The following is a 57,671-nucleotide window of genomic DNA, read 5'->3' as shown; positions in this document are numbered from 1 at the left end:
AGTAATCCTATGGGGGCCCCAGGTCTTGGGGAGCATTCCAGAGAAATTTTGCTGGAAGCAGGGGTTTCAGAGGGAGAGATAGAGGCTTTAGTTGCGGAGAGAGTGGTGCAAGTTTAAAGTTATGGGTTAGTCACTTTAAGCGAGGAAGTTATGGACCTTGCGTGGTGCCCATAGATTTGTGAGGGAGTTAGCTGGGTTTGGCATGAATGTAAAAATACTACCGTTAAGTAGTGCTTTAGGAGCGGAGGTAACAGGCCTTGATGTTTCTGAGATAGCAAGGGGATCGGATTTAGCTGCGGTCCAGGAGGCCTTTTTAGAGTATCATCTTCTATGTTTTCGGTCGGTCCCCCTAAGCCCGTCTCAATTTTTTGATTTGGCGAGCTTATTTGGAATCCCTCAGCTTCAATTGATCAGGCGGGAGAGAGATACAGATGTCCCGGAGGTGGCTGTTTTTGTGAGTACTTATGAAAATCCTCTGGACAAGCCAAAGGACTTGGGAAGTGTAAGGTTGTCCGGCTGGCATACAGATGATTCGTATTTCCAGACTCCCGCTAAGGCGACTTTGTTACAGGCTCTTGATATTCCTGAAAGTGGGGGGGAGACAAGATTTTGCAATACACAAACCGCTTACGAAGATTTGTCTATGGAGATGAAAGATAAATTAGATGGGAAGCAAGCAGTACATAAGTACGATACAAAACGGGCAGCAGCCAGCCCAAAAACTCTTTCCAAGATAGAAAATTTGGAGACCCCAGATGTGGTCCATCCTCTAGTCCGTACTCACGACGATACTCACGCTAAGGCGATTTATTATAACTCTAATCGTACGGATTCTGTGGTGGGTATCAGTTCAGAGGAAAGTAATGCGCTGCTGGACCAACTGGGCGTCCATATAACACAAAATAAATACCGGTATGATCATGAGTGGAGGGTAGGCGATGTGTTGTTATGGGATAATCGATCACTTATCCACTCGGTCAATGTTGATTTTCCAGTGGGCCAGACCCGCCGGCATCAGCGCATACTCCTGAAAGGTTGTCGGCCAGTCTAATCAATGGAGTTTTTTTGGGAGTTGGATAGAAAGTCCGTTAGCTGTTGATGGCCTGTTCAAGGATAGCTGGGTCGACATTCCCGCCTGATAAAATGACTAAGACTTTCTTTCCCTTGTATGCCTCTTTATTGCAGAGGAGATCGGCCAGACCGGCTACCCCACCAGGTTCTGTCACCATTTTTAATTGTTTCATAGCAAACATAAGCGCAAATTGAATATCCTCGTCAGAAACAACTTTTCCACTCCCTAGAAGTTGGGAATTTATCTTAAAGGTAACAGCCCCCGGAGTCGGTGCTAGCAAGGAATCACATAGAGAACTCTCACCTGGGCTATTAGACACTCGTTTTCCGAGTGTCAGGGAGCGACCTGTATCGTCAAATCCCTTTGGTTCCACGGGGTGAATTATAATGTTTGGGAAATGTTGACGAAGGGCTATGGCGCAACCTGCGATTAAACCCCCTCCACCACAGGGTACTAGGGCGATGTCCGGGCTCACATCGAGTGCGAGCATTTGAGCGGCGGCTTCCAGGCCGACAGTGCCTTGTCCTGCAATAACATATTCATCGTCATAAGGTGGAACTATTTGTGCCCCTGTTTCACTGGCCAGCTGGGTTCCTATATCTTCTCGTACTTCAGTATTACGATCATAAAAAATAATTTTCGCTCCAAAGTACTTTGTTCCCTCGATTTTAATTTGAGGGGCATCACGTGGCATTACGATTGACGCCTTGGCGTCGCTCATTGCGCTAGCAGCTGCCACGGCCTGTGCGTGATTCCCAGAGGACCATGCAACAAATAACTTGTTAGCGTTATTATTTACTAGATGGGAAATCTTGTTAAATGCCCCCCGAAACTTAAAGGAACCGGTCATCTGCAAATTCTCACATTTGATGAGCACTTGGGCTCCTATCAGATCGTCGAGAAGCTTATTATTAATCAATGGTGTCGGAACACTATGTCCGTTAAGAGTTCGTGCGGCAGCAATAATGTCAGCGTAAGTGGTTAAATCGTTCATTTTTTGAAGTGCTAGTTAGATAAAATTTTTGTTACGGTATCTCTAGATAGTTATCAACCTCATCATAGAGAGCTTTCCATGATGAGGTTGTTATAAACGGCGGTCCCCTCTAGTACTCGTTGGATATAGTTGCGGGTTTCAGGATAGGGCAATTGCTCAATCCAGTCCACTTCATCTATTTCGTTTTTGGTGGGATCCCCGTATCTTCGGATCCATCTTTTTACATTCTTTGGCCCTGCATTATACGCAGCAAGAGCTAGGGGGAGAGAGCCATTATATCGTTTAATTAAGCCGGCAAGATACGTGGTGCCAAGCACAAGATTATAACTAGTGTCATTCGTAAGTCTTGATTTATCAAAGGTAAGGCCCAGGTTGTTTGCCATTTGATTGGCAGTAGCGGGCATTAATTGCATAAGGCCAAGGGCGCCGGCCGCCGAGGTAGCTTCTGGGTTCATTTCACTTTCTTGACGGGCAAGCGAATAGATTAAGGCAAGCCCGACCTTGCTTTCCTCAACCGTCATCCAAGTGTTCTGAGGTGGAATGGGGTACAGTTCGTTAAGGAGGAGAGTACCGCCCCGTAGTATTTTTTTTGCTGCTGAGATACTTATGTGGGGGTAGTTGTAGCGATTCCCTAGCCCGGCAAGGAATTTTACTTCGGTTGAAGTTGGTGCAGTAGGCAACGCATGTAGAACAAATAGTTTCATTAGGTCCGGGTCGCCTACTTCTCCCAACATTTTAGCGGCCCGTATCAGGTCGGACTGTTCAAACTCTTTGTTAGTGGACTTTTGCTCTCCAGTGGTTCCAAGAATCGGAGGATCCTGCAAGTTCAATATTTTTGCTGCTAGTTGACCGTAAAAGGTGGTTTTGTGATATGCCGCTTTTTCAAAGTAATATGAAGCTAAGTTGTGGTTGTTTGAATCCGTAGCGGATCTTCCGGCCCAATAGGCCGCGCGGGCGAGGCTTATTGGCATTGAAACGTGTTCGAGCATACGTTTAAAGTAGGAAAGAGCTATTTCTGGTTCTTCTAGAAATTCTAAAGCGATCCAACCGGCCATCCAAGAGGCCTCAATATGGGGATGGCCTTCGAGTTCAGATCCTATGAGGGCTAGTCGGAAGGCATCTGAGACGAGACCTTGATCTAAGCTTTCCCGGATCTGATAGTTGATCTCTTTCCACCATTTAGGGTGATGGGGCAGTAACTCTGGAAGGGAAAATAACAGCGCTCGGGCGCTCTCGTTTTTGTTTGCGCGTCGTCTCCATTTTACTCGTTCATAAATTAGTCCGGGATGATTACGCAAGACTTCAGGTACTTTTGAAATTGCGAGGTCTACATCCGGATGGTTTTCTAAAAGATAAATCCTTGCAATAGAAATGTTTCGGACCTCTGAGGTAACCCGGTGGAGCATTCGCCTTGCTTCAGTGGTTCTTGACTGCCAGAGTAAGTTGTCTAATCTCTGATTATGTTCTGGTGCCGAGAGCATTTTTCCATATCGTTTTAGAAAGTTGCGCTCTTCACTTAAAGAAAATTTTTCATCCAACCAAATATTTTTTATTAGTTTACTAGCTTCCAAAAAGTTTTTTTGTTCCATTAAAATACTAATAAAACGGACTTTTCCTTCATAAGTGTTAGGTGTATTTCTCTCCAGCCATTGTGAGGCCATTGCAGATTTTCCGCTGGACATTAGTGCTCGCTCCAGCTTATTTCGAAGGATTGCCTCATTCGGCCAATTTGGATAGGTTTTTAAAAATCTGGTAATGCGTTCTGGGGCTATATTTTCCTTTGTGTCCAGCAAGAAGAGCCACTCCAGGATTACTTTTGGTAAAGAATCATAGCATAGATCTATAGTTGTTTTTGCGAACTCCCAATCTCCATCGGCCGCTGATTGCAGAGCTGCCTGGAAAATTGGACGATCTTTGGGGGCTAGGAAAGTAGTTGGATCAGACACACAAGGACTTACATTGCAAACAGCCAATCCAGTGATCATAAAGGCAAGGTATATAAATTTTCTCAAAATATTAGAGGCTCCTCATATCCATTAAGCCGTGACTGACTCCAACTTGGTAAGTTTACGCCGAAGTATCATTTTGGTCGAGCTATAGAGGACATTGCTCTAGGCTAGGTCTTGCGGGCTGGCTTGGTGAAGTTTATTGTTCAGTATGGTTTGTAGAAGGAATTAGGCAATGTCGATGTTTAAGGGCTCATATACAGCTTTGATCACCCCGTTCCGCGATGGACAGGTGGACGAGAAAGCTTTTGGAGATTTTGTTGAGTGGCAGATTAAGTCTGGGGTCCATGGCCTTGTGCCCTGTGGAACGACTGGCGAGTCCCCAAGCCTGAGCCATGAGGAGCACCAACGGGTTACTGAGTTATGCATTGAGGTAGCTAATCGAAGAGTTCCAGTTATAGCTGGTACAGGCTCGAATTCGACAATGGAGGCCATAGAACTCACCCAGCATGCTGCGAAGTCGGGCGCTGACGCGGCGTTAGTTGTAATGCCTTATTATAATAAGCCTACGCCAGAGGGGCAATTTGAGCATTTTAAGGCTATAGCAGAAAACTCTTCGATTCCCATTATTATCTATAATATTCCTGGCCGCTCGGTGGTCGATATGTCTGTGCAGACTATGGCGCGTTTATCTGAGATAACTAATATAGTTGGCGTGAAGGATGCCACTGGTGATGCTTCGCGACCTAGTTTAGTTAGGCATCTAATCGGAAAAGAGTTTTGTCAATTGAGTGGGGAAGATGGGTGTGTGCCAGCGATGTTGGCGCACGGCGGACATGGATGTATCTCGGTTACTGCTAATGTTGCCCCCTCCTTGTGTGCCCAAATGCATGAGGATTGGCAAAAAGGAAACCTTAGTGATGCTTTGGCTGCTCATGATAAGCTGACACCTCTTAATGAAGCCTTGTTTTCGGAAACCAGTCCCGGTCCTGTCAAATATGCAGCAAGCCTTTTGGGCTTGTGTCTTGAAGACCTCAGACTGCCGATGACAAATATTCGGGATGAAACAAAGGCTCGTGTTCGAAGCGCCTTAGGGATGGCCGGGCTTTTGAATGAAAGTTCTGAACAATGGCACGCGGTGAAGTAGATAGAAAAATTGTTGGTCAGAACCGGAAGGCTTACCATAATTATTTCATAGAGGAAAAAGTTGAGGCTGGCCTGGTATTGCAGGGTACAGAAGTCAAGGTGCTACGAACTGGTCAGGCGAGTCTTGGCGATTGCTACGCGTCTTTTGATGCTGGAGAGGCTTTTCTGAGTAACTTGCATATTCCAGCTTATCGGGATGCTTCCCATTTTAATCATGACCCGCTCCGTCCGCGAAAACTTCTTCTTCATAAAAAAGAGATTGATCAGCTAAGAGGAAAGGTTCAACGGGATGGGTATACATTAGTACCTCTAAGTCTGTTTTTTAATGATCGAGGTAGGGTAAAGGTGGAGTTGAGTTTAGCGCGTGGGCGTCGTCAAGTGGATAAACGCCAACGTGAGAAATCTAGAGATTGGGACAGGCAGAAGGCCCGTCTGCTTCGTTCTCGAGGTTAGATGGAAACCTTGGTAAATTCATTTTGATTGTCCAAGAGTCAAACATACATTTCGTAATACGTCGTCAAACATTTCTTTTGTTAAGCGACCCGTATTAGTATTGTAGCGGGAGCAATGGTAACTGTTGGCCAATACGAAGGGCTTTGAGATTGAATGGAAGGCTCCATGTTGGAACTTGTAGTGAGATAACTTAATATCTAGTGCACGTAAAACTGAGTTATGCGCGATATGGCCCAATGCCAGAATAACTTTAATCCTATTCATTGCGTTAATTTCTTTTCTTAAAAATTCGTTGCATACATTAATTTCGGAAAGAACTGGTTTATTATTAGGGGGCACACAGCGGACAGCGTTAGTTACGCGACAATCTATAAGCTGCAGAGTGTCCGTCTGGGAGCGTTGGTAGCTGCCGCAGGCTAATCCAGATTTTTGGCAGGCTGGATATAGGAGGTCGCCAGCATAATCACCCGTGAACGGGCGACCCGTTCGGTTAGCACCCTTTAAGCCGGGAGCTAGACCTACTATCAGCAACTTGGCTTCCGGCGAACCAAAGGCAGGCACAGCGCCATTGTACCATTCTGGTTGAACCAATCTATTTTTAGCTCGGAACTGGGCAAGCCTTGAACATTTTTGGCAATTAATCTTCGGTTCTGTTATCTTAATCTTACGTTTCGGTACCATGTTTCATTCATTCTTGAACTATGTCGCCATTATCAAGTTTATTTGATTTTTGGGCAATCCCAGCTACTAGTTTATTATTATATGAGTATGTTTATATTTATCGCAGTAGCTTTGACCTTGTGATAGGAAAATGATGGAACTGGAAAGAGAAGAAGGAATTTTGATTGGTATAGGTGCTAATCTTCCTTTAAGCGCTCAGGATGGTCCCCTATCTACTTGTCGGAAAGCTCTTAAGAAGATCCAAGATTCTAGAATTTCTGTATTGAGTAAATCCTCCTGGTATTTAAGCGAGCCTGTGCCAGTCAGTGCCGACCCATGGTATATTAATGGAGTGATTTTGGTCAGTACTGACCTTAAGCCAAATAAGCTTTTAAGGACGTTGTTGGATATTGAAAATTTGTTTGGACGCTCTGTGCGAGATAGGATAGGTCCGCGGACATTAGATTTAGATCTGCTATCCTATGGAGAAACGACTTGTTTCCAGGAAGGATCGCCAGAGTTAAGCCTCCCCCACCCTCAGCTCGAAAAACGCAATTTTGTTACAGTTCCCTTAGCAGAAATTTTGCCGAATTGGCGCCATCCAATTTCAGGTGTGGCGGCCTACGAATTGGCAGGAAATCTGCACAGGAATCAGAAAATAATTAAACTTAGCCCACAAGACTAGATATTTGAGGGAAAATCTGCCACAAGTGTTGCTGTGAGGGCTTGTGGCGAGGTAATGACAGGTAGCCGGGGGAATTTCTTGTCTACATAAGGGTTTGGAAAAAAAGGAAAGCTTATGGCGCGGGTAACTGTTGAAGATTGTATTATTAAAATTTCTAATCGGTTTAAGCTGGTTATGCTGGCTGCTCAGAGGGCAAGACAGATCTCTGCTGGCTCTGAGTTGCTTGTGGAGCGAGACAGGGACAAAAATCCTGTGGTGGCCCTGCGAGAGATAGCGGAAGATAGGGTTCTGCCAGATGATCTTTTGGATGGTGTAATTACTGGTTTCCAGAAACATGCTCATAGGGATGAACCCGAGGAGGAGGTAGAATTGGAGAGCCAGGAGCCAATTAATCCTGAGGAGGCGAAAGCTCAGTTGGCTGCAACAAAACCGCCATCCCCTAAAGAAAAAGACCCTCTTGAGTACTAAAAAAGTAAGGCAATAAGTTTGTTCTTAGTGGTTAACGGAGATGCAATCTTAAATGGTTCTTTTATGGCTTCGCTAATATCGGTGGTGAGGCTATCTAGGGATCGACCCCAGGATTACGAGGTCAGTTAGGTAATTAGACGTATTAAACATATCGGTTTCTATGATCAGGCATGAAGACCTAATTCAAAAGGTCAAGTCTTATGAACCAAATGTAGACCGGATGGCGCTAGGTGAGGCGTATAACTTTTCCATGGCGAGGCATGGGACCCAGCTTCGTGCCTCCGGAGCTCCTTATTTCTCACACCCCGCGGAGGTCGCTGTTATTTTGGCTGACCTCCGTTTGGATGTGGATTCCATCATTACGGCATTGTTGCACGACACCGTCGAAGATGGAGTTGCAGAACTACAAGAGATCGAAAATAAATTTGGGCCAAGTGTGGCAAAGTTAGTCGATGGTGTTACTAAGCTTGGGAAATTGGAGTTGGGTAGGGATACTACGATTCACCAGGCTGAGAATTTTCGTAAACTCTTATTGGCTATTTCTGAGGATATTCGTGTTTTACTCGTAAAACTAGCTGACCGACTTCATAATATGCGAACCCTTCATTACATAAGTAATTCGGGGAAGCGTCGACGAATTGCCCGAGAAACGTTAGAAATCTATGCGCCATTAGCGGAGCGCATTGGCATGGAAGAAATGAAGGATGAATTGGAGGATTTGACATTTGCTGAACTGCAGCCAGATGCCAGAGGTTCAATAGTAAAAAGGCTGGAATCTTTGAGGACTGCTGATTCTGCTGTAATCCCAAGTATCATCGAGGAGTTGGTTGAGACATTACGCTTGTCAGGGATTACTGCAACAGTTGGGGGGAGGGAGAAAACTCCATATTCTATCTGGCGCAAAATGGCTCGGCGTGAGGTGGACTTCGAACAAATTGCAGATGTAATGGCATTCAGAGCTGTTGTGCCATCTGAGGACGATTGTTACAGTGCTTTAGGAGTGGTTCATCGGGCCTATCATACTGTGCCAGGAAGATTTAAGGACTATATATCGATACCCAAGCCAAACGGATATAAGTCTTTGCATACCACTGTCATTGGGCCAGGGAAACGCCGGATTGAGATCCAAATCCGGACTGCTGCCATGGACGAGGTGGCGGAATATGGAGTTTCAGCTCACTGGATTTATAAAGCAGAGGATAATGGAGCTCTGTTAGAACGGGGAGATGCTCGATTTCGATGGCTGCGGGAGCTGCTAGAGATATTGGAGCATGCGTCTGGACCCGAGGAGTTTTTGGAACATACAAAACTTGAAATGTATCGTGACCAAGTATTTTGTTTTACTCCGAAGGGTGATCTAATCGCGTTGCCGGATGGAGCGACTCCAGTAGATTTTGCCTATTCAGTGCACTCAGAGATTGGGGATCACTGTGTCGGAGTAAAAATAAACGGGAGAGTAGCGCCTCTACGAACTCAGTTGCAGAATGGCGATCAAGTCGAAATTTTAAGCTCCAGCGGACAAACACCCGATCCAAATTGGGAACATTTTGTCGTGACCGGTAAGGCCAGGACCAGGATCCGTCGTTTTGTGAGAGATCGTGAGGAAAATGAGTTTGCCATCCTGGGAGAGGAAATATTAAAAAAGACTTTCTCTGAATCTGAGGAGATTTTGACGAGAGAGGTTGTCCAGCCATTTGTCGAAAAAAATGAACTCAAAGATGTTAGTGAGTTATTTAGTTTAGTTGGTCAGGGGAGGTTGGACTCCAGGGAGGTTTTATCGATGGTCGCTCCGAGGGCGGCCAGGAAAAGACGCGGCGGCCGGAGGATAATCATTCCATTTCGTAAACCCCGTTTTAAGGCAAAAAGGAAAGGTGAAACAGTCGCCATTAAAGGTTTGACACCGGGGATGGCGGTTCATTTGGCTGGATGCTGCAGTCCATTGCCTGGCGATCGGATTGTGGGCCTGATAAATGAGGGAAAAGGTGTCACTGTACATACTATTGATTGTGAGGTTTTGGAGAGTTTTTCGAGTACACCAGAAAGATGGATAGACATTACATGGAATTCGTCTCTAGCTGAGACAGAGAGCCACGTTGGAAGGATATCTGCGATTCTCAATAATATTCCTGGTAGCTTGAGTGCCTTGACGGAAGTCATCGCGAGGGTTGAAGGGAATATTTCCAACTTAAAGGTCACAAACCGATCGACGGATTTTTTTGAGTTCGTTATCGACGTAGAGGTTATGAGCGTCCAGCACCTAACCCAAATCATTGCGGCTCTGCGGGCCCATCCTGCAATTTACCAAGTGGAAAGGGTTGGGAAATGAGGGGGATATTTATGTGGAGCCACCTTTTATTTGTTCGTAGTGGCCAGTGTCCTCGAGTGTCACGATGAGTATATTTAGTCGTAAACAACGTCTTGGGAAATTGGCAATAGTCCGCCATTTTGTATGGCCCCACACGGGCTGGAGACGTGCACTAAAGTATAGTGCTTATCGAGTTCAACGAATTGATGGGTCTCCTAGTGGAGTTGCAATTGGTGTTGCGTGGGGTGTGGCTGTGTCATTCACTCCTTTTTACTTCCTCCATATAGGTATTGCTGTAGCAGGCAGTTGGCTTATGGGAGGAAGTTTACTCGCTGCAGCTATAGGAACACTTTTCTTAAATCCCTTAACCTTTCCGATAATTAGCTGGGTGACCTATAACTTAGGGAATTATTTTTTACCACGGAGTATAGATTTACAGGTGGGGAAAGTTCCTTCTATGAGTTATATTTTTGATAATTTTTCTGAGGTTTTAGCTCCATATTTTTTGCCCATGATTTTGGGCGGCTTTGTATTAGGTGTTATCTCTTGGTTTATCGTTTTTATTATTGTGCGTGAGTTAATTAGCCGCTACAGAGAGAGCCGGGGGCGAATAAGGAACAAAAATATAATAAATGACTAATCCAGAAAGCAAGCCAAGGGAACTTAATTCAGATTCTTCGATCCGATTGGGAGTAAATGTTGATCACGTTGGGACGTTGCGAAATGCTCGGGGAGGTATTCATCCTGACCCAATTTTAGCGGCTCGTGTGGCCTCTGAGGCTGGGGCTGATATTATCACTGTTCATCTCCGCGAGGATCGCCGGCATATATTAGATGACGATATTTCTCGACTTATTCACGAGAGTGATGTGCCGATAAATATGGAAATGGCAGCCACGGAGGAGATGGCTTCTATTGCCATTAAAGATTTGCCGAGTGCTATCTGTTTGGTTCCTGAGCAACGCCGGGAATTAACTACCGAGGGTGGGTTGGATGTTAGGGGACAGCTACCTTATCTTATCGATTTTATTGGCAGTATTTCTGCAGCGGGAATAAAAGTGGCGACATTTGTGGATCCTGATGAACGGCAGGTCGAAGCTTCCTTAAAAGCTGGTGCCGATGCAGTTGAGTTGCATGTTGGCAGTTATTGTGAAGCCTACGCTAAGGGTAGCGCAAACCCGGATGAATTTAATCGCCTGGTTTCTGCTTCGGAACACGCAATCAATATTGGCTTAGAATGTCATGCGGGGCACGGCCTAAACTATGGTTCAGCTGCTATGGTTGCTAAAATTGGTCAGATCACGGAGCTCAATATTGGCCATTTTATAATAAGTGAAGCGGTGTTTACAGGTTTGAGAGATGTGGTCACGCAAATGAGAAGGGTTATAGATTTGGCCCGAAGCAATTAAGGTGTAGATTCATGATTTTTACTTCCCAATTATGATAGTTGGTTTAGGACAGGATATCTGTGAATCCAAAAGAATTCATAACACTATTGAACGTTTTGGCGCGCGTTTTATTCATAGAATTTTTACCGAAAGGGAGCAACAGAGTTGTAGTAAAAGGTTGCGCGCGAGTGACTGTTACGCTAGGAGATTTGCGGCAAAGGAAGCTGTCTCTAAAGCTCTGGGGACAGGTTTTAGGAAGGGGGTGTTTTGGAAAAATATCTCTATTATCAATTTGCCGGGCGGTAAACCTTCAGTTGTTTTGTCTGGTGGTGCTCTAGAGCGCCTAAATCGCTTGGTTCCAGAAGGATGCAAGCCCCAAATTGAGATTAGTCTGACAGATGATTCGGGTTTAGCCTATGCTATTGTAATAATTTCAGCCAACCCAACATTGGGAACGCGCAATTAAGTTTGTATGAAGACGTGGATTGGGCGAGAAAAACTGTGTAGGTTGTGGTGTCACGCAATGTGTTGTTTCCGCCACGTTAAATCTGGATACGTGGTTAGTAAGTTTCAATAATTTACGAGTATATGCGGAATAGTGAAAAAGGTATTAAGAGATAAATTATTAGGAGATGATCCGTTCTGGGAAACAGTGAGAACGGTTTTCTATGCTGTGCTTATAGCAGTTGGTGTGAGGACCTTCGCGTATGAGCCATTTAACATTCCCTCTGGGTCAATGTATCCGACGTTAATGGTGGGTGACTATCTTTTTGTTTCCAAATTTTCGTATGGCTATAGCAAGTATTCCCTTCCTTATGGTCTCAATTTATTTAGTGGTAGGGTTTTTTCGGATTCCCCTCAACGTGGGGACGTAGCGGTGTTCAAACTACCAAGAGACAATTCAACTGATTATATAAAGCGGATCGTGGGCCTTCCGCGTGATAGAATTCAAGTAAAGGATGGGGTGCTTTATATTAATGGCGAAATGGTAAACAGGGTGCGCATTGAGGATTATGAATACAGGAATCGGCACGGAGATCAGGTTAAATATGCTCAGTATGAGGAAACCTTGCCTGGGGGCCGAACATATCGGGTACTTGATGCAACTCCATTTCGTTCCCATCCGGGAAGTCTTGATAATACCCCGGTTTACGTTGTTCCCGATGGTCATTATTTTGGCATGGGCGATAATAGGGATAATTCACAGGACAGCAGGGTGCGTTCAGTGGGATACATTCCTGAGGAAAACTTGGTAGGGCGGGCAGAGATACTGTTTTTCTCGACAAAGGGAACGGCTAGAATATGGGAAATTTGGGGTTGGCCTTTTACAATTCGTTATAGTCGACTAGGAAGATTACTTTAGAAATAAGGATGATTGTGGATCTCCAAGCAGCTAAAGAGATAAATAATCTCCTCGGTCTACAAGTTCGACGACTGGAGCTGCTTGAGGGAGCCCTTACACATCCAAGTACTAATGCGCTATCCAAGGGAAGGCAAAGCAACAACGGAATTGACTTCCAAAGATTAGAGTTTCTGGGAGATCGTGTTCTAGGATTGGTGATTGCAACATATTTGTTTGAGAAATTTGAGGAGGAGACAGAGGGTGAGTTAGCCTTGCGTTTTGCTGACCTGGTTAAGACAGAGGCCCTAGCTAGGGTGGCTCAGCGTTTAGGTTTGGCAAGCCACCTAAGTGTATCTTTGTCACGAAGAGGTGGTTCAGGTGGGAATAATATGAATTCATCGATGCTTGCAGATACATGTGAGGCTTTGATTGGAGCAATCTACATAGATGGGGGGGTGGAAAAAGCTAAAGAGTTTATTCTTCGTGAATGGGATGATCTGGTAAATGAACAAATAGAACCTCCGCAGGATGCGGTGACATCCCTTCAGATTTGGACTCAAGGGAAAAGCTTGGGGCTTCCCATTTATGAGGTAGTGTCCCAGAAAGGTCCCGCCCATTCACCTAATTTTGAAGTAGTTGTAGCTATAGCTGGTATTGAGAAATTGAGTGCTTATGGCCCTTCAAAAAAAATGGCAACACGTGCAGCAGCCGAAAAAATGTTGCTATTCTTAAAAGAAAAGGCCAACTCGGCCACTTAGTGTAATTGATGGAGGATTACCTGGTCCCAAACCAAAAGTTTGCAGTAGTTGCCTTGGTAGGAGCACCGAATTCAGGTAAGTCTACTCTGATGAATCGTATTGTTGGTGTTAAGCTTTCAATAGTGTCTCCTAAAGTTCAAACTACTAGAAATAATATCGTGGGCCTATTCAATAGAAGGCAGGTGCAACTAGTTTTTATTGATACGCCTGGATTATTTCGACCTAAGAAACGTTTGCAAAGAGCAATGGTTGATTCGGCATGGTCCAGTGCCCGGGATGCCGATCAGGTTGTCTTTTTACTAGACAGTTCCACCGGTATAACCGATAGCACAAAAAATATTATTGAGGAATTTACTCTGAAAGAGATTCCGGTGACCATTGCGCTTAATAAAACTGATCTCGTTCATCCAACTCGGCTACTAGGAGTTGCTGATTTTTTTTCCTCAAAGAAAATAGGTTGGGAAATTTTTATGATTTCCGCTCTTACAGGGGATGGTGTTCAAGATTTGGTTAAATCACTGCTCTTAAAGGCGAAAGAAGGTCCTTGGCATTACCCTGAAGATCAGCTTACTGACCTACCACTTCGTTACTTGGCTGAGGAAATCACTCGAGAAGCGCTATTTCTGCAACTTCAGCAAGAGCTACCATATTCATGCATGGTGGGAACTGACGGTTGGCGGACCTTGGTTGATAAAAGTGTTAGAGTAAATCAGACCATTTGTGTTGAGAGAGAAAGCCATAAACTCATTGTTGTGGGTAATAATGGAGATCGAATCAAAGCCATCAGTAGGGCTGCCCGAAAAGGAATTGCAAAGTTGTTGGGAGTAAAAACTCATTTATTCGTGCGAGTAAAGGTTGATAAAGGGTGGGGGGAGAGGAAGGAGTATTTTAATTCATTAGGCTTAAAATATGATGTTTAATCTTAGGAAGCAAATCAACAAGATTGGTGTCGTTGTTAAAAATTTGATCTCAAAATCTATGAATAGCTGCAATGAATTGGACGGATGAGGGAATTTTTTTAAGCGGTAGGAAATTTGGAGAAAACTCCTCTATTGTATCTATTTTTACTCGTGGAAAAGGTAGGCATCTCGGTTTGGTGCAAGGTGGAACTGGACGTAGGATGCGTCCGGTGTTACAGATGGGAAACCTATTACAATGTATGTGGAGTGCCCGGCTGCAAGATAATTTGGGAAATTTTCAGTTAGAGTTAACGAGGCCGTGTGCAGCGGTTCTTATGGAATACCCGGTTAAGTTATCAGGTCTTGCAGCCGTCTGTGGATTAGTTGATTTACTCTTGCCAGAACGGGAACCATGCGGAACTTTGTTTGATCATACTGTTTCTTTGCTTGATAGTTTTCTGTCGGGTGAGGATTATTTGATGCGATATATAATGTGGGAATTAGATTTATTATCGGATATCGGATTTGGATTAAATCTAGAGAAGTGTGCTGTTAGTGGAGTAACAGTTGATTTGGTTTGGGTATCTCCAAAAAGTGGCAGAGCTGTTTCTAAAAAAGCAGGACTTCCATATGCGAAAAAATTGCTTCCTCTGCCTGGCTTTATTGTTTATGGGGGCAAGGCCAACAAATCAGAGATCTTGGATGGTTTGGCCTTAACTGGCCATTTTCTTAGGCGTGCTGCTGTGGGGCATGGAATAAAACTACTTTGTGCGCGGAGGCAATTTTTAGAGCAATTATCAAAAAAAATGTCTTAGCGAAACAGGAAAGAATAGTGTCTAAGTCAGATCAAAAACAACGGGTGATTTCTACCGATTTTTCTACGGCTCTAAGTGAGCGCTATCTATCCTATGCCTTGTCAACTATAGTATCTAGGTCTCTTCCAGACGTTAGGGATGGTTTGAAGCCAGTACATCGTCGCCTACTTTATGCCATGCGGGTACTGCGGCTAAATCCCACTTCAGGTTTCAAAAAATGTGCTAGGGTAGTTGGCGATGTGATTGGTAAATTTCATCCGCATGGAGAAGTAGCTGTTTATGACGCTTTGGTGCGATTGGCTCAGGACTTCTCGGCCCGTTATCCGTTAGTTGAAGGACAAGGTAACTTTGGAAATCTGGATGGCGATAACGCAGCTGCTATGCGCTATACCGAGGCAAGATTGACGCAAATTGCTGAAAGCATGCTTCGTGGATTAGATGAGAATACAGTTGATTTTTCAGATACTTATGATGGGGATGATTCGGAACCAGTAGTCCTTCCAGCTGCCTTTCCCAACTTACTGGCTAATGGCGCTAATGGTGTAGCCGTGGGTATGGCTACCAGTATACCGCCTCATAATGCGACGGAACTTTGTGACGGGTTATTGCATCTTCTTAAGTCACCTAAAGCTCGTACGGAAACTTTGATTAAGTATATACCTGGCCCAGATTTTCCAAACGGGGGGGAAATTATTGAGGATGATCAATCGATTATTACGTCATACAAAACTGGTAGAGGGTCATTTTGTCTTAGGGCCAATTGGAAAACTGAGCAACTCCCCCATGGACAGTATCAGATCGTAGTTAACTCCATTCCTTACCAGGTCCAAAAGGCAAAATTGGTAGAGAAGATTGCGGATTTGATTGACGAGAAAAAGATACCATGGCTAGCTGATATCATCGATGAGTCTACTGAAGATATTCGCGTAGTGCTCGTGCCTCGTTCGCGAACCATTGATGCTGAGTCATTAATGGAAATACTCTTTAAGAGCAGCGACTTGGAGACCCGCATACCGCTGAATTTGAATGTACTCACTAAGGGGAAGGTGCCGGAGGTTCTTTCTTTGAGGGGTGCATTAAATGCTTTTTTGGAGCATAGGTTTGAAGTTCTTAGGAGGCGCACAAAGGATAAAAAGAGTAAAGTTGAGTTAAGAATCGAAATTTTGGAAGGATTCCGAGTGGTGTATCTCAATTTGGACTCAGTGATCAAAATAATTCGAGAATCTGAAGATCCTGAAACTGAGATGAAACGCAAATGGAAGATAAATACCACTCAAATTAATGCCATCTTAACAATGCGGTTGCGACAACTAAGAAAACTTGAAGAAATTGCAATCGAATCGGAGTACACGAGCCTAAATTCAGACTTAAAGGACCTAAATAAAATTCTTAAAAGCAAGGCTTTGCAAGAGCGTCATATTAGAATGGAACTCCAAGATCTTAAGAAGAAATTGGCTGAAGATGGGGGGGATGAAAGAAGAACCAATTTTGGACGAAGAAATGAAGGAGAATCTATGGCCGTCTTGGAAGGCCTAGCCGAGTCAGAGCCAGTAACTATTGTGTGTACGAAAAAAGGATGGATTAGGGGAATTAAAGGTCATTTGACCGATTTAGGTAGTCTTAAATACAAGGATGGTGACGCTGAAAAATTTGTGATCAAGGCCCAGAGTAGGGATACTATAGTGGCGTTCGCAGGAAACGGACGTTTTTATGCTATTTCGTGCGATAAAATTCCAAGAGGTCGAGGTTTTGGGGAACCCCTCCGTATGATTGTAGATATACCCAATGAACACGAAGTAGTGGCACTTTTTTTGTATAAGGAAGAGGAGCAGTTTTTACTTGGCTCTAGTGATGGAAGAGGGTTTCTTGTCTCTGGGGGCGAGACATTGGCCCAAACCCGCGCGGGCAAGCAAGTGATGAATGTTGCCCCTGGAGAAAGAGCTTTGGTTTGTGTTCCTGCAGAAGGCGATAGCGTAGCTTTGGTTGGAGACAACCACAAATTGCTTATTATTCCGTTAGAACAAGTGCCTAAATTGGCCAAGGGAAGAGGTGTGATTTTGCAACGGTATCGTGATGGTGGTCTGTCAGATGCAATAGTTTTTTCTCGAAATGAAGGATTTACATGGGCAATGGGTGAGAGAAATCGGAATTTTGTCGAGACGGATTTGTGGTACAGTAGCAGAGGGAAATCTGGTAGGTTGGCTCCAAGGGGATTTCCAAAATCTAATAAGTTTAGCGGGGGAAGGAAACCCTGATTGCTGTTTTCTGTGGATTATGATTTCGTAGCTTAAACGTTGTAATCGTAGTTCTTGAGTAGAGGAGAACTCTTTAATGGTCTTTCTGGCTCGTGTATAGACTGTTGAGGTTGGACTTCTTTTTTTTTGGCACACTGGGGATTTTCTGTGGGATTTTTGCTGCAAATAGCCCGAATAATTGACAAGGCTAATGATGGTCTTGGTCGAGCGGTAGCGTCTCTGACACTAGCTATGGTGCTAGTCACCGTTGTTATAGTTGTGCTGAGATATGGATTCTCAATTGGTTTTATTTGGATGCAAGAGTCAGTTCGCTTCATGCATGGCTTCGTATTTCTTTTATGTGCAGCTTTTACACTCTTGCACAACGGCCATGTTAGAGTTGACGTCTTTTACCTTAAAATGAATGCCAGAAGAAAAGCGGTGGTCGATATCTTTGGCACNGTTTTTTTCCTTATTCCGGTTTGTGCCGTCATATTAATTTACTCGTGGGATTACGTTCTTAATTCTTGGAGGGAGATGGAAGGCTCCCTTGAAGAACGTGGGCTGCATGCAGTTTATATGCTTAAGACATGCATATGGATTTTTGCAGTTTCTATGATTCTGCAGGGCTGCTCTCTAATTATTCGTTCATTNGCTGTATTAGTGAATTATCAGGGATCGCAGGCAACAGATCACGGCTCTGGGACGGTATAGATGGAAGTTTTATTATCACAGGAAATTTTTGTTGTAGGGATGTTGATCACCTTATGTGGTGCGCTTCTTATGGGTTTTCCAGTAGCCTTTACACTTTCCGGGGTTGCTCTTCTAGCAGCTCTTTTAGGCAATAGTTTTGATCTTTTTGAACTCGCATTTGTGGCAGCTTTGCCGAATCGAATTTATGGCATAATGACAAACGATTTACTTATTGCTGTTCCGCTTTTTGTATTTATGGGCGTTATGCTTGAACGTTCAAAATTGGCGGAAGAGTTGCTGGATACTATGGCACTGGTGCTAGGNGGAGTGAGGGCAGGCCTGGGGATAGCGGTAAGTTTAGTGGGTGGTTTGTTGGCTGCTTCCACAGGCATTGTTGGTGCTACGGTAGTTACCATGGGATTATTATCACTTCCCACCATGCTGAAACGCGGGTATGCAGCCACTGTTTCTTGTGGTTCGATATGTGCGGCAGGGACACTGGGTCAGATTATTCCACCTTCAATAGTATTGATCCTTCTTGGTGACCAAATATCAGCGGCTTATCAGCAAGCACAACTTGCTCAAGGAAATTTTTCTCCTGATCCTGTATCTGTTGCAGATTTATTTGTTGGAGCCTTGCTACCAGGGTTGGCTCTCGTCGTGTTATATATAATTTGGCAGATCATTTATGCGAGTTTGTATCCAGATAGAATGCCACCTATACCAGAATCGGAGCGTGCCGCCATCTCCCGATCAGAGCTAACAGGTCGAGTGGTAAAGGTCTTGTTGCCCACCTTGTCTTTGATAGTGCTCGTTCTTGGTTCCATACTAATAGGTATAGCCACACCAACTGAAGCTGCAGGTGTGGGCGCAATGGGAGCCATACTCTTAGCGGCAAGCCGCGGACAACTTACTAGGAAAAATTTGACTGCGGTAATGAGATCCACTGCTCAGGTAACTGCAATGGTTTTTGTTATACTAATTGGGGCGCAACTATTTAGTTTAGTGTTTCGTGGTTTTGGTGGTGATGACATGGTTGCGGATTTTCTTGCATCACTACCAGGTGGCGTTTTCACGGCAATGTTTCTAACCATGGCTTTAATGTTTCTTTTGGGATTTTTCTTAGATTTTATAGAAATATGTTTTGTGGTGATACCAATCGTGGGTCCGGCAGTTTTGATGATGGACGTAAATCCAGTGTGGTTTGCTATTATGGTTGCTGTCAATGTCCAAACATCTTTTCTTACCCCTCCATTTGGTTTTTCCCTTTTTTACTTAAGAGGAGTTGCACCCAAGGAGGTCGCGACCATGGATATATATCGGGGGGTTGCTCCATTTGTTTTAATTCAGCTTTTTATGCTTGTTATACTCTCACTCCTGCCAGAACTTGCTACATGGTTACCCAAGGTCGTTTATGGGTAATATCATTTCAAAGCTCGATTATTCATATAGCCTTGCTCTGCATATGGCCCCCGTTGTATAGATTCCTGTCGAAAGTGTGACCAACTCTCATAAATTCGCTTTGTTAGCGAATCAAAATTTTGGGTCTCTGCAACGACTTCTTCAGAAATAGAGAAAGCCTTTTTGACTAGATCGTCAGGGAAATGGCGAATACTAACGCCGTGTTTCTCAACAAGAACCGTTTGGGAGGCGGCATTTCGCGCAGTAAACTCGGAGAGCATGCCCACATTTTCAGCTTGGCAGGCCTGTTGTACTATTAATTGCAGGTCTCCGGGTAGCTTGTTGTAAGCTTCCAGGTTTACAAGGCACTCCAAGGCGGAACTTGGTTCATGAAATCCGGGGCCATAGTAATACTTTGCTACTTTATGGAAGCCAAAGGCCAAATCGTTCCATGGGCCAACCCACTCTGTGGCATCAATTACCCCAGACTGGAGGGCGGGCATGATTTCCCCTCCAGGTAGATTAACAGCCGTTGCCCCCATCCGGTTAATTACTTCCGCGCCATATCCAGGCATTCTCATTTTAATGCCCTTCATATCATCAGCAGAGGTAAGTTCTTTTTGAAACCAACCGCCCATTTGTATCCCGCTACCCCCGGCTAAAAAAGACCTCATTCCAAAACCATGACATAGCTCGTCCCAAAGTTCTTGTCCGCCTCCATAATAAATCCATGCATTATGTTCTTGGACTGTTAGCCCTCCAGGAACTGTGCAGAAGAATGGAAATGCCTTGTGTTTGGCAACCCAATAATATGAGGCATCGTGAGTCATCTCCGCTTTGCCCTCACGCACCGCATCAAATGCTTCAAATGGAGGCACTAATTCTCCCGCGGCATATAGCTTTACTGTTAACCGTCCATCAGACATCTTCGTTATTGAATCCGCTATGCGTTGTGCACCGGTTCCAAGGCCAGGGAAGTTTTTAGGCCACGTGGTAACCATTTTCCAACTAAAAGTATCAGAAGAGACCGCTGGAGAGGTCAGCGCAGTCGCACCTAGGGTCGCGCCGGCAGCGGCACTTTTGACGAAGCTTCTTCGGTTTATAGCCTTGGATTTTAACATGAGATTCCCTTACGCGTTGATGGCAACTTTCGCCATTGTAGCATGTAAGGTGAGCAGGGCCAAAACCAGAAAAATAGAAGGTCTTATTGGATGTTTTTTAGGGGATTATACTCAGACCATCCTGATTCAGTAAGAATTTCCATGGGAATAAATCTTTGTTTGTAAGACATTTTTGGAGATTGTTGCACCCAGTATCCTAGGTAAAAATAAGGGAGACACAGTTTTTGAGTTCGGAAAATTTGAGACAAAATTAGAAAGGTTCCGAGGCTCCGAGTTGGGTAATTAGGGGAGAAAAAAGTGTAAACCCCCGAAATCCCATCGGACAGAGTGTCTGTTAAGGCTGCCCCTTGCAACTCACCCTGTGACGTACGATATTCCACAAGTTTCGTCTGTACTGGGGATTCTTCGACCATTGCTTTAAAGTCATCAAAGTTCATCCTCGCCATTTCACCGTTACTGTGGCGAGCTTTCTCATATTTTTGGAACAGTAGAAATTGTTCCGCTGTCGCAATGGGCGGGGTTTCAAGACCTGCGAGACCAATATTTTTCCGAAGTATTCTGCGCATAGATTTGCTTGCTTTAAAGTCTGATACCCTCACCCTGGCGGGAACACATGCTCTGCAGCTAGGACAGGCGGGTTTATATGCAAGGGAATGACTTCGGCGAAAACCCGCTTGGCTGAGCAGGTCGTGAAAATTGCTAGGGTCTGGACCAGCAAGTTCGGTAATTGCCTTGGTTTCAGTCTTTCCAGGAAGATATGGGCATGCCTGAGGGGTGGTTCCATAGAAAAATTTTAAGCGGTCTGGGTCCACATTAATCATATAACTAGGTAAATCCTTTAGTTAATAATCAGTGGGAGGTCATAGTACCAGGGAAAGAGAATGGAGAAACCAACCCATAAAATTATTATAAGAGGCGTACCGGTTTTTACAAAATCCATAAAACGATAATGTCCAGGGGCCATGATAATTAAATTAGTCTGATAGCCAATTGGTGAGGCAAATGAGCAACTTGCTCCGAAAATCACTGCAAAAATGAATGGAGTGGGGTCGGTGCCCAAGGCGGCTGCGATGTTAATCGCAATGGGTGTAAAGAGGACGGCGGAGGCATTGTTGCTCAGAATATTAGTAAGCAGAGCTATTATTATAAAGAACACCGAAATTATCGCGCCAGGTCCAAGACCATGCAGTGCTCCAATAAGAGAAAGAGCTACGAACTCCGCACCACCAGTGATTTGGAGAGCTGTTCCGAGCCCAAGTGTGGCAGCAACTGTAAGAACGATTCTACTATCAATTGCTCGCACCGCATCTCGGATATCCAAGCACCCTGTCACTATCATTGCGGCCGCTCCAGTCAAGGCGGCTACCACTATTGGAATAAGTCCAGATGCGGCGGCAAGTAGGACGCTGGCAAATATAAGGGCAGCGCGTTGGGCGTGAAAATAACGGGGGAGCAGGTGTTGTGAAAGTTCCATTAGGATCACATCATGGCTATTTTGAAGTTCGCGAACGTTTTGGGGCGGACCCTGTATAAGCAGCACGTCCCCTTCCTCCAGTGTGATTTCGGTCAAGCGCTGACGCATCATTTGTGATCTTCTTTGAATTCCTAAGACAATACAGTCATAGGCGCGCCTGAATCCTATTGTCTCCAGATTGCGTCCCGCGATATTTGATGCAGGTGCTACCATAGCTTCCGCAAGCACTTGATCCCCTTCCTGCCAAGCGTCAGCTACTTGGTCAGTAGAATTATAAGGTTCATTACTGGTTTCCCTTAAGGATAATTGCCTTCGTGTTGGGCTTGGATGTAGGGCTCCGGGTAAAGTGGCAATACTTTCTATCAAGGCTTTTCGAGTCGCGGCCACTACAATTACGTCGCCCTCCTTCAATTCTACCCAGTCTAAAGGAGGCAGGAATGCGTGTTCAGATCTCTGGATCATTCGGACCGTCATTTCTGAAAGTACTTCTGGAATTCCATCAGATAAGTTTTGGCCAATTAACGGTGAACCAGGAAGCACCTCTATTTGTGCAATAAATTGACGATCTTCGGATGTGAGTTGTGATGCCATAGGTGCGCGATCTGGTATTATTCTCGGTGCTATAAATAGAACATACAATAGGCCGAGAGAGGCCAGAATTATGCCAGGAACAAAAAAATCAAAGAATTGTATGGCGGGTAAACGTAATTCTGAAACTACGCCCGCTACAAGAAGGTTGGTAGATGAACCTATTAAAGTAGTCATCCCTCCTAGGATAGATGCAAAGCTTAAAGGAATTAATAGTCGACTAACTGATATTCCCATTCGTTCTGCGAAAGCGCCTATTATTGGAATAAATATAATTACTACCGGTGTGTTATTTAAGACACTGGATACGGCAGCTACGGGTATAAGGGATATAAATAAACCCCTAAGGATGCTTCCTCCGCTTAAGCGATAAAGGGTTGATGCGACGCCCTCTAAGGCCCCTGTCCGAACCATTGCTTCACCTACAATTAGCAGAGATATAACTGTAATAAGGCCAGGGTTGGCAAACCCTCCAAGTATCCGTGCCGCATTAAGTTGGTTTTGTCCCTCAAGGTCAGGTACTGGAAGAAAATGGAATACAATCATTAAAAGAGCGATCAAAGATGCAGACACAACTTCTATGGGTAGTCGCTCGGTAGCAAATCCTACGATAGTGAGAAAGACCAGGCCTAGAGTGATCCACATCTGCAGGTCGAGATTTTCATACAGCATTAGTTATCTTGGCCCTTGAGTTGCAGAAGTTCGTCACGTAAATCCTGGGATATACTTTTGGGGCGCCGATCTTTAGAGTTGATATGGACCACAATACTCTTGCCTCTGCCTGTTTGATGGTTATCCTTAAACAGCCCGTGGGACAGTGTAACAGATGTATTTCCTATTTCTTCCACGTTGGTTCCAATAAGGACATGCCCGGGAAAATGCATCTCAAGCAGGTAATCCACCTCTAAATGGGCAAGGATGAAATCGGCTGATTTGCCGTTCCCTCCAACTAGCAAAGTGCGCAGAAAGGGAATTCTGCTGGCTTCTATATAGCGGGCAAATTGAACATTATTTACGTGGCCCATTGCATCTTGGTCGCCCCAACGTATGTTTTCCTTCCACCAAAAAACATAATTTTCTTTACCAACCATGCCATCCATATTTGGGTATTACCTTCTATTTAATTATAGCAAGTATTTATTTAATATTAGCGTCTATTAAACAGAAATATTAATATCAATTTTCATTAAAAAAAGTATTTAGAAAATGCATGTTGCGGAATCATTGGTTATTTATACTCCTATTTGGGTTTATTTTAGGAATTTTTTATATTTTAAGGTCACAAAAAGGTATTTTGCTTCTAACTTGCTTTGTATTGAATAGTCTTATGTGTTTTCGTTAAAGTTAACTGTTGAAAATAGGGCTTAAGGAGTGGTTTACATCATTATTTTCTATTTTAAGTTTATTGACTAATCATAATGTAATGGAAATCAGAATATAAAGAATTGGGACAGTTTATCCCAATGCGGAATCTGTTTCATGCCACATATATGTATCACGATTATTTTGAGTAAGTTGGACTAGGTTAAAACAAATTGTGCAGTCCTACTGCAGGGGTACTAAAAACAGTTTTTGGCGGGTAATTTTTTCAATTTTCTCTAGGGTGAGAGGAAGATTTACATATTCTCCGTTATCCCATAATCTGTTGAGAGATGCGTAGTGCTTTGAGAGCCGATTTCCTGATTGGCCCGTGCTAATAATCACAGAACTATTATCAAGATGGCTTAAGTCAAAGATAGCTCGCAATGCCGCACCATGATTTTCCTTAAAGGGGCTCTCATCATCTCGCAAAGTAGTGTTGGCCTGCATTACAGTATAGGGGCCGCCACTATGAGGATGTTTTATGTCAAATAAGTCACCAAGTACTGGAATGTCCGAAAAAGCACTGTGCTTGTGATGTGCAATGTGGCTATTCTTCCACTTCCATTTTTCTGGATTTGCCCCATAATTGGCTTCTAACCATTTTATTGCCTGATCAGCTGCGATCTGGATCATATCTTCACAGTTTTCTAATGCAGCAGTCGTCACATTATCGCACCATTTACTATTATGCCTGAGCGTATGACGCAGAAATTTTGGTCGCCGTTGCCAGGCTTTTATAAAATGAGGTCCAAGCTCATCAGCGTATATGAGTCTAGTAAGTTCGCGATACCAAGTATGAAAGAGTAGAGGTTCAAAAGCATTCATATCCATAGAACCATCCCAATCTTTTAGCTTTTCATGTAAATCTTGCTCAAATCCAGCTCTCAGGATCCAATCTTTAAAATCAAGAGCCATAAGAGAAACTATATCAATTTGAATACTCTTAAAGCCATCTACGGAATGATTCTTTGGCTTAAGGAGAAGTTCGTTTATCCGGTCAAACCGATAATCGGTAGCCCAATCATGGCTTAAAAAATAAGGATAATTGTTCGGGGTGATATCTTGATTAGCCGTTACAATTATACCCCGCTCTGGATTCAAGTTTTGGGGCAGTGCTTTTGGGGGAATCACCCCAACCCAATCTCCTTCTCTACTCCAACCAGGTGCTGGAAGCCATCCGGTACCCATACGTCTTATGGGGATTCTTCCAGGCGCTATGAATCCAATATCTCCGTTGATATGTGCTGCAATAAAATTCTGCTGCGGGGCAATAAAGCCGGACAGAGCTGTAGTGAATTCATTCCAGGAAGCAGCCCTTGCCAGATTGAACCCTGCTTGAAGGGTGGTGTCGTTTTTGGCTAGTGCAGTCCAAGAAAACGATATTGCCGTTCCAGTTTCGTCAGTTGGGTTATATAGGGTGCTAAAGTCAGAGATAATAGGACCATGTCGGGTCGTTCGGACGATATACTGAAAATCTTCTTTATCTTTTATTTTAATGGTTTCCGTTCGGTTTTGGAATTTCTCGACGCCAGTGTCGGTTACATAATAATCTGGATCAAGATCGGATCTTTTTTCGATAAATAGATCCTGAACGTCGGGTCCTGTATTGGTAACTCCCCATGCCATAGTTCTATTTCTTCCAATTATAACAACAGGGATTCCTGGAAGGGTTCCGCCGGCTACCTGGAATGTCGGACTTGATAAATGAGCCAAATACCAGGGGGATGGGGCGGTGAGTCCAAGGTGCGGATCACTGGCCAGTATAGGCTTTTTGTTAATAGTGTGTCGGCCATCAATAACCCAGTTATTCGACCCGAGCAAAATTCGTTTGCCTGGCTTTGGAAACTCCCCCATTAACGGCAAAAGAGTTGGGAAAATATTTTGGTCCGTAATTCCATTACGAAGAGATGGAATACCCCAAAGTTCGTTCACCTGATTTATGTTTAAGATGTTTAGAAGTTGATATCGGAGAAATTCATCTCCAGCGTTTCCACTTAATTGATGAGCCATCATTTTTGCACAAGCAATAGAATCCGCGGGTTTCCATACCTCTGGTTGATGATTAAGAATTATGAATTCTAGTGGCCAGGCTCCCTTGTGAGAACTGAGATAAGCATTTATTCCATCGCTGTATGATTGCAAGAGAGAGAGAGAAGTCTCAGAAAAGCTTAAAAGACTCTCTTCGGAAGATTTATAGATTCCTAGACCTCTGAGATACTTATCAGCATTTAGGGTCCGATCGCCAAAAATTTCTGATAGGCGTCCGGCCCCTGCTCTGCGAGAAACTTCCATTTGCCATAAACGATCTTGAGCGTGGGCGTAGCCAAGTCCAAAATATGCGTCAGATTCTGTCTCTGATTCTATGTGCGGAATGCCCACCAGATCGCGCCGAATAATGACCTCAGCAGAGAGACCCGTAACCGACACAGTGCCAGCTGTTTTTGGCAGCGAGGTCCGTAGCCAGGTCATCCCGGAAATAATCACCAGGCTCAACACTATTGAAATATACGATAAGTATCGGAAAAAGATCATATTACAATATTTTATTTTTGCTTCTTAATGCTCGTTGGTAATTTTATCATAGTGTTCATTTAGTCCGGGAGCTGGACCTCTGACTTGGGGGTCCGCATAATCCGACAATTTTATCGGATTGCCTGCTATTTTCAGTAGCCCCTCTGAGGATCCTGGCTTCAGTACATCGACTATCATGTTGCGGGCTAAGATTTGGGGATTTTCTACTGCCTCCTTAACTGTATTCAGGGGACCTGATGGCACTCCAGAATCGCTTAACTTTTGCAGCCAAAAGCTGGTTGGCTCCGTAGTTAGGATGGCTTCTAATTCTTTTTTCAACGCGACTACGTTTTTCATACGGAGGCGATTACTTGTAAACTTCGGGTTTTTCGAAATTTCGGGAGCAGCTATTGCTTCGCATAAACGGTTAAAGAGGGAGTCGTTGCCAGCGGCAATGATGATGTGGCCATCTAGGCTTTGGTAGCACTCAAATGGGGCGATTGAAGGGTGGCGGGCCGCAGATGGGCCTGGATTCTCCCCCGTAGCGTAGAATCTGGCAATAGCATTTTCCAAAATCGCTAACTGGCAGTCCAGCATTGAGACGTCAACGAATTTACCTTTTCCGGTCATGCTTCTGTCATATAAAGCTGCATTTATGCCTATTGCTGTGAAGAGCCCGGCCGTGATGTCTCCAATAGCTGTGCCAACTCTGGTTGGGGGGCCACCAGGATGTCCTGTGAGGCTCATTAGTCCGCCAATTCCTTGTACAACCATGTCATAGGCCGGTCGCCTGGAGTCTGGTCCAGTTTGTCCAAATCCGGAGCAGGCGGCATAAATCAATGTTGGATATTTTTTATGTAAGGTCGTCCAACCGTATCCAAGCTTATCCATAGTCTTTGGGCGATAATTCTCAATCAGAACATCCGAGCTAGAAAGGAGTTTATCAAATACTTTTTTGTCTTCGTGAGATTTGAGGTTTAGAACAATACTTTCTTTGCCTCTATTTAATGAGATAAAGTACGCAGATTGCTCATCCAGCCATGGCCCGTAGCCGCGGGAGTCATCGCCCCCAGGGGGCTCTACCTTGATTATTCTTGCTCCAAGGTCGCTTAATATCATGGTGCAGTAGGGGCCTGCCAATACCCGGGTTAGGTCGAGGATTGTGATTCCACTCAGGGGCCCTTCTCGTTCTGTCTTTTCGGGTTTGCCAGAAGGGTGTAAGGGAGTATTTGTATTGGTCAACTTAGAGATCCTTTTGTTCCAAAATTTCAGTGGAGAGTTACTAAAAACTCTAAACGAAGTGATGTGGTGCCATTATGACTATTCTAATACGTAACTTAGGAGAAATGCATTCAACAATCGATGCTATTCTATCAAACTATGAGGGTGATGGACCAATTAGAGTGATTTGGCCCCGGCGAATAAAGAAAAACGCACAGCATTTCCAGCGTTTATTTTCGGGAAATGTTGTTTATGCAGTCAAATGTAATCCTGATCCCACGATATTAGAGGCTCTGAAACAGGGGGGAATCAATAACTTTGATGTGGCCTCCATTGGAGAAATTGAATTCATTAAAACCTGGAATCAAGATTCGACACTCTACTTTCAGCATCCAGTAAAATCTCGATCAGCAATTAATTTGGCCTATCAAAAGCATGGCGTTAGGCACTTTTCGATAGATCACAGGGATGAGTTGAACAAAATCTTTGAAGAGCTTCCAACTAACCCAGAGATTGTAGTGTATGTCCGGTTGGCAACCCCCGAACTAGGCGCAAAGGAAGATCTGTCAAATAAATTTGGGGCTAATGCCGAGGAGGCAAGCAAACTCTTAAAATGTATTTACGGTGGTGGTCTTAGTCCGGCACTTTCTTTTCATGTTGGTTCCCAATGTTATCGACCAGAAGCTTATAGAGTTGCTCTAGCCTTGGTAAAGGAAGTTCTGAATATTTCAGCGATACCAATACGGTGCTTAAATCTGGGGGGAGGATTTCCTGTTACTTATGCGGGAGATCTCGTGGCTCCGTTGGAAGTGTTCATGAAGGAGATAGATGCGGGCTTGAACTCTTTGTCACTAGATCAAGATGTCGAACTATTTTGTGAGCCTGGTAGGAGTTTGGTGGCCGAAGGGATGTCGGTGGTTGCCAGAGTGTGTCTGAGGAAGAAAAATAAGTTGTATATCAATGATGGAATTTTTGGACATTTTCTAGAAACATACCTTCACGGCTTTCAACCCCCTAACCGGGCCATTCGTCCGGGCTCTGGTTTTTCACAAAACATAAAATCTTTTGAAGTGTTTGGTGCGACTTGTGATGGCAATGACGTGCTGCCTGGAAAATTGGAGCTTCCGAATGATATCCGTGAAGGGGATTGGATAGAGTTTGGCAATATGGGGGCCTATAGCTTGGCACTTAGCAGTGGATTCAATGGGTTCGGTGTGGAGGCCGTGGTAAGTCTGTGTTAATGGCCTTAGTCAATCTTGTGTTCTGACTCTATCAACTGCCTTTGAGCCTATAAGGCCCTTGGGACCCAACATTATTTCGAAAGCAATTTAGCAATTTTTGGTGCAAAATAGGTTAGTATTCCATCCGCGCCGGCGCGCTTAAAACATTTCATGGGCTCCATAACTGCCAATTCCTCATCAAGCCAACCATTGGATACCGCTGCGGTTATCATCGAATACTCGCCACTTACCTGATAGGCATAGGTCGGCACCAAAAAACTTTCTTTAATACGATGAAGGATGTCTAAGTATGGCATTCCAGGCTTGATCATTATCATATCAGACCCTTCGTTTATATCTAGGGCTGCTTCTCGAAGCGCCTCATCTGTATTGAGTGCGTCCATCTGATATGTTTTCTTGTCTCCACCAGAAAGATTTAAAGTAGATCCTATGGCGTCGCGAAATGGTCCATAAAATGCGGATGCGTACTTTGTTGCATATGAGAGAATTTGGGTATGGGTCAAATCTTCTTCATCCAATGCCTTTCTGATTTTACCTACACGGCCATCCATCATGTCAGAAGGGGCTATTATTGAGCAGCCAGCTTTTGCTTGAATTATTGCCTGCTGTGTTAATATTTCCACGCTTTCATCGTTAACGACATACCCATCTTTTATGATACCGTCATGACCATGGTCAGTAAAAGGGTCGAGAGCGACGTCGCAAATAATTCCAATATTAAGGTCTTGTTCAGAGACAGCACGTATTGCTCGGCAGACTAGGTTATCAGGATTGCGGGCTTCGGTCCCATTGGAATCTTTATATTTCTGCTCAATGACAGGGAAAATCGCAATAGCTGGGATCCCCATATCCACGGCTTCTCGGACAGATTCCTCTAACACTGCTATTGATAGACGGGAAACCCCAGGCATGCTGTCCACTGGTGCTGTAGCCCTCTTATCTCCTTCTTGTACAAAGATAGGCCAGATTAAATCATTAGCGGTTACGGTGTTCTCGCTCACTAAGCGCCGTGACCAGTCTGTTTGCCTATTTCGGCGCATTCGCGTTGTGGGAAATTGACCCACCCCATTATTGATAGGAAAGACAGCCATTTGAATTCTCCAAAGTTTTGTGAATACTAGGAGGCATAGCGTTTGCGGACAAGGTCTTGCCTCATTTTAAGTGGCCTGCGTTGACATATGGGCCATAGGAGGTCTTAATCAACATATTAGCATTAGATGCACTTGAGCATATACCTATAGAGTGAATTGGTTGTAGGAATACTTACTGTGGACTTTAAACTAACGGATGAGCAGACAGAAATTCAAATGTTGGCTCGTTCATTTTCCTCTAGAGAAATGGCACCATTTGCGGCTGAATGGGATGATAAATGCACCTTTCCATTGCAAATGCTAAAGAAGGCAGCTGCCCTTGGCTTTGGTGGAGTTTACTGCTCTGAGGATCAGGGTGGGGCAGGTCTAGGGCGGCTTGAAGCAACAATAATTTTTGAAGAGCTGGCTGCTGCCTGTCCTTCTACCGCGGCCTACCTCTCGATTCACAACATGGCTACCTGGATGCTTGATCAGTTTGGGAACGATAAGCAACGGCGGGAGTGGGTTTCTAATCTTTGTAGTATGGAATTGATCAGTAGCTACTGTTTAACTGAACCCAATGCGGGGTCTGATGCAGCTAGTCTTCAAACCAAAGCTAGGCGAGACGGTTCTGATTATGTGATCAATGGCTCAAAGGCCTTTATATCAGGGGGATCAGTTTCAGACATCTATGTCTGTATGGTTCGAACTGGGGAAGGTGAGAATGGAATCTCGTGTCTGGTCGTAGAAAAGGGAACTAAAGGGTTAGGATTTGGTAAGCAGGAAAAAAAGATGGGTTGGCACTCTCAACCTACTTCGGCAGTTATTTTTGAAGACTGCCGCGTTCCGGTCACCAACTTGATTGGTAACGAAGGGGATGGCTTCAAAATCGCCATGAAAGGTCTGGACGGAGGTAGGTTAAACATTGGAGCTTGCTCTATTGGTGGGGCCCGCACAGCCTATGAGGCTGCTAAAGATCATGTGCAGTTGAGAACTCAGTTCGGAGCACCCTTAGTTAGTTTTCAAGCCCTCCAATTTAAGCTAGCAGATATGGTAACTGAGTTGGAGGCTGCACGACTGTTAATTCGACAAAGTTCGTTGAAGTTGGATTTAGGGGAGACCGATGCTGCCGCCTATTGCGCCATGGCAAAACGATTTTCCACTGATGTGGCTTTCAAGGTTTGTAATGAGGCATTGCAATTGCATGGAGGCTATGGATATCTGCATGAATATGGAGTTGAGCGAATTCTTCGAGATTTACGAGTACATCAAATTCTTGAAGGAACTAACGAGATAATGCGCGTGATTATTGCTCGGCATATTTTGAGGTCCGAATTCAATGTCTAAAACTCCTAGTGAAGTAGTGTTTTCGCAGATAGGGAGCTTAGGAAGAATTGTATTGAACAGACCGGAGTTTCTGAACGCGTTGAACCTTGGTATGGTGAAGGAAATCCAAGAGAAGTTGAATGAGTGGAATGAAAACCCAAAAATTGGAGGTATTGTAGTTCAGGGGAGGGGAGAGAAATCTTTTTGTGCGGGAGGCGATATTAAACGCCTAGCGGAAAGTGCCAGGCGTGGGGAGCTAGCATATTGCCGAGAGTTCTTTAGCACGGAATTTCTTCTGAATAGAAATATTCATAAATTGGAAAAGCCATGGATTGCAATTGTAGACGGAATCACGATGGGTGGCGGAGTTGGATTGTCAGTCCATGGAAGGTTTCAAATTGCAACCGAAAGAACAATATTTGCAATGCCTGAAACTGGCATTGGGTATTTTCCTGATGTTGGTGCAAGTTATTTTCTTTCTAGACTTCCATCTGAAATCGGGACCTTTCTTGGGTTGACTGGGGCCCGTCTAAATGGACGGGATATGTTGGAGCTTGGAATTGCAAGCCATTATATTCATTCGAAAAATATCGATGCGGTTTTGCTAGGGTTACGAGCACTGCCGTCAGGTGAGGGAAACAAAGAATATATCTGTGATTTACTTGAAAAATTTTCCTTAAAAGAGAAAGGAGATCTTGTTACAGAACACGAAGAAGTAATTAAACAATGTTTTTCTAAAAATTCTGTGGAGGATATTTTTACCGCGTTGGAACAGGCCGGTAGTGAGTGGGCGGAGCATATATTGGACTCTTTGCGGAGAAAATGCCCACGAAGCCTGAAGGTGACCTTGCGCCAATTGACCGAAGGAAGAACACTCGATTTTGACAATTGCATGATCATGGAACTGAGGCTTGCATTACGATTCATGAAGGAGCACGACTTTTATGAGGGCGTGCGGGCTATGCTTGTGGATAAGGACTTCAGACCCGATTGGCGACCACTGAGGCTCAATGAGATAGAGGATGAGGAGGTGGAGAAGTTTTTCCAGCCTTTAAGTGATGGGGATTTAAATTTTTCCTAATCTAAAAATGATCAATGTTCGTTTATAGAGAGATGACAATGAAAATTGGATTTATTGGTATTGGTAATATGGGATTGCCCATGGCATTCAACTTAGCTCGTTTTGGTTACGAGGTCACAGCTTTTGATAAATCGGAACAGGCATGTTTGTTAGGGCAGAAACGGGGGTTACGAGTGGCCTCAACTATGAATGAATTTTCTAAGGCAGAAAATATCATAATTACTATGCTGCCGGCGGACGATCACGTGGCTGAGGTATATATTGGGAAGGAAGGCATTCTTGATCGGGTTTCCCAGTCTACTATTTTGGTTGATTGCTCAACAATTGATGTGAATACAAGCCGTACTCTTGCCGATGAAGCGAAAAGCAGAAATCTGGATATGCTGGATGCGCCGGTTTCCGGGGGTGTCTCAGGGGCAGAATCCGGTTCGCTAACTTTTATGGTCGGAGGCGAAGGAATTGCGCTTGAAAAGGTGATGCCGGTTTTGCAAGTTATGGGCAAAAACATTGTGCACGCTGGTGCAAGTGGTATGGGACAAGCGGCAAAAGTTTGTAATAATATGTTGCTTGGCGTTTCTATGATAGGAATTTCTGAATCTTTTACATTAGCGGATCGGCTTGGATTAGACCCTAAGATACTTTTTGATATCATGTCCTCTGCTACAGGTGATTGTTGGGCATTGCGCAATCATTTGCCGATAGCGGGAATAGTAGAGACTTCGGCAGCCAATCGATCATTTTCCCCTGGTTTTGCCGTGGCAATGATGGCTAAAGATCTTAGGCTAGCTGAATCGGCAGCAAAGTCAGTAGATTTGCAAACCGATTTGGGAATTCTTGCGTCGACCATGTACACGGAGTTTGAAAAGGGTGGTAGTGGCCATTTAGACTATTCAGCAATCATTAATTTGATTCAGCAAAAGGCATTTTCAAAGTAGGATTTGCATAGAAAGCCTTAACGGCTGTGGTTTTAGAAAATTATCCACTAAAAGCTTGTAGTCCAGTCTGAGCTCTTCCAAGAATTAGAGCATGCACGTCATGAGTACCTTCATAGGTATTTACCGCTTCGAGATTCATCACATGCCTAATAACGTGATATTCATCAGATATTCCATTTCCACCATGCATGTCCCGGGCATTTCGAGCAATTTCCAGTGCCTTCCCAGCAGAATTTCGTTTAATAATGGAGATCATTTCAGGCGTCGCGAGATTCTCATCCTTCAATCGTCCTACTCGAAGGCAGGCCTGTAGGCCAAGGGATATCTCCGTTTGCATGTCAGCTAGTTTTTTTTGAATCAACTGGTTTGCCGCTAAAGGTCGGCCAAATTGATTGCGGTCTAGGGTATATTGTCGTGCTGCATGCCAACAAAATTCAGCCGCCCCGAGGGCGCCCCAACCTATCCCATAACGGGCGTTGTTGAGGCATCCAAAAGGTCCTTTGAGTCCGCGGATATCTGGAAAGACGTTGGCTTCGGGGACAAAGACGTCTTCTAGTATGATTTGTCCAGTGGGAGCGGCACGAAGCGAAAATTTTCCGTCTAACTTTGGAGTGTTTAATCCTTCAAAGGATCTCTCTACAATGTATCCTCGGATATTTCCTTCGTCATCTTTAGCCCAAACAACCATGATATCGGCTATGGGACTATTAGTTATCCAGGTTTTGGTACCATTTAGTACAAAGCCATCGGCAACTTTCTTAGCGCGGGTATTCATACTACCGGGATCGGATCCGTGATCCGGTTCAGTAAGACCAAAGGAGCCGATCATTTTTCCCGAGGCGAGTGGTGGTAGATATTTTAATTTTTGTTCCTCTGTTCCATAAGAGTAAATCGGCCACATAACCAAGCTAGACTGAACGCTTAGACAGGACCTGTAGGCAGAATCAACGTATTCAATTTCTCTCGCTATCAATCCGTATGCCACGGAACTAGTGCCAGCACATCCATATCCATGAATAGTGCAACCCAGAATTCCCAGTTGGCCCATTTCTTCCATTATTTGGCGATCAAAGGTTTGTTCACGATTGCCTTGCAAAACTTCTGGCATTAATCGGTCTTTTGCAAATGATTTAGTCGTGTCCCGAATAAGTCGTTCATCTTGGCTTAATTGGTCATTAATTGAGAAGGGATCTGCCCAATCGAACCTTGGAGCCAATTGATTGTTTGACGTTCTATTCTTCGCTGAAACAGGCATTTCTAACGCTCCAAAAATATTGCCACTAATCTACTTAGTATATGTTTTGGCTGTTTTATTTACCAATAACAATAATTAGGTTCCATAGTGCTTAAAATTAATAAAAATACGTAGGTTGGCGATTTACCCATACAGGGCATAGCTCAAGATTTTAGTTAAAGCTAACGGCTTTCCCAGTTTGGGAGCCAACTACTTTGCAATCTCTAACGACCGGATTCCCTCGAAGAATAGTAGTAACTGGCCAGCCAGTAACTTCTTTATCTAAAAAGGGGCTCCAGTCACATTTACTCGCGAGCCAGTCACGGGAAATTGTCCGTTTGGCTTTCAGGTCTACCAAAGTAAGGTCCGCATCAAATCCTGTGTGGATAAAACCTTTATTGAGCAAACCATAAAGGCGGGCAGGGCCGGCGCTTGTTAAATCTATAAGACGTTGCAAGGTGAGGCGTCCGGAATTCATGTGATCTAGCATTATTGGCAATAAGGTCTGTACCCCGGGCATGCCAGAAGGTGTTTTGGGATAGTCTAAGGATTTTTCTTCATGGGTGTGAGGAGCGTGATCTGAGCCAATTGCATTAACTATTCCGTCAGCTATGCCACGCCAGAGCCCTTGTTGATGTTCTTGGTTTCGAATCGGAGGATTCATTTGAGCATAAGTTCCCAAACGTTCGTAGCACTCGGGGGCGGATAGCGTGAGGTGTTGGGGGGTGCATTCTACTGTTGCAAAGTCTTTAGCCTGTTCAAGAAGGTCAATTTCTTCCTTTGTTGTTATGTGTAGTACATGAACGCGTCGGTTAGTAGATTTTGCTAGGGCCAGAAGGCGCTTTGTAGAACGGATGGCAGTTTCTTCATCTCGCCAAATTGGATGAAGTTCAACCCCGCCTCCCGAGTCTCTTATACCCATGCGAGCGTTCAAACGCTCCTCATCTTCAGAATGTACTGCAGCCCTTCGAACGCCTGATTGCAGAACTTGTAATAACAGCTCGTCATTAGGTATGAGTAACGAACCTGTGGAAGATCCCATAAATATTTTTACACCAGAACATCCGGGCATCTGTTCAAGTGAAGGTAGTGATTCAATATTTTCTGGGCACGCTCCTACAAAAAATCCGTAATCGCAGTGGTATCGGTTCTGAGCCCGGTCCAATTTATCTTGAAAGGCAGATTCTGTTGTGGTTGGGGGAGAGGTGTTAGGCATTTCAAAAACAGTGGTTACCCCGCCGAGTATTGCAGCCCTGCTTCCACTTTCCATATCTTCTTTGTGTTCGTTGCCAGGCTCTCTAAAGTGCACCTGACTGTCGATAATGCCGGGCAGTATATGGAGCCCTTTTGCATCAATTAAATCTGCGCAATTTGTATTGGGCAGGGTGCCTAGGGATGCAATCTTTCCGTCCTTTATACCGACATCACACTCCTCCACTATATCCGGGGTCGCAACTATTCCCCCTTTTATAAGAAGATCAAATTTTTGGTTTTTATCGTCATTATCTGACATTGGAAAAGCCCACTTCTAAGTTTAGTTTTATGGAATTAAGGTCTTTTTGAGTAAGAATGCTGGCACTGGACCACCCCATTTGGTTTCAGAAATACTGTTGTCCCTTAGGTTACTCGGGGATGGTCGAACGTTTCTGGGTTCAGGCTCGGATGGTGTCGCTTTTCCAATTTTCGGCCGCGGCACTGTTTTCGGTTGAGACGTCAAGGAAGACCCAGTCACACTGTTCGCTTTCCCTTGTCTGGTGGTTGATTGTGGCTTATTTATTTTTTGTTGCGTTGCTTTTGATTCACTTCTGATTTCATGTCCTATCAGTTTATTGATTGCTTCTACATATCGTGAATCCTCCGGGCAGACTAACATGAATGCGAAACCATGTTTGCCAGCCCTCCCGGTTCTTCCTATTCGGTGGACATAGTCCTCTGCATGAAGGGGAACGTCATAGTTAAATACATGAGTAAGACTTTCTACATCAATTCCCCTCCCGGCAACGTCTGTAGCTACTAATAATTTGATATCACCAGTTTTGAACTTTTGTAGAGTTGTTTCTCTTGCGCTTTGAGCCATATCTCCGTGAAGAGGTGCACTAAGAAACCCATATCTCCTAAGCGATCGATTTAGGACATCCACATCCTTTTTTCTATTGCAAAAAATAAGGGCGTTTAGCAAACCTTCCCGTTTTAAAAGTTCCCTGAGAGCTTTATTTTTAGAGCGAGGAGTAACCTCGATAAGAGATTCTGTGACTGTTGACGCAATAGTTGCCGGGGGTGCAACAGTAATTTCAGTTGGATTAGTCAAGAAAGTTTTAGTTAATTTTCGAATTTCGTCGGGCATTGTTGCTGAGAACATCATGGTTTGTCGTTCTTTGGGAAGGCAGCCAACGATTTTTTCTACATCAGGAATAAAACCCATGTCCAACATTCTATCTGCTTCATCGATAACTAGAAATTTTACATCATTTAGTAAGAGAGATCCGCGATCAAAGAGGTCTAGAAGTCGTCCAGGGGTAGCAATAAGAACATCTACTCCTCTGGTTAACCTCTTCTGTTGTTCTTCAGCAGAGACGCCTCCAATTAGAAGTGCCATGCTTAATTTTTCGTATTTACCATAGGTGACAAAATTTTCGGAGATCTGTGTTGCTAATTCCCGAGTTGGCGTAAGAATAAGAGATCGTGGCATGCGCGCTCGGCCGCGGCCCTTCGAAAGACGCTCTATTATGGGTAAAGTGAATGAAGCTGTCTTGCCAGTGCCAGTCTGAGCGCAACCCAAGACGTCGGTGCCGTTTAAGACGGCGGGAATTGCCTGTGATTGAATAGGGGTAGGCTCCGTATATCCTGCATCCTTAATAGCATTTAGGATATTTGCGCCCAAGCCTAGATTATTGAAAGACATATTAATCGCTGATCAACTAGAGATCGTAGACGACAAACAAATGTTGAGATACCTTGGCTCCATTGTTGGGGTGTCTCACGCATATAGCGTTAGGCGTTGCAGATGTCAATGAGGAACGCAGATTTGCCGAATTTTGATAAGGTGAACATACATTAAATTAGCCTAGCGAGGCTATTTCGTATTAAATATCCAGACTATCAAATATTGGTGCGTTTTCTTGAAGAAAACTTAACCTGAGTTCTGGTTTTCTCCCCATGAGTGATTCAACGGTGGCACTATCGATTGATTTCTTTCTTGGACTGGCAACTATTTGCAACAAAGTTCGGGTCTCTGGAGCCATGGTAGTTATTTTAAGTTGTTTTGGAGGCATTTCCCCTAGCCCCTTAAAACGACTGATTTCGGTCTTACCCTTGGCATTTCTTTTCTGGATTTCTTCGAGATGATTGTCGTCTCGTGCATATTCAATATTGCCTCCACGGGTTAACCTATAGAGTGGCGGCTGTGCTAGGAAAAGATGACCATCAGTTATTAATTGAGGCATTTCCCTCCAAAAAAAAGTCATCAGCAAGGCGGCAATATGGGCCCCATCTACATCCGCATCGGTCATTATTACAACTCTTTCATAGCGAAGGTCCTGGGGGCTATATTGGGCTCCTGTGCCACATCCTAAGGCAAGAGTCAGATCAGAAAGTTCTTTATTAGCCATCAATTTTTCTTTTGTAGCACTGGCTACATTTAGTATTTTACCTCTCAAAGCAAAAACCGCTTGTGTTTTTCTTTCTCTTGCAGCTTTGGCTGACCCACCCGCAGAGTCACCCTCTACCAAAAATATTTCTGTTCCACCAGCCTCGGTTTGGGCACAATCTGCTAACTTTCCAGGAAGGCGAAGCCTGCGGGTCGCGGTCTGTCGTTTCACCTCTCTCTGCTTGCGTTTGAGCAAGCGGTGTTCCATATTCTCTAACGCAAATTGCAATAACTTATCCGCAAGTTGAGGGTCGTTGGTTAGCCAATGTTCAAAGTGGTCCTTCACGATTCCTTCAACTAGTTTAGAGACCTCCGGTGTGTTCAGCTTTTCTTTGGTCTGGCCTTGAAATTGGGGTTCAGATATGAACACCGAGAGTACTCCGCAGATATGGGAAAAAATATCCTCTGCAGTGAGTTGGGCTGCACGTTTTACCTTGGCTAACTCACCGTAGGACTTTAGTCCACGAAGTAAAGCGGTCTTCAGTCCACTTTCATGACTGCCGCCATCAGGGGTAGGAATCGTGTTGCAATAAGATTTAAAAAATAGTTGGTTGGTATCATGGAGCCATGAGAGCGCCCATTCCAACTTCTCACCATTTTTTGTTTGAATATCTCCAGAAAAGCCGTCCGGTGTGACCGTTTTTGTGCCTTGGGTCTTTAATTGAAGGTAGTCCCTTATTCCTCCTGAGAATTTTAGGGTTTGTTTGGGAGGGACGCTTTTATCTTTCTGCAGCCACTTTTCGTGGCACTTCCAGCGTATTTCTATTCCACTACAAAGGTAAGCCTTTGAGTTAGCCATTTGGTAAAGAAGAGTTGGGTTAAATTTTGCTTTATCATGAAAAATCATTTTGTCCGGATAAAAGGTTACACTTGTTCCCTTTTTAGTCTTAGCGCTTTCCACCTTTCTTAAGGGGCTGGTTGGTGTTCCCTTGCGGTATTCCTGACGCCACAATACTTTTTCCCGAACAACTTCAACGACTAATTTCTCCGATAGCGCGTTAACAACTGATAATCCCACCCCGTGGAGACCTCCAGCAGTAGAGTAGACCTTATTGGAAAATTTTCCGCCAGCGTGTAATGTTGTCAAAATTACTTCTAAGGCCGATTTCTTTTTGTGTTTAGGATGCTTATCCACCGGGATGCCGCGTCCATTATCGACAACATTTATGCCCCCATCCTCGAGGAGAGCTATTTCTATAGTGGAAGCATGCCCTGCTACTCCTTCATCCATAGCGTTGTCCAATAACTCGGCAACCAGATGATGCAAGGCCCTATCATCAGTTCCACCGATATACATGGCTGGGCGACGTCTGACTGGCTCGAGGCCCTCAAGGACCTCGATATCTTTTGCCGTATACTCTTTTGGGTGGCGGGGCCTTTGGGATTCGAAAAGCGTGCTCATCGTGATTGCCTTATACTTGAGGATCAATTATCCATATGCCTAGATATAGACAATAATATCAAATTAGGATCAAGATCTAGATAATAGTCAAAGGCTGCTGAAAAAATAACCTCACTTGAGACGCGGCCGGTTGGTTATCCCATTTGCATGACTATGGGTAAATTCCTTTGTCAGACAGGTAGCGATGCCACTATATTACGTAGGAGCGCGATAGGTCGCATTTTTTCGACTTCAGTTGAGTTCTTTCTCACGAACCTCGATTATCACCCAATAATTACACACTGTAATACATATCAAACTCGACAGGGTGAGGAGTATGTTCAAATCGATAAATTTCCTCCCATTTCAATTCGATGTAGGCAGAGATCTGCTCATCAGTAAACACATCCCCTTTAACAAGGAATTCTCGATCCTTATCGAGAGCCGTCACGGCTTCTCGGAGGCTCGCGCAAACTGTAGGGATATCTCCCAATTCCTCGGGAGGCAGGTCGTACAGATTCTTATCCATCGCTTCTCCTGGATGGATTCTATTCTGAATGCCATCTAATCCAGCCATTAACATGGACGTAAACGCGAGGTATGGATTAGAAGATGCGTCAGGAAAACGGACCTCTACGCGTTTGCCGTTTGGGCTAGAGGCAAAGGGAATACGGCAACTAGCCGACCGGTTGCGGGCAGAGTATGCTAAAAGAACCGGAGCCTCGAATCCCGGGACTAAACGCTTGTAACTATTTGTAGTGGGATTTGTAAAAGCGTTAATCGACTGAGCATGTTTTATAATCCCTCCAATATAGTACAGAGCTGTTTCTGATAAATCAGCATATCCATTTCCAGCAAAGCTTGATTTGCCATCTTTGAAAATAGATTGGTGGACATGCATACCTGAGCCGTTGTCGTCTATTATCGGCTTAGGTAGAAAGGTCGCTGTTTTACCATAGGAGTGGGCTACTTGGTGAACCACATATTTATACAATTGGACGTTGTCTGCACACCTAACCAAGCTAGCAAATTTTATGCCTAACTCGTTTTGGGATGGGGCAACTTCATGATGGTGTTTTTCCATCTCTACTCCCAATTCCATGAGGGTGCTGACCATTTCAGCTCGCAAGTCCGTCATGGTATCGACAGGTGGGACAGGAAAATATCCGCCCTTAATACCTGGGCGGTGCCCAGGATTCCCGCCCTCTAATTGATTGCCAGTGTTATATGGCCCTTCATCAGAGTCGACGCGGTAGAAGGTATTGTTCATTGATACGTTCCATCTAACATCATCAAATACAAAAAACTCTGGTTCAGGGCCAAAAAAGGCGGTGTCGCCAACTCCAGATGATTGCAAATATGCTTCAGCTTTTTTCGCGGTTGATCTAGGGTCCCTGCTATAAGATTGACCCGAAACAGGTTCCCGAACATCGCAAAAAAGCACTAGAGATGGTTGGGCGGTAAATGGGTCTAAGGTGGCCGTGGTGGGATCAGGAACTAAGGTCATGTCCGATTCTTGGATTCCGCGCCATCCGGCGATAGATGAGCCATCAAACATTATACCTTCTTCGAATACTTCCTCTTCTACCGTATTGACCGTTTGAGCCGTATGCTGCCATTTCCCACGTGGATCAGTGAATCTAAAGTCCACAAAAGCAACATCATTATCTTTTATCATCTCAAATACTTTTTTTACCGCGTCGTCCATTACTTTGACTCCAGTTTTGCTTACTGTCCTAACACTATGTTCAAACCGCCTTGCACTACTTTCCCCGGAAATAACCTGCCTCTGTAATGTTAAATTCTGACAGTTTTTCCCTTCACCTTATAGCTAGCCTTCGGATGCTCTTTCCAAAATCCGATGTCGGCTGTTGAAAAGCTACAGTGCCTCAGGCCCAGTTTCTTCAGTCCTAATTCGTATTGCCTCTTCTACTGAACTTACAAAGATTTTTCCATCTCCAATTCTGCCTGTGTGCGCAGATTTTTGGATTGCCTCCACAGCCCTTTCAACTAAATTATCATCTATAACTATTTCAAGTTTAATTTTTGGAAGAAAATCGACGACATATTCAGCGCCTCTATACAGCTCAGTATGGCCCTTTTGTCTGCCGAAGCCCTTGGCTTCAGTAACGGTCATTCCCTGTAAGCCCACTTCGTGAAGGGCTTCCTTTACCTCATCTAACTTAAACGGCTTAATTATGGCCTCAATCTTTTTCATATATAGGTAGTCCTAGTTAAAAGGTCCAAATTTCTCAGCCAACAATAAACTATTTTTAATGATTGATGTACCGTTATCCCATCGGTTTTTAGGGAAATCTAGCTTTTTATAGCAAAAATGTGGCCATATCGTCTTTGATAAAGTGGGCCAAGCCCAAATTTTCTATAAAATCGCTTTTTTTTTACTATGTGGTGATAGAAAGTATTTTTATAAGAGTACAGGGAGGTGTATAGCTCCCCAAAGAATACAAGGCTGAAATACGGCGGGTGTAGCTCAGTTGGTTAGAGCGCTTGATTGTGGATCAAGAAGTCGGCGGTTCAAATCCGCTCACTCGCCCCATTTTTTGCTCCTAGAGCTCGGGATATCGGTCCTTCGTAATCTCAGAAATGGGCAAAACACGGATAAAATCAACCGGGATGGTTGCGCGAAATGGTAAGTGAATTGGTCGTAAACGTGGATCAACAACAATTTTGGAATGAGGTCAAAGGGGATTTTTGGGTAACTTTGAAGCCAAGGATTGACCCGCTACTTTCACCATTTGGTGTAGCGGCGCTTAATGCTTTGAGTGCGGCTAAGGGCGAACGTATTCTTGATGTGGGTTGTGGAACAGGGGAAACGAGTGTTGAGTTGGCAAAACTCGTCGGTCCGGGGGGCAAAGTCCAGGGCATTGATTTTTCCCGACCTATGTTGGAGAGGGCGAGAGCGGAGGCGGTTAGCGCTCCGCAGGGGGTGTTGAGTTTTAAGGAGGGTGATGCTGAAGTTCAACAGTTTGTTCCAAACTACTTTGATGCGGTCTTTAGTCGATTCGGTGTCATGTTTTTTGATGATCCAGTAGCGGCGTTGGGCAATATTCGAACAGCAATCAAACCTGGTGGTCGCTTGGCATATGTCTGTTGGGCCTCCAGGAAGGATAATCCATGGATAGGAATACCTACAGGAGCAGCTCGGCAGTTTCTTGATATTCCGCCAGCACCTCCGGATGACGCACCAGGACAGTTCGCTATGGAACGGGAAGCGCGTATCTTTGATGTGCTGGGAAGGGCTGGATGGTCTGAGGTAAGTGTCGAAAAGTTTGAGATGGAGCATAATATGGGGAAGAACGTTAGTGATGCTGCAGGTTTTATATGCCAAATGGGTCCTATGTCTGAGCCTTTTGGCAATGCAAGCCCAGCTCTAAGAAGCAAATGCATTACCGCTGTTGAACAAGCCTTAGAGCCATTTAAGACTAGCCGTGGGATCGATATGAAGTTTAGTACTTGGATTGTAAGCGCTAAGAACCCTTAAACTTGGAGTGGATCAGTGCAGCAGGGCTAGCCCATGGCTGTATAGCTCATATGCTAAATAGGCTAAGCCCACTCCACTTAACATCAGAGGGATCCAAGGGGAAAGTTGCTTGGCAGGTAGGTCACGATCAATTTTCATAACTTATTTTCTTAAGTAGCACTCGTCCCACTGTCAACGGGAAGAATCGTTCCCGTAATCAGGCGGGAGTCATGAGATGCTAGGAACAATGCTAAATTAGCTATGTCATTCGGTTCGCCAAGGCCCAAAAGATGCCGACTTACTATGGCATCGTTCCCAGTTTCCTCCCCTGCCTCTAGAAGTTTTTTTACTCGGTCAGTCTTTATGACGCCAGGGGCTATGGCGTTTATGCGAATATTCTTTTTTGCGCACTCCGGAGTCAGTGCCTGTGTCAATGCGATGACACCACCTTTGGCCGTAGAATATGCAGCAGCGCCCTCACTTCCAACCAGAGCTCTGATAGATGTCATATTGATAATGGAACCACCCCCAGATTTTGCTAATTCGGGGATACCAAATCTACACCCAAGGAAAGTTCCGAAAAGATCCGTTTTTATGGTTCTCCACCACTCTTCAAGAGGCAGGGTTTCGACAGCCCCATCTTTTGCGGAGGAGCCCCCCGCATTGTTGTGCAATATGTGCAAGCCTCCAAGCTCGGAAGCAGCTCCTTTTATGGAACGTTCCATTTCTTCAGCTTCGCTAACGTCAGTCTCAAAAAAAAGTCCTGAAACTCCAATCGCTCTAATTTCGGCGATAGTGCGCTCGCTGGTTTCTTTGTCCCAATCAAGTATGGCTATGTTGGCTCCTTCCCGAGCAAAGGCCAGCGCAGTAGAGCGTCCTATACCTGTTCCACCACCAGTGATTACAGCGCATTTACCTTCTAATTTGGGCATTTTTCGTCCTACTTTTTTGTTCCTAGAGGGAAAGCATATAGTGTCAGGTATAGTTTGTTTGCATGTCTTATTTTCGATGAATTGCTTTTGGTAAGTGGTCCCAGCATTATTCGGTAATAGGCATATTGTATTTAAGTTGGCCTATGTTTAACATTATTGAAGGGCGAAGGGCTACATAAGTTCTAAATAATGCATAATAGCACCACTAATATTCTGGTTCCGGATTTAGGTTTTTCAAACAAAATCAAAGTCCGTGGGAAGATGCTTTGCTGTATATTTTTGTTTGTGTTAAATATTTGTTTTTACAAAATTATTCCTTTCGCTTCAGCTGAAATGTTGGCTATCCTTAATTATGAGTCAAAGGCTCCAGAGTCTTTAGAAGCCCTCCAATTGCAAGTAGGTGGGGAGGGTCGAAGAGAGGGGATAGCAATTATTGAGTTAGACCCTCTTTCCTTAGATTATGGAAATATTTTGATCGACATTCCAGTTTCACCGGAATTGGTTTTGCATCATATTTTTTACAATAGAGATTTGACCAAAGCGTATATTACGGCCCTGTCTTCCAAGGATATGTATGTAATTGATCTAGAAAAATTTCCCTATCGTTTAAAATCGATTCCTATGCCCGATTGTAAAGTACAAGAAAATATTATTTTTTCAGACGATAATATGACCTGGTATGTTACCTGCATGGGCTCGGAGAACGTTATTATAGGCGATGCGGCCAATGACCTGGTAACAGATATAATAAAAATTCCTAAGACCTATCCTCATGGAATTGCTTTGAATGAGGAAATTGATCGACTTATCGTGGCCAATTGTGTGGCGCCGGATTTTAGTGGTGTTGGGAATACCATAGAAGTGATTGAAGCCAGCACTCACAGGCATATAAGGTCTATTGTAGTCGGAGAAAACCGGGATAGCGCTCCAGTCGAGGCAGTTTTTATACCTAACTCAACCCCCCCTGCTGCTTATGTAACCAATATGATGGAGGATACCTTATGGGTACTCGTGTGGACCGCTTCAGATGAAAGGTTTGTTGCGCATAAAGCTTTTGATTTTGGATCATTAGGGGCCCACATGCCATTAGAAATTTATTTTAATAAAAAAGTAGATAGGCTTTACGTGACGACAGCGGATCCTGGAATGTTTCATATTTTTGATATATCCAATGGGATAGAGAGCCCGTCTTTAATAACTTCTTTGCCAACTGCTGGAGGATCTCATCACGTTGCGTTTTCACCTTCTGAAGAAAAAGCATATGTCCAAAATTCCTTGCTTAATCTGCCTGGGATGAATGATGGCTCTATCACTGTAATTAATTTAGAATCTCTGGAGGTGGAGGGTAATATCGATACGTTAAAGGACCTTGGGCTAGCCCCAAATTCCATAACTATGCTACCTAAGTGGTATCATCCTGCCGGCCATTTCAATAATGGTCCTTATCCTGATTGAGGTATTTTAATCGTGTCGGCGTTCAGTTAACAGGCCCTAAATTAGAAAAGTCTGCGTTAGCCGTATTTGAGAAAAACTTTACCCAAAAAATAAATTACGGAATTTTCTTTTAAGCCCGATAAGATGGCTTTCCCTTGCAAAGTAAGGACCATAGGCTTTTTTTACATCGAGTTCAGGATTATTATCTTGGATATTCTGACGAATCATTTTTTCTAAGCGGAGTGCAAACCTTGGTAGTTTATTATCGCCAAAGGTCATCATGACGTGCAGGCCTGCTTGCATGCATTTGGTGCACATCTCGTGAGAATGTTTCATTTTTTGTAAATCTTGAATGGGTGTATCAAGGTAATCGGCCAACAGGTACTTGCTTTGGTCAAATACAGAACAACATAACATCACTTTTCCCTCTGAATTAATTGCCATTTGGTTATCACGCAGCCTACATTGAGAGACGTTCTCATCTCGTGCTACAGACAATGCCTTTTCCAAGGGAAAGGCTAACTGATTAACTAAGGCTTTATCTTGTTTTGTAAATTGGGTTACCGAAGGCTTTAATTTGAGAAAGGCAAGATTCTTTTCCAAAGGCATCAGGTAAGCCCAATATGTCGTAAAATCAAAATCTAAGGATAAGGCAAATTTTCGCATAGAGCTCTCTTCATCTTGATTATCTAGATACCTATGAAAAATTACGAGTATGCGTGTTGGAGAGTCATAGGATTTTTTAGCGTCTGCTAACATTTGCATGTTTTGTTTTACTAATTCTATGTTCCCGCCTCGATGTGTTGTCCCATAGCTTTTTTGATTAAATCCCGAAACAGAAATTTTGATTGTATCCGGCTTCGCTGATACCACCGCGTCAATCTGCTTTGCCAAATTGAGATTTGTGCTGATGTCGCAGCCTATATTATGCGCTTTTACGACACTTATCATCTCCGGAAGTTTTGGATGAATAAACGGCTCAGTCCAATTATAAAGAGCAAAATTTGTAACATTACATTCTGATACAGCCTTGCCCACTATTTGATCAAGAAGTTTGGGGCTCATATACCCGGATTGGAGGGGTGTTCCAGCCATATTCCCTACTGGGCAGGAGGGGCAAGATAAATTACAACGGCCAACAATATCGACGTCAAAGGACCAGCTCGTTTCTGGCATTTAGGATTCCACAATTCTCTGTATCACTAGGTTAACCTTAATGGGTTAAGAAGAAAAAACAAAAATGTTTTTAGTTTGAAAAGAGACATATCAGATTCTGAGCTTAATTATGGTTTGAGGAAAAGGAGGCCAGAGAAGTTTCACAGTTCAACAATAGGTTGAGCCAAGATCCAAAGACTCACCCCGGTGTATAAAATCATCAGGGTAACAAGTGGTAATTGAATTAAAATTCTGTTGGTGGAGAGACATAATTGACTCGCCCGAACATGGGACAGAAACATACTGAGAATATGCCCGATTATTACCGAAACAAGGGTAATGCCCCACATATTTTTTGCATTAATTATACCAATGTCTATACGGTAATCATTTGTGTTAAAAAGATCCCAGCCCAACGCATACGGGTCGGATGCCAAAGGTATGATTAGTTGCCCGGCAAGTAAGAGGTAGGATAAGTAGTGTGCAATATGATAGCCAATAGCAATGGGAAGTAGGGTCATAACAAAATGTTTTACTATCTTTGGGAGCGATACTTTTAATTTTGGCGGCGTACTCGTCCAGTTGATCAAGACTTTTGTAAGGAAAGATATAAAAATATAGGTGAAAAGAAAAAGTAATAAGGTTGAAGCTAGTCCGAGTGTCGTCAATATTGGTTGCAGACTGCCGAAGGTCTGGTGGAGCTCTCTGAAAATTGAATGAAGGGTGTTGATATTAAGTAAATACGTCTTGAGCTGTAACCAGTTCTTGGTCGCCATAAAACCATCAAAGCTAAGCCCAGCCAGTAATAGTATTGTAATAAAGACGAGACCCATAGAAGGTTCTTGCATTTTAAGAATACCAAGGGCGGGTGGCTGGATATGGAGAGTTTTTTTTGTTTTACAAAATTGGATTGGTGAGAAGTTTCCTATCAGGGTAAATATTACTGAAAAACATTCACCATATTTAAGCCAGGACTGTTTGCCATAGATTGTCATTCCTGTCCAAGTTATCAGGGTGTATAAAGTTATTACTGTTGCCAGAGTGGCTGGGACTTCTTTGTGCGGCCAAACCAATTCAATCCAGACAAAGGATAGGAAAAACATGAAAGAGGGCCAATAACCCAGCCAAGTCGGATAAGAGGTAAGTTGGATCCTTTTTCCAATGGCAACTTCTGCTAGCTGGAATGAAAAGGCCCACGGGTTGATACTATTCCAGATATTCACGCAAAGGGCTGTAAAATAAAAAAATCCTACCCACCATAATACCCAAATTGTTACTGGGAGAGGATTACTCAAAGTATTTGAGTTACCAAAAAAACCAGCGCATAAAATGATGGTTGATAGCATGATGGATAAGGTTCCTAGGGTCGCTTCAGCCATCCTTTGTATTTTGTAAAAATTAGGGTTCTTAAATGTATAACTTAATTTCAGGTCAAGGAGTTCTTTTGTCCCTTTTCGCCAGAAAAGAAGCATTAGGAAGCTTACAAAGACAATAGAAGAGGAACCAAACACATAAAGATTAAGTGGTAAGGGCAGATCATATTTGTATGCAAAACCATGGGCTAAAACAGGATTCGAGGCAAACAAAATAGCCAAAAAAATTCCTGTGTTAATTAATACGCCGAAATTTCTCACGCAATCCAAGCTAGTTAGGGTGTACCTCGAGATAAAGGAGGGTTCGTTCATGATGGGAGTTGCCTTGATGATCCTTCGCAGAAGAATGTATCTTAATAGGGAATCGGCCGGTGGCGAAGGTATTTAACTTCATCAATGCTTTGCCAAATTTGGGCACCTTTGCAACAATATCGTATCCGTGTAGATGTAAGGCGACTGTTTGATCACTTTTTAGGATTAGGGTTAAGTCTGTTCCTTCAAGTATCTTAATAACTTTGGAGGTTTCGGATACCTCTCCGCTTCTAATTTGGATATTAATGGTCTTTTCTAGGGGTGAAGGTGTAGTTCCCGCTTTAATAAATCCTTGATTAAGAAGCAATAGGCAAGCCGTTATGCATACAGTTATAAGTAGAAAATTTTTCTTCAACTCAAATACCTAGTTCCTTTTCATTGTTGAGCTTTTAGTTGGGTAAGAATTGTTCCAAATGCTGAATAAGTTCATTCAGTTTATCGTGGTGAACCCAGTGGCCAGCTTTCTTCACATCGATGATTGTGGCATTGGAAAAACAGGAAGCTCTACCATCTTCCACCGGGTTACTATCCCAACTCTCAGTTCCTCGAAGTAGTAACGTTGGGCATGCGATCCGACCCCACATATTTTGTTGCTCCTCTGGACTCAAGCCGTACGGAGGGAATACACGGACATAATTATCAAATTTCCAACTAAACGTGCCATCTTCATTTTGATTAACCCCATGGATTGTGAGGTGGTGGGCTTGGTCGGCCGTTAACCGCTCATTGGCTTCTCTCATTCGAGCAACAGCGTCCGGAATATTTTTGTACCTATGAGGCTGGCGACCAGACAGCTTTCGCAGATACTCCACCCATTTTACAAGACGGGTATCTACACTTAGCTCGTTATCCGACTTTATCTTTTCAGGAGGAATACCCAGTCCTTCGATTGCTACTATCTTTCTTACATTTTTAGGGTAAAGACCAGCATACTGGAGTGATATCATGCCTCCAAGGGAGTGCCCAATAATGGTCACTGGGGCGACGTCAGTTTGATGAACCAACTGAGCTAGATCATATACATAATCAGGTAATACGTAGCTCCCCCCAACCAACCATTGTGAGTCCCCGTGCCCTCGTAAGTCCGGCGCAATAATGTGATATTTTTCCTTTAGTGATTGGGCCAGCCAGTCCCAGCTACGGCAATGGTCTCGACCTCCATGGACCATTAGTAATGGTTCAGCCCCGGGATTACCCCAATCTACGTAATGAAGACGTAGTCGTTGAGAAAAAAAAGTATGAGAAGTGGGGCCCGACATTTTAAGAATATTAATTAGAGAATACGACGCTAATGTAGAGAAGAGCGGGTACTATAACAATATCGAAATAAATAATGGTGTGGAGATTAATTATTCGCCATATATTGTGGGTTCCATGGTGATAGGTATTTAGCCTATCTCTGATAGAGGGAGACTGCTTATGGATTTATTCGCACTTCACGGGCGCGTGGCCGTTGTGACTGGTGGTAATGGGGGAATTGGACTTGGGATGGCAAAAGGCTTAGCTCGAGCAGGCGCATCAATAGTAGTGGCAGCTCGGGACCCAAAGAAAAACAAAGCAGCGGTTAGGGAGTTAGAAGCCCTGTCTGCGAAGGTTCTGGCTGTAGAAACTGATGTAAGGCAGACTGAATCTTGTCAGACCTTATTCAGGAAGGCTGCGCAGGCATTTGGCACTGTTGACATCTTGATAAACAACGCCGGCATGAACGTGCGTTTGCAACCTGAAGAGTATGATATTGATTCTTGGAACACCGTTCTTGAAACGAATTTAACTAGCGCCATGCTATGCAGTAAATATGCCCATCAGGTCATGGTTAGGCAGGGCGCTGGTAAGATCATAAATATTGGATCGATGATGTCTATCTTTGGAGCGCCTTTTGCGTCGGCATACGCGGCGAGCAAGGGTGGTATCGTGCAATTTACGAAAGCATGCGCGAGTGCATGGGCAAAAGATAATATTCAAGTAAATGCGGTTTTGCCTGGATGGATTGATACAGATCTTACGCGACGCGGCCGGAAAGAGGTGAGTGGTTTGCATGAGAGAGTGTTGGCTCGGACCCCGGCTGGTCGTTGGGGTGACCCTGATGATCATGCTGGAGTAGCTATTTTCTTGTCGGGGAAGGGATCAGACTTTATTACCGGTGCAGCTATAACAGTGGACGGGGGATTTTCTATTCAGGCCTAGCCAGCTGCAATCAGTTATCTGACCCCTAACCCCCGGGCTATTATTCCTCGCAATATTTCACGGGTTCCACCTTGAATGGTGTATTTAGGAGACATTATAACAGCCTCTTGAACAAGCTCTTCGAAGGAACCCGCATTAGTTGGGGTTGTATTGGTTTCAATTAAGGAACATATGTCGCGGGCCGCATTTGGAAGTTCTTGCTCCCAATTTGTCCCCACGTCTTTGACTATAGAGGCTTCTAGGACAGGTTCCCTGCCTGCGCTCAGCATTCCTGCCACAGAAATAGACATTTGGCGTAATGACTGTAGTTGGGCAACTAATCGCCCCATTTGCGCCGCGCTGTGTGCATCCGGGTTTGCTCCTATTATTCTAATAAGCTCAGAAAGAATATTAATATTTTGAAGGAATCTCTCGGGACCACTTCTCTCAAAGGCAAGTTCCGCGGTGGCTTGCTTCCAGGCCATGTCTACTTCACCCAGGAGGTGGTCTGCAGGAATAAGAACGTCATCGAAAATCACATCGTTAAAATCATGCTGTTTAGCTGAATTTCTAATAGGCTTGACGGTGATGCCGGGTGTTTTCATGTCGACCAAGAATTGGGTGAGGCCATGTCGTCTATTGTCTTTCGTAGCTTTTGACGTCCTGAAAAGACCAATCATATAATGCGATTCATGCGCGAAGCTTGTCCATGTCTTACGGCCGTTAATACGCCAGCCATTTTCAGAGTATTCGGCACGGGTTTGAGCAGCAAATAGATCAGAGCCAGAGTTGGGTTCGCTCATTCCAATAGCGAAAGTGCAGTCACCTCTAGCTATTCTGGGCAGAATTTTCTCCTTGAGCTCTTCTGAGGCGTATCTAAGTAATATTGGGCCGCTTTGTCGATCTGCAATGAAGTGTGCCCATGTAGGCGCGCCCGAAAAGAGCATTTCTTCTGTCACAACGAATCGTTCAAATTGCGACATTTCTTTACCGCCGTATTTTTTTGGCCAAGTCATTCCAATCCAACCTTGATAGCCAACTTTCCGACTGAATTCACGATTAAACCCAGTCCCAGAGTGTGGCTTAAATGTGCCCTTTTGAATTTCCTCGGTTAGAAAGGTACGAACCTTCTGCCTCAATTCTTGCACTTCGACGGGTAGCTTGGTGTAGGGAAAATTGATTTTTGTTTCCATCGGATTTATCTTCTTCGAAAGGGAGTTATTCCATTAGTAGGTTGTCAGTTTGTGCCAGAGACCTTCCGGTCCCAATTTAGCAACCAGTTTTCCGATCTCCGTTGCCCACGTCGCTTCATTGCCAAAGTCATTGCGCCATGACCATAGTCGGTGGGTGAAAAGGTGGAGGGTATATTCTTCTGTAAATCCCATTGCCCCGTGAATCTGATGAGACAATGCGCAGACCCTATTTGCTGCTTCACCTACTCTAACCTTTGCAGAAGCAAGGGATATTATGTTTGTTTTCCCTATTTGAGAATCTTGGATAAAAGATTCTTCCGCAGCAGCCGTTATGGCCAGCGCACTTGCATACTCGCCAGCAATGACGGCCAGGTAGTGTTGGATGCTTTGGAATTTAGAAATGGGTCGACCGAAAGCCGGCCGCTGTTGTGCGTACTCGATGCACATGTTTAACACTGCACTAATTGCGTGGGTCATTTGGATAGAACGTGCGAGAGCGCCAAGTAGAAGAACACTGGAAGGATTTAGTGCGGGGAGTGGATCGACAAGGGCCAGAGGTTCGACTTCGCTAAGTGATACGCTATCCCGTGGTTCCGCTGCGACATTGTGTCCAGGAAGAATCGAGGCATCAGCTGTCTTTAGGATAGCAACTTGATGACCAGTTCCAGAAGGTGGTTCCACTAAAGCTGCCAGATGTTTGGAGCTTGCCGCAAACGGAACTTTCTCGGCACGGCCGCTAATCTTACCATTCTCATCAACCTTTATCTTGCTGGCGGGTTGGGAGACTAGGAGGCTTAGGGGTCCCTTGGGTATTGTTATTGCTGCTTTGCTTAAGAGCCAACCAGCTAGCAGTGTTTCTGTTACTGGAGCAGGATCCCAAAATTCGCCAGTAATCCCAATTATTGTCAAGCCATCTCCAACCGCACCTCCAGCGCCTCCAAGTGCTTCTGGGCACCAAGCTAGGGTAAGTCCTGAGTCCTCTAATGTCTTCCAAAGCTTATTATTGCGTTTTTCTGTCGGAGGCCAGGGTGAACCGAGTTCCGTGTATATGCGTCGGGTTGCATCTATGAGTTGTGGATCAGTATTCATTTTCCAATAAAACGAGCTGGACGTCGTTCAGAGACGGCTTTAACTCCCTCAGCAAAGTCATGAGTATCTCGTAACCAAGTTTGTTCTTGGAGTTCCCTTTTTGTTGCTATCCGAATCCGTTCGGCTAGGTCTCCTCGGAGCGTTTCTCTCGTTGAGAGTAGGCCGAGAGGTGCGCATTCTGCTATTTCCGTTGCCAAACGAATACTTGCCTCGAGTACTTCTGATTGGGGGACTATCTCGTTGATTAGCCCCATATTAAAGGCCTCTTCACCTTTTATTCTTCGGCTAGTGTAAAACATGAGCTCAGCACTATTTTGGCCAATTAGCTTTGGTAGGGTAACGGTAAGGCCAAAGCCTGGGTGAAATCCCAATTTAGTAAAATTTGCTGCGAAACGCGATTCGGCACATCCTACCCTAAAATCCGCCGTTAGCGCTAAGCCGAGCCCACCACCCACGGCGGCACCTTGTATAGCGGCCACTATAGGCTTTTTTGCGCCAAAGATGCGTACCGCTTCAACATAGAGGGGCGCTGGGCTGCCCAGCTCGTATTGGGCTTCACCATCAGATGATTGAGAGAATTGGGCGCCGGCACAAAAGGACTTACCTTTGGCCGCCAGTACCACTGATCGACAAGGCACATGCTGATCAAATTCGTCTAAGGAATCAGCGATTTGCCGGATCAAAGTGTGATCAAAAAAGTTGTGGGGGGGACGATTAATCTCAATTAATCCAACATTCCCTTTTAGGGATACAATAATGTCTTCGTAGGAATTACGCATAGTTAAAATGCTTCTCTTTCTGTTGAATTTAGGGCACCATAGCCTATGTTGCTTGTCTAGTCGCCATAAAGGTTTATAGATGGAATCTAAGGACACAAAAAGTTTATGCAAATGGCATTTTTACCGGAGTTTAGGAGGGCGGTAATTATGGAAAAAGATATAAGGAATGTGGGCGAGAAAGAATCTCGAGTAGCGGATAATGAGCTTTCGGAATTTGATAACATCCTCGAGTTTCCTCAAGTGCCTAGCTTTAGGTATGATCCGCTTAAAGATCCGGAAGTACTGGATTTATTGCGGTCATGGTTCACGGCGGGGGAGAAGGTGATTTTTCCAGCGGATGTGGAGTGCTATCGTAGACATCTTGAGGCGGTAGAGGGGTTATCAGAGGAGGAGGCAGGGGAGCTTGGGTTGAAGGTTCCGTGCCATATGATTCGTTCTCCAGCCACCGAGGCTAGTCAAAAGGTGGATGCCTTCCGATATAGGCTTGGGGTTTGGGAGATGAGAGTGACCAATATTATTGTGGGTGCTTGGTTATTTGATCGGTATGTTGATCAAGCTCTGCTTGAAAGACTAATGCCGGATTCTAATTTTGAGAAAATAATTCCTAAATTAGTTGATGGTGGTTTGGTCAGCATCCAACCAGGTGGCAGTATTTTGCCATGCCGAATACTGTTGTATCGAGCTGTTGAACAGGTGGTTTGGTTGTTTGGCACAATGGCTCCGTTGATTAAGAAATTTAGTGGACCTGCATTTTCAACTAAAATGGCCCATTGGCCACCATTCGAAGAGGAGGCGCCGTCATGCGGTTAGGTGAGAGATTAAGAGTGTTGAGAAAAGAGCGACATTTCAATGCTGAGTTATTAGCGGGCGCCTGTGGCGTAAAGGCAGGAGCGTACCGGCGTTGGGAACGAAATGAAACTGAGCCATCAGTGAGCCAAGCTATAGAGTTAGCTCGAGTTTACCAGATGACTTTGGATGAAATGTTGTTCGGTTCTGGTGAGGGAGGGTCCGTCGTATCTGTGGACGTAGAGCCAGGACAAGAGGTAACTGTCCGCATTTCGGGAAATGCGGCGCAGCCAAAAGTGAGCTATCAACCTGCGGTTAAGATAGGTGGTGGCGAGGATCAGAGATACTCTGAAGGTAAATGGGCCGCAAAATAGGCGGGCGATTTGTCTTAGTTGTGTCCAATAGGTCCCTGGGTGGCGCTCCACAAATCGATTTGGGGGTGTGTTCATTAACATGAGACACAACTGTGGGCAGAACATTGAATAATACCCCTAAAAATATAGCTTCCGAATTGGGCCTTTTGGGGAAGCTGCGGGCGGGGATTAACCTTTCCAATTTCCTTCTTGTAAGTGGAGTTGATAGCGAGGGGCTGCCATTTGGAGTAGCTCCTGATATGGCTGAAGCTGTAGGCAAGTCGTGGGGATGCGAAGTTGAATTAGTGCCATTTCCAAGCCCAGGTGTTTTGGCCGATGCCGCTTCGGAAGATGTGTGGGATATAGGCTTAATTGCTGCAGAACCAGCTAGGGCGGAGACTATAAAATTCAGCGCCGCCTATGTTGAGATAGAAGCAACCTACATGATACGGCGAGGTTTGGATCTCAAACAAATTGATGAAGTTGACCAGAATGGAATAAAAATTGGTGTAGCTGGAAGAAGTGCTTATGACCTATACCTTACCCGAACCATAGAGAACGCGGGTTTGGTGAGAGGAGAAGGTCTGGGGGGCGCGGTCGAGCTCTTTGCGGAGGGGAAGGTAGACGTGCTGGCGGGGTTAAGACCCGGGTTAATTGCGGACGCAGCGCGTCTGCAAGGCAATGTTCTTGCTGGACGTTTTACTACCGTGCAGCAAGCTATGGGAAGCTGTAGAGGCAATGAAGCCCTTTCACAGGAGTTAGCTTCCTTTGTTGAAGAGGCCAAAACGAGCGGCTTGGTTGAGAGGTTGATTAAAAAGCATGGAATGGAAGGGAAGTTGCTAGTAGCTAAGCCCAATATTTCTGCAGGCCTCTAACTATTTGCCGCTCAGATTTTTTGAACGTTCTTCCAAGCAGATCGCATCCACTTAACACACGCAATGCTTTGTTCAAACAGAGAATATTTACACCCCTGTCCATAGTCGAACGCGGGTATAAATTCGGTGGATATTTGCCCCAATTTGTTTGTATCATCGGTGAGGTGATGGCGCATTAATGCGCGAATTGTTTCCTTCCATGGCTCAAGAGATTCTTCTCGCCACTCAGTATGGTATGTGCCTTCCGCTGGTTCCTTAAAAGGAAACTGAATACCTCGGCCTGGATTCTTATTTTCGTCAATGGCATCAAGGTTTTTTGGGTTATTGGGGATGACTGCACGTGCATGGCAGTGTTTCACCCACGAGGCATCTATCCATTGTTTGCTAATGTTCTTGGGATTGAATGGGTCCAGAATGAGGGAGCCATTTTCTACGTCTTGGCGTATTCCACCAATTTCTTGCTCTAGTGGGTTGTTTATTTTGAAAATCACATGACTGTGATCCAGAGTGATGTTGAATTCCACTCCATAAGATTCTACAGCTAGGCCAACTTTTTCAACTCTTCTAAAGTCTTCTGACCACATGTTGACGTGAACTTCAAAGCAAGGTGATACTCCGTATTTATCTCCGATCTCTTGGAAGTCTAGGTAGGCCTGCACAACCTCGGTGTTAGACACTGGGGTGCCATCGGAGTGGTTCGCCCGGATTTGAGTATTGTGGACAAGGGAACCTAGCTGTTTCGCCAGTTTGATATTTTCTTTGAACAACTCCTCGTCACTTCCGAGAGTGTAGTACCACCCCCCAGCTAATATGGGGAGATTATATTTTTGGCTGGCAGCGGCAAAATCATCTATTTCGTGGGTTGCTGGTGTTTTGTCGACATAGTCGTGCACGCCAGCAGCTTTCACCATACGAAATCGGTCATCAATGGCTGGCAGGCCATCAGCCTCTGTATGTCTTATGCCATTCGTTTGTATGCCGAATAGTAGTTCTTTAGTCATCAATTAAGGTGCCTCGGAGAGCTAATTCCGTTGAGTGTAGCCTTAAAAGTCGTTCAACGTAGTCTTTTCTTTTGGTCAACTTGGCCAATTTTTCCATATTTATTCGTCGTCGTTCATGTTACCATACAGTATGACTATCAGGACGGCTAAATTTCAGCTCGGGGCGATCGTGCGCCACCGGCTTTTTCCTTTTCGGGGGGTTGTTTTCGACGTGGATCCGGAGTTTTCGAATACCGATGAATGGTGGGAGTCGATCCCAGAGGATGTAAGGCCCCGCAAAGATCAACCATTCTATCACCTGTTAGCAGAGAATGAAGAGACGAGTTATATAGCATATGTGTCTGAGCAGAACTTGCTAATGGATGAGACAGGGAAGCCAGTTTCTCATCCTCGTGTGGGTGAGTTTTTCACACACAAGGAAGATGGCCGGTATGTGGTTCGCGAGACTTATACAAACTAAACCCATCGCGAAATGCGGCTAAAATTCGAAGAAGTTGGTCGGAACAATGTTGCCGCGCCTACGCGAAAAATTTTTAACTAAATCGAGCAATTAAGTTATGGCTTTTGTTATGTTGACCCAAAGTAGGGGGCGTCATACGATTGTTTCAGAGAAATGGGGGATATTAAATTTTTGGAGAGGCGGGGTGATACAACAGCGTATTTGTAAAATAGGTTTGAGTTTAGCAAGTTTGCTTGTTCTGCTTATCGCTAGCGTGACGCATTCATCTGCTGATGACAAGATTGTTAGAATTTGGCATACCGAACCCAATAATAGAACACTTTCGGCTATGCGGGACATTATTGCCGATTATGAGCGGCTCAACCCCGGTATTCGGATCGAGCAAGAGGCAATTGGCTGGGGTTCCCTGCTTCAAAAATTGCAGGCAGCGCTGGCGGCGGGCGCACCTCCTGATGCGGCTCATGGCTATACCGGTCTAATACTGTCGCTCTCAGAGGTTGGTCTTCTGCGTCCATTAGATGCGGTGGTTGATTCGATTGGCGAAGAAAATCTTTTCGAAATTGTACAACGGGTCAGTAGAAATGATGAGGGACGTTACTACGGATTGCCGCACTGCATTGGGGCTGATGCTATCGTTTATAGAAAAGATTTGTACCGCCAATCTGGTTTAGACGATGCGGTTGCCCCAAGGACCTGGGATGAGTGGCTGGTCCAATTAAAGAAATTAACTGTTGATACGGATGGCGACGGCACCATCGATCAGTATGGCTTAGGTTTGGCTGGGGAAGGAGGTTTTATTGGCGAAGAAGTTTTGATGTGGACGGGCTCGAACGGC

At 44.5% G+C, this 57,671-nt stretch carries 54 protein-coding genes and 1 tRNA gene (1 of these 55 running past the window's edge); 30 read left to right on the top strand and 25 right to left on the bottom strand.

The window, feature by feature from the left end:
- A protein-coding gene (locus tag CMM32_03900) for a carnitine dehydratase (GenBank protein MBT06044.1) crosses the window boundary here: on the top strand, window positions 1–117 show its final stretch. 1,071 nt of this gene lie to the left of the window's left edge; the window shows 117 of its 1,188 coding nt (coding positions 1,072–1,188); its start codon lies beyond the left edge, outside the window; it ends in the stop codon at window positions 115–117.
- A 40-nt stretch (window positions 118–157) separates the two neighbouring features.
- Window positions 158–1,051: a hypothetical protein gene (locus tag CMM32_03895; protein MBT06043.1), complete on the top strand. Its 894-nt coding sequence runs from the start codon at window positions 158–160 to the stop codon at window positions 1,049–1,051.
- Between the two features lie 37 nt (window positions 1,052–1,088).
- Here the strand turns inward: CMM32_03895 and CMM32_03890 are convergent, their stop codons facing one another.
- Window positions 1,089–2,066, bottom strand: a complete 978-nt coding sequence (locus CMM32_03890; protein ID MBT06042.1) for a pyridoxal-5'-phosphate-dependent protein — start codon at window positions 2,064–2,066, stop codon at window positions 1,089–1,091.
- 62 nt (window positions 2,067–2,128) lie between these two features.
- On the bottom strand, window positions 2,129–4,078 hold the full coding sequence (locus CMM32_03885) for a hypothetical protein (protein MBT06041.1): 1,950 nt from the start codon (window positions 4,076–4,078) through the stop codon (window positions 2,129–2,131).
- A 175-nt stretch (window positions 4,079–4,253) separates the two neighbouring features.
- Between CMM32_03885 and CMM32_03880 the strand changes: the two genes are divergently transcribed.
- Window positions 4,254–5,159: a 4-hydroxy-tetrahydrodipicolinate synthase gene (locus CMM32_03880; protein ID MBT06040.1), complete on the top strand. Its 906-nt coding sequence runs from the start codon at window positions 4,254–4,256 to the stop codon at window positions 5,157–5,159.
- Window positions 5,141–5,611, top strand: a complete 471-nt coding sequence (locus tag CMM32_03875; GenBank protein MBT06039.1) for an SsrA-binding protein — start codon at window positions 5,141–5,143, stop codon at window positions 5,609–5,611. Before CMM32_03880 ends, CMM32_03875 begins: the two co-directional genes overlap by 19 nt.
- Window positions 5,612–5,629: 18 nt before the next feature.
- Here the strand turns inward: CMM32_03875 and CMM32_03870 are convergent, their stop codons facing one another.
- Window positions 5,630–6,292 (bottom strand): uracil-DNA glycosylase, encoded by a 663-nt coding sequence (locus CMM32_03870; GenBank protein MBT06038.1) that lies wholly within the window; start codon window positions 6,290–6,292, stop codon window positions 5,630–5,632.
- Window positions 6,293–6,422: 130 nt separating this feature from the next.
- Here CMM32_03870 and folK point away from each other — a divergent pair, with 130 nt between their 5' ends.
- The 13 genes from folK to CMM32_03805 all read left to right on the top strand — a co-directional run bounded on the left by folK (window position 6,423) and on the right by CMM32_03805 (window position 19,280).
- Window positions 6,423–6,956 carry a 2-amino-4-hydroxy-6-hydroxymethyldihydropteridine diphosphokinase gene (folK, locus tag CMM32_03865; GenBank protein ID MBT06037.1) on the top strand — a complete coding sequence of 178 codons (534 nt, stop codon included), beginning with the start codon at window positions 6,423–6,425 and terminating at the stop codon, window positions 6,954–6,956.
- A gap of 114 nt (window positions 6,957–7,070) precedes the next feature.
- Entirely contained in the window at window positions 7,071–7,424 is a 354-nt protein-coding gene (locus CMM32_03860; GenBank protein MBT06036.1) for a DNA-directed RNA polymerase subunit omega, read from the top strand.
- A gap of 160 nt (window positions 7,425–7,584) precedes the next feature.
- Window positions 7,585–9,750, top strand: a complete 2,166-nt coding sequence (locus tag CMM32_03855; protein MBT06035.1) for a bifunctional (p)ppGpp synthetase/guanosine-3',5'-bis(diphosphate) 3'-pyrophosphohydrolase — start codon at window positions 7,585–7,587, stop codon at window positions 9,748–9,750.
- Window positions 9,751–9,814: 64 nt separating this feature from the next.
- Window positions 9,815–10,369, top strand: a complete 555-nt coding sequence (locus CMM32_03850; protein MBT06034.1) for a hypothetical protein — start codon at window positions 9,815–9,817, stop codon at window positions 10,367–10,369.
- On the top strand, window positions 10,362–11,138 hold the full coding sequence (locus CMM32_03845) for a pyridoxine 5'-phosphate synthase (GenBank protein ID MBT06033.1): 777 nt from the start codon (window positions 10,362–10,364) through the stop codon (window positions 11,136–11,138). Before CMM32_03850 ends, CMM32_03845 begins: the two co-directional genes overlap by 8 nt.
- 31 nt (window positions 11,139–11,169) lie before the next feature.
- Window positions 11,170–11,583 carry a holo-ACP synthase gene (locus CMM32_03840; GenBank protein MBT06032.1) on the top strand — a complete coding sequence of 138 codons (414 nt, stop codon included), beginning with the start codon at window positions 11,170–11,172 and terminating at the stop codon, window positions 11,581–11,583.
- Between the two features lie 132 nt (window positions 11,584–11,715).
- Window positions 11,716–12,480, top strand: coding sequence for a signal peptidase I (gene lepB / locus CMM32_03835; GenBank protein ID MBT06031.1), 765 nt, complete (start codon window positions 11,716–11,718; stop codon window positions 12,478–12,480).
- An 8-nt stretch (window positions 12,481–12,488) separates the two neighbouring features.
- On the top strand, window positions 12,489–13,217 hold the full coding sequence (gene rnc, locus CMM32_03830) for a ribonuclease III (GenBank protein ID MBT06030.1): 729 nt from the start codon (window positions 12,489–12,491) through the stop codon (window positions 13,215–13,217).
- An 8-nt stretch (window positions 13,218–13,225) separates the two neighbouring features.
- A complete protein-coding gene (locus tag CMM32_03825; GenBank protein MBT06029.1) occupies window positions 13,226–14,137 on the top strand; it encodes a GTPase Era in 912 nt (303 codons plus the stop codon).
- Window positions 14,138–14,208: 71 nt separating this feature from the next.
- Window positions 14,209–14,931, top strand: a complete 723-nt coding sequence (locus tag CMM32_03820; GenBank protein ID MBT06028.1) for a DNA repair protein RecO — start codon at window positions 14,209–14,211, stop codon at window positions 14,929–14,931.
- A 17-nt stretch (window positions 14,932–14,948) separates the two neighbouring features.
- Window positions 14,949–17,186, top strand: a complete 2,238-nt coding sequence (gene parC, locus CMM32_03815; protein MBT06027.1) for a DNA topoisomerase IV subunit A — start codon at window positions 14,949–14,951, stop codon at window positions 17,184–17,186.
- A gap of 231 nt (window positions 17,187–17,417) precedes the next feature.
- The gene (locus tag CMM32_03810) at window positions 17,418–17,879 is read left to right on the top strand and encodes a C4-dicarboxylate ABC transporter permease (GenBank protein ID MBT06026.1); all 462 of its coding nucleotides are present in this window, start codon (window positions 17,418–17,420) and stop codon (window positions 17,877–17,879) included.
- Window positions 17,880–19,280 carry a C4-dicarboxylate ABC transporter gene (locus CMM32_03805; GenBank protein ID MBT06025.1) on the top strand — a complete coding sequence of 467 codons (1,401 nt, stop codon included), beginning with the start codon at window positions 17,880–17,882 and terminating at the stop codon, window positions 19,278–19,280. It begins immediately after the preceding gene.
- A 2-nt stretch (window positions 19,281–19,282) separates the two neighbouring features.
- On the opposite strand, the gene CMM32_03800 is transcribed toward CMM32_03805, so the two are convergent.
- The 6 genes from CMM32_03800 to CMM32_03775 form a co-directional block, all read right to left on the bottom strand.
- Window positions 19,283–20,362 (bottom strand): ABC transporter substrate-binding protein, encoded by a 1,080-nt coding sequence (locus tag CMM32_03800; protein ID MBT06024.1) that lies wholly within the window; start codon window positions 20,360–20,362, stop codon window positions 19,283–19,285.
- A 101-nt stretch (window positions 20,363–20,463) separates the two neighbouring features.
- Window positions 20,464–21,201 (bottom strand): arginyltransferase, encoded by a 738-nt coding sequence (locus CMM32_03795; GenBank protein ID MBT06023.1) that lies wholly within the window; start codon window positions 21,199–21,201, stop codon window positions 20,464–20,466.
- A gap of 17 nt (window positions 21,202–21,218) precedes the next feature.
- Window positions 21,219–23,114 carry an SLC13 family permease gene (locus CMM32_03790; protein ID MBT06022.1) on the bottom strand — a complete coding sequence of 632 codons (1,896 nt, stop codon included), beginning with the start codon at window positions 23,112–23,114 and terminating at the stop codon, window positions 21,219–21,221.
- Window positions 23,114–23,542 (bottom strand): hypothetical protein, encoded by a 429-nt coding sequence (locus CMM32_03785; protein ID MBT06021.1) that lies wholly within the window; start codon window positions 23,540–23,542, stop codon window positions 23,114–23,116. The genes CMM32_03790 and CMM32_03785 overlap by 1 nt, the downstream gene beginning before the upstream one ends.
- Before the next feature lie 445 nt (window positions 23,543–23,987).
- Window positions 23,988–26,336, bottom strand: coding sequence for an acyl-homoserine-lactone acylase (locus tag CMM32_03780; GenBank protein ID MBT06020.1), 2,349 nt, complete (start codon window positions 26,334–26,336; stop codon window positions 23,988–23,990).
- Window positions 26,337–26,360: 24 nt separating this feature from the next.
- A complete protein-coding gene (locus CMM32_03775) occupies window positions 26,361–27,557 on the bottom strand; it encodes a carnitine dehydratase (GenBank protein MBT06019.1) in 1,197 nt (398 codons plus the stop codon).
- Window positions 27,558–27,631: 74 nt separating this feature from the next.
- Here CMM32_03775 and CMM32_03770 point away from each other — a divergent pair, with 74 nt between their 5' ends.
- On the top strand, window positions 27,632–28,777 hold the full coding sequence (locus tag CMM32_03770; protein MBT06018.1) for an ornithine decarboxylase: 1,146 nt from the start codon (window positions 27,632–27,634) through the stop codon (window positions 28,775–28,777).
- 71 nt (window positions 28,778–28,848) lie between these two features.
- On the opposite strand, the gene CMM32_03765 is transcribed toward CMM32_03770, so the two are convergent.
- On the bottom strand, window positions 28,849–29,817 hold the full coding sequence (locus tag CMM32_03765) for a porphobilinogen synthase (protein MBT06017.1): 969 nt from the start codon (window positions 29,815–29,817) through the stop codon (window positions 28,849–28,851).
- A 228-nt stretch (window positions 29,818–30,045) separates the two neighbouring features.
- Between CMM32_03765 and CMM32_03760 the strand changes: the two genes are divergently transcribed.
- Genes CMM32_03760 through mmsB form a run of 3 tightly spaced genes read left to right on the top strand, consistent with a single transcriptional unit; the run spans window position 30,046 to window position 33,189 of the window.
- Window positions 30,046–31,194, top strand: coding sequence for an acyl-CoA dehydrogenase (locus CMM32_03760; protein MBT06016.1), 1,149 nt, complete (start codon window positions 30,046–30,048; stop codon window positions 31,192–31,194).
- A complete protein-coding gene (locus tag CMM32_03755) occupies window positions 31,187–32,254 on the top strand; it encodes an enoyl-CoA hydratase (GenBank protein MBT06015.1) in 1,068 nt (355 codons plus the stop codon). Before CMM32_03760 ends, CMM32_03755 begins: the two co-directional genes overlap by 8 nt.
- Before the next feature lie 32 nt (window positions 32,255–32,286).
- Window positions 32,287–33,189, top strand: coding sequence for a 3-hydroxyisobutyrate dehydrogenase (mmsB, locus tag CMM32_03750; protein MBT06014.1), 903 nt, complete (start codon window positions 32,287–32,289; stop codon window positions 33,187–33,189).
- A 40-nt stretch (window positions 33,190–33,229) separates the two neighbouring features.
- On the opposite strand, the gene CMM32_03745 is transcribed toward mmsB, so the two are convergent.
- The 6 genes from CMM32_03745 to CMM32_03720 all read right to left on the bottom strand — a co-directional run bounded on the left by CMM32_03745 (window position 33,230) and on the right by CMM32_03720 (window position 41,668).
- On the bottom strand, window positions 33,230–34,444 hold the full coding sequence (locus CMM32_03745; GenBank protein ID MBT06013.1) for an acyl-CoA dehydrogenase: 1,215 nt from the start codon (window positions 34,442–34,444) through the stop codon (window positions 33,230–33,232).
- A 151-nt stretch (window positions 34,445–34,595) separates the two neighbouring features.
- Window positions 34,596–35,936, bottom strand: coding sequence for a dihydroorotase (locus tag CMM32_03740; GenBank protein MBT06012.1), 1,341 nt, complete (start codon window positions 35,934–35,936; stop codon window positions 34,596–34,598).
- A gap of 27 nt (window positions 35,937–35,963) precedes the next feature.
- Window positions 35,964–37,325: a DNA helicase gene (locus CMM32_03735; GenBank protein ID MBT06011.1), complete on the bottom strand. Its 1,362-nt coding sequence runs from the start codon at window positions 37,323–37,325 to the stop codon at window positions 35,964–35,966.
- Between the two features lie 181 nt (window positions 37,326–37,506).
- Window positions 37,507–39,471: a DNA topoisomerase IV subunit B gene (gene parE, locus CMM32_03730; protein MBT06010.1), complete on the bottom strand. Its 1,965-nt coding sequence runs from the start codon at window positions 39,469–39,471 to the stop codon at window positions 37,507–37,509.
- A gap of 274 nt (window positions 39,472–39,745) precedes the next feature.
- Window positions 39,746–41,158: a type I glutamate--ammonia ligase gene (gene glnA, locus CMM32_03725; GenBank protein MBT06009.1), complete on the bottom strand. Its 1,413-nt coding sequence runs from the start codon at window positions 41,156–41,158 to the stop codon at window positions 39,746–39,748.
- 171 nt (window positions 41,159–41,329) lie between these two features.
- A complete protein-coding gene (locus CMM32_03720; protein ID MBT06008.1) occupies window positions 41,330–41,668 on the bottom strand; it encodes a transcriptional regulator in 339 nt (112 codons plus the stop codon).
- Between the two features lie 262 nt (window positions 41,669–41,930).
- Between CMM32_03720 and CMM32_03715 the strand changes: the two genes are divergently transcribed.
- Together CMM32_03715 and CMM32_03710 are read left to right on the top strand one after the other, a co-directional pair.
- A tRNA-His gene (locus CMM32_03715) sits at window positions 41,931–42,007 on the top strand.
- A 90-nt stretch (window positions 42,008–42,097) separates the two neighbouring features.
- Complete coding sequence (locus tag CMM32_03710; GenBank protein MBT06007.1) at window positions 42,098–42,952, top strand: SAM-dependent methyltransferase; 855 nt, start codon at window positions 42,098–42,100, stop codon at window positions 42,950–42,952.
- 149 nt (window positions 42,953–43,101) lie between these two features.
- Here the strand turns inward: CMM32_03710 and CMM32_03705 are convergent, their stop codons facing one another.
- Window positions 43,102–43,863, bottom strand: a complete 762-nt coding sequence (locus CMM32_03705; protein MBT06006.1) for a short-chain dehydrogenase — start codon at window positions 43,861–43,863, stop codon at window positions 43,102–43,104.
- 261 nt (window positions 43,864–44,124) lie between these two features.
- On the opposite strand from CMM32_03705, the gene CMM32_03700 reads away from it, so the two are divergent.
- On the top strand, window positions 44,125–45,318 hold the full coding sequence (locus CMM32_03700) for a hypothetical protein (GenBank protein MBT06005.1): 1,194 nt from the start codon (window positions 44,125–44,127) through the stop codon (window positions 45,316–45,318).
- Window positions 45,319–45,396: 78 nt separating this feature from the next.
- On the opposite strand, the gene CMM32_03695 is transcribed toward CMM32_03700, so the two are convergent.
- The 4 genes from CMM32_03695 to CMM32_03680 all read right to left on the bottom strand — a co-directional run bounded on the left by CMM32_03695 (window position 45,397) and on the right by CMM32_03680 (window position 49,396).
- Complete coding sequence (locus tag CMM32_03695) at window positions 45,397–46,473, bottom strand: radical SAM protein (GenBank protein ID MBT06004.1); 1,077 nt, start codon at window positions 46,471–46,473, stop codon at window positions 45,397–45,399.
- Window positions 46,474–46,613: 140 nt separating this feature from the next.
- Window positions 46,614–48,095: a hypothetical protein gene (locus tag CMM32_03690; protein MBT06003.1), complete on the bottom strand. Its 1,482-nt coding sequence runs from the start codon at window positions 48,093–48,095 to the stop codon at window positions 46,614–46,616.
- A gap of 1 nt (window position 48,096) precedes the next feature.
- Window positions 48,097–48,492, bottom strand: coding sequence for a hypothetical protein (locus CMM32_03685; GenBank protein ID MBT06002.1), 396 nt, complete (start codon window positions 48,490–48,492; stop codon window positions 48,097–48,099).
- 34 nt (window positions 48,493–48,526) lie between these two features.
- Window positions 48,527–49,396 carry an alpha/beta hydrolase gene (locus CMM32_03680; GenBank protein ID MBT06001.1) on the bottom strand — a complete coding sequence of 290 codons (870 nt, stop codon included), beginning with the start codon at window positions 49,394–49,396 and terminating at the stop codon, window positions 48,527–48,529.
- 160 nt (window positions 49,397–49,556) lie between these two features.
- Here CMM32_03680 and CMM32_03675 point away from each other — a divergent pair, with 160 nt between their 5' ends.
- Window positions 49,557–50,321 carry a 2-deoxy-D-gluconate 3-dehydrogenase gene (locus CMM32_03675; protein MBT06000.1) on the top strand — a complete coding sequence of 255 codons (765 nt, stop codon included), beginning with the start codon at window positions 49,557–49,559 and terminating at the stop codon, window positions 50,319–50,321.
- A 14-nt stretch (window positions 50,322–50,335) separates the two neighbouring features.
- On the opposite strand, the gene CMM32_03670 is transcribed toward CMM32_03675, so the two are convergent.
- Genes CMM32_03670 through CMM32_03660 form a run of 3 tightly spaced genes read right to left on the bottom strand, consistent with a single transcriptional unit; the run spans window position 50,336 to window position 53,361 of the window.
- Window positions 50,336–51,493, bottom strand: coding sequence for an acyl-CoA dehydrogenase (locus tag CMM32_03670; protein MBT05999.1), 1,158 nt, complete (start codon window positions 51,491–51,493; stop codon window positions 50,336–50,338).
- A gap of 33 nt (window positions 51,494–51,526) precedes the next feature.
- A complete protein-coding gene (locus CMM32_03665; GenBank protein MBT05998.1) occupies window positions 51,527–52,582 on the bottom strand; it encodes a hypothetical protein in 1,056 nt (351 codons plus the stop codon).
- On the bottom strand, window positions 52,579–53,361 hold the full coding sequence (locus CMM32_03660; protein ID MBT05997.1) for an enoyl-CoA hydratase: 783 nt from the start codon (window positions 53,359–53,361) through the stop codon (window positions 52,579–52,581). The genes CMM32_03665 and CMM32_03660 overlap by 4 nt, the downstream gene beginning before the upstream one ends.
- Before the next feature lie 105 nt (window positions 53,362–53,466).
- On the opposite strand from CMM32_03660, the gene CMM32_03655 reads away from it, so the two are divergent.
- The 3 genes from CMM32_03655 (at window position 53,467) to CMM32_03645 (ending at window position 55,375) form a co-directional block, all read left to right on the top strand.
- Window positions 53,467–54,171: a hypothetical protein gene (locus tag CMM32_03655; protein ID MBT05996.1), complete on the top strand. Its 705-nt coding sequence runs from the start codon at window positions 53,467–53,469 to the stop codon at window positions 54,169–54,171.
- The gene (locus CMM32_03650) at window positions 54,162–54,521 is read left to right on the top strand and encodes a hypothetical protein (protein ID MBT05995.1); all 360 of its coding nucleotides are present in this window, start codon (window positions 54,162–54,164) and stop codon (window positions 54,519–54,521) included. Before CMM32_03655 ends, CMM32_03650 begins: the two co-directional genes overlap by 10 nt.
- A 104-nt stretch (window positions 54,522–54,625) precedes the next feature.
- On the top strand, window positions 54,626–55,375 hold the full coding sequence (locus CMM32_03645) for an ABC transporter substrate-binding protein (protein ID MBT05994.1): 750 nt from the start codon (window positions 54,626–54,628) through the stop codon (window positions 55,373–55,375).
- Between the two features lie 11 nt (window positions 55,376–55,386).
- On the opposite strand, the gene CMM32_03640 is transcribed toward CMM32_03645, so the two are convergent.
- Window positions 55,387–56,376 (bottom strand): hypothetical protein, encoded by a 990-nt coding sequence (locus tag CMM32_03640; GenBank protein ID MBT05993.1) that lies wholly within the window; start codon window positions 56,374–56,376, stop codon window positions 55,387–55,389.
- A gap of 130 nt (window positions 56,377–56,506) precedes the next feature.
- Between CMM32_03640 and CMM32_03635 the strand changes: the two genes are divergently transcribed.
- Window positions 56,507–56,836 carry a DNA-binding protein gene (locus CMM32_03635; GenBank protein MBT05992.1) on the top strand — a complete coding sequence of 110 codons (330 nt, stop codon included), beginning with the start codon at window positions 56,507–56,509 and terminating at the stop codon, window positions 56,834–56,836.
- Window positions 56,837–56,933: 97 nt separating this feature from the next.
- A partial coding sequence (locus CMM32_03630) for a hypothetical protein (protein ID MBT05991.1) occupies window positions 56,934–57,671 on the top strand: 738 nt, incomplete at its 3' end.

The sequence above is a fragment of the Rhodospirillaceae bacterium genome (assembly GCA_002728255.1).
Lineage (GTDB): Bacteria > Pseudomonadota > Alphaproteobacteria > UBA7887 > UBA7887.
Note: the sequence above shows the minus strand (reverse complement) of the source record. Positions and strands in the feature narration are given on the sequence as shown.

What these genes read in the sequence shown, in the direction of transcription:
- CMM32_03670 (MBT05999.1), bottom strand. Translation starts at nt 51,493, where the DNA reads ATGGAAACAAAAATCAATTTTCCCTACACCAAGCTACCCGTCGAAGTG.
- folK (MBT06037.1), top strand. Translation starts at nt 6,423, where the DNA reads ATGATGGAACTGGAAAGAGAAGAAGGAATTTTGATTGGTATAGGTGCT.
- CMM32_03655 (MBT05996.1), top strand. Translation starts at nt 53,467, where the DNA reads ATGCAAATGGCATTTTTACCGGAGTTTAGGAGGGCGGTAATTATGGAA.
- CMM32_03680 (MBT06001.1), bottom strand. Translation starts at nt 49,396, where the DNA reads ATGTCGGGCCCCACTTCTCATACTTTTTTTTCTCAACGACTACGTCTT.
- CMM32_03875 (MBT06039.1), top strand. Translation starts at nt 5,141, where the DNA reads ATGGCACGCGGTGAAGTAGATAGAAAAATTGTTGGTCAGAACCGGAAG.
- CMM32_03770 (MBT06018.1), top strand. Translation starts at nt 27,632, where the DNA reads ATGACTATTCTAATACGTAACTTAGGAGAAATGCATTCAACAATCGAT.
- CMM32_03740 (MBT06012.1), bottom strand. Translation starts at nt 35,936, where the DNA reads ATGTCAGATAATGACGATAAAAACCAAAAATTTGATCTTCTTATAAAA.
- CMM32_03675 (MBT06000.1), top strand. Translation starts at nt 49,557, where the DNA reads ATGGATTTATTCGCACTTCACGGGCGCGTGGCCGTTGTGACTGGTGGT.
- CMM32_03870 (MBT06038.1), bottom strand. Translation starts at nt 6,292, where the DNA reads ATGGTACCGAAACGTAAGATTAAGATAACAGAACCGAAGATTAATTGC.
- CMM32_03735 (MBT06011.1), bottom strand. Translation starts at nt 37,325, where the DNA reads ATGTCTTTCAATAATCTAGGCTTGGGCGCAAATATCCTAAATGCTATT.
- CMM32_03780 (MBT06020.1), bottom strand. Translation starts at nt 26,336, where the DNA reads ATGATCTTTTTCCGATACTTATCGTATATTTCAATAGTGTTGAGCCTG.
- CMM32_03820 (MBT06028.1), top strand. Translation starts at nt 14,209, where the DNA reads ATGAATTGGACGGATGAGGGAATTTTTTTAAGCGGTAGGAAATTTGGA.
- CMM32_03650 (MBT05995.1), top strand. Translation starts at nt 54,162, where the DNA reads ATGCGGTTAGGTGAGAGATTAAGAGTGTTGAGAAAAGAGCGACATTTC.
- rnc (MBT06030.1), top strand. Translation starts at nt 12,489, where the DNA reads ATGATTGTGGATCTCCAAGCAGCTAAAGAGATAAATAATCTCCTCGGT.
- CMM32_03660 (MBT05997.1), bottom strand. Translation starts at nt 53,361, where the DNA reads ATGCGTAATTCCTACGAAGACATTATTGTATCCCTAAAAGGGAATGTT.
- CMM32_03720 (MBT06008.1), bottom strand. Translation starts at nt 41,668, where the DNA reads ATGAAAAAGATTGAGGCCATAATTAAGCCGTTTAAGTTAGATGAGGTA.
- CMM32_03855 (MBT06035.1), top strand. Translation starts at nt 7,585, where the DNA reads ATGATCAGGCATGAAGACCTAATTCAAAAGGTCAAGTCTTATGAACCA.
- CMM32_03840 (MBT06032.1), top strand. Translation starts at nt 11,170, where the DNA reads ATGATAGTTGGTTTAGGACAGGATATCTGTGAATCCAAAAGAATTCAT.
- CMM32_03785 (MBT06021.1), bottom strand. Translation starts at nt 23,542, where the DNA reads ATGGATGGCATGGTTGGTAAAGAAAATTATGTTTTTTGGTGGAAGGAA.
- CMM32_03795 (MBT06023.1), bottom strand. Translation starts at nt 21,201, where the DNA reads ATGATTAATGTGGACCCAGACCGCTTAAAATTTTTCTATGGAACCACC.
- CMM32_03665 (MBT05998.1), bottom strand. Translation starts at nt 52,582, where the DNA reads ATGAATACTGATCCACAACTCATAGATGCAACCCGACGCATATACACG.
- parE (MBT06010.1), bottom strand. Translation starts at nt 39,471, where the DNA reads ATGAGCACGCTTTTCGAATCCCAAAGGCCCCGCCACCCAAAAGAGTAT.
- CMM32_03765 (MBT06017.1), bottom strand. Translation starts at nt 29,817, where the DNA reads ATGCGCCGAAATAGGCAAACAGACTGGTCACGGCGCTTAGTGAGCGAG.
- CMM32_03825 (MBT06029.1), top strand. Translation starts at nt 13,226, where the DNA reads ATGGAGGATTACCTGGTCCCAAACCAAAAGTTTGCAGTAGTTGCCTTG.
- glnA (MBT06009.1), bottom strand. Translation starts at nt 41,158, where the DNA reads ATGGACGACGCGGTAAAAAAAGTATTTGAGATGATAAAAGATAATGAT.
- CMM32_03790 (MBT06022.1), bottom strand. Translation starts at nt 23,114, where the DNA reads ATGCTGTATGAAAATCTCGACCTGCAGATGTGGATCACTCTAGGCCTG.
- CMM32_03635 (MBT05992.1), top strand. Translation starts at nt 56,507, where the DNA reads ATGACTATCAGGACGGCTAAATTTCAGCTCGGGGCGATCGTGCGCCAC.
- CMM32_03640 (MBT05993.1), bottom strand. Translation starts at nt 56,376, where the DNA reads ATGACTAAAGAACTACTATTCGGCATACAAACGAATGGCATAAGACAT.
- CMM32_03710 (MBT06007.1), top strand. Translation starts at nt 42,098, where the DNA reads ATGGTAAGTGAATTGGTCGTAAACGTGGATCAACAACAATTTTGGAAT.
- CMM32_03890 (MBT06042.1), bottom strand. Translation starts at nt 2,066, where the DNA reads ATGAACGATTTAACCACTTACGCTGACATTATTGCTGCCGCACGAACT.
- CMM32_03860 (MBT06036.1), top strand. Translation starts at nt 7,071, where the DNA reads ATGGCGCGGGTAACTGTTGAAGATTGTATTATTAAAATTTCTAATCGG.
- CMM32_03755 (MBT06015.1), top strand. Translation starts at nt 31,187, where the DNA reads ATGTCTAAAACTCCTAGTGAAGTAGTGTTTTCGCAGATAGGGAGCTTA.
- CMM32_03880 (MBT06040.1), top strand. Translation starts at nt 4,254, where the DNA reads ATGTTTAAGGGCTCATATACAGCTTTGATCACCCCGTTCCGCGATGGA.
- CMM32_03700 (MBT06005.1), top strand. Translation starts at nt 44,125, where the DNA reads ATGCTTTGCTGTATATTTTTGTTTGTGTTAAATATTTGTTTTTACAAA.
- CMM32_03850 (MBT06034.1), top strand. Translation starts at nt 9,815, where the DNA reads ATGAGTATATTTAGTCGTAAACAACGTCTTGGGAAATTGGCAATAGTC.
- CMM32_03845 (MBT06033.1), top strand. Translation starts at nt 10,362, where the DNA reads ATGACTAATCCAGAAAGCAAGCCAAGGGAACTTAATTCAGATTCTTCG.
- CMM32_03705 (MBT06006.1), bottom strand. Translation starts at nt 43,863, where the DNA reads ATGCCCAAATTAGAAGGTAAATGCGCTGTAATCACTGGTGGTGGAACA.
- CMM32_03695 (MBT06004.1), bottom strand. Translation starts at nt 46,473, where the DNA reads ATGCCAGAAACGAGCTGGTCCTTTGACGTCGATATTGTTGGCCGTTGT.
- mmsB (MBT06014.1), top strand. Translation starts at nt 32,287, where the DNA reads ATGACAATGAAAATTGGATTTATTGGTATTGGTAATATGGGATTGCCC.
- CMM32_03745 (MBT06013.1), bottom strand. Translation starts at nt 34,444, where the DNA reads ATGCCTGTTTCAGCGAAGAATAGAACGTCAAACAATCAATTGGCTCCA.